This window comes from uncultured Mucilaginibacter sp., assembly GCF_903913935.1.
Lineage (GTDB): Bacteria > Bacteroidota > Bacteroidia > Sphingobacteriales > Sphingobacteriaceae > Mucilaginibacter.
Genome location: NZ_CAIWNH010000478.1, coordinates 1 through 46,022 on the forward strand (window position 1 = coordinate 1; position 46,022 = coordinate 46,022).

Annotated in this window: 52 protein-coding genes and 1 pseudogene; 21 read left to right on the plus strand and 32 right to left on the minus strand. The window is 43.1% G+C overall.

What is annotated here, in order from left to right; genetic code table 11:
• Window positions 1–100 precede the first annotated feature (100 nt).
• The gene (locus QZY09_RS19025; RefSeq protein WP_295674904.1) at window positions 101–754 is read right to left on the minus strand and encodes a DUF6624 domain-containing protein; all 654 of its coding nucleotides are present in this window, start codon (window positions 752–754) and stop codon (window positions 101–103) included.
• Window positions 755–796: 42 nt separating this feature from the next.
• The gene (locus tag QZY09_RS19030; RefSeq protein WP_295674907.1) at window positions 797–1,813 is read right to left on the minus strand and encodes a tetratricopeptide repeat protein; all 1,017 of its coding nucleotides are present in this window, start codon (window positions 1,811–1,813) and stop codon (window positions 797–799) included.
• 112 nt (window positions 1,814–1,925) lie between these two features.
• On the opposite strand from QZY09_RS19030, the gene QZY09_RS19035 reads away from it, so the two are divergent.
• The 3 genes from QZY09_RS19035 (at window position 1,926) to QZY09_RS19045 (ending at window position 4,358) form a co-directional block, all read left to right on the plus strand.
• Window positions 1,926–3,143, plus strand: coding sequence for a serine hydrolase (locus QZY09_RS19035; protein WP_295674908.1), 1,218 nt, complete (start codon window positions 1,926–1,928; stop codon window positions 3,141–3,143).
• Between the two features lie 68 nt (window positions 3,144–3,211).
• Window positions 3,212–3,544, plus strand: coding sequence for a YbaB/EbfC family nucleoid-associated protein (locus tag QZY09_RS19040; RefSeq protein WP_295675002.1), 333 nt, complete (start codon window positions 3,212–3,214; stop codon window positions 3,542–3,544).
• A 136-nt stretch (window positions 3,545–3,680) separates the two neighbouring features.
• Entirely contained in the window at window positions 3,681–4,358 is a 678-nt protein-coding gene (locus QZY09_RS19045; protein ID WP_295674911.1) for a metal-dependent hydrolase, read from the plus strand.
• A 285-nt stretch (window positions 4,359–4,643) separates the two neighbouring features.
• Here QZY09_RS19045 and QZY09_RS19050 read toward each other — a convergent pair whose 3' ends face one another.
• The 6 genes and pseudogenes from QZY09_RS19050 to QZY09_RS19075 all read right to left on the minus strand — a co-directional run bounded on the left by QZY09_RS19050 (window position 4,644) and on the right by QZY09_RS19075 (window position 12,048).
• Window positions 4,644–5,906 carry a glucose-1-phosphate adenylyltransferase gene (locus QZY09_RS19050; RefSeq protein ID WP_295674913.1) on the minus strand — a complete coding sequence of 421 codons (1,263 nt, stop codon included), beginning with the start codon at window positions 5,904–5,906 and terminating at the stop codon, window positions 4,644–4,646.
• On the minus strand, window positions 5,903–7,327 hold the full coding sequence (locus tag QZY09_RS19055; RefSeq protein WP_295675003.1) for a glycogen synthase: 1,425 nt from the start codon (window positions 7,325–7,327) through the stop codon (window positions 5,903–5,905). Before QZY09_RS19055 ends, QZY09_RS19050 begins: the two co-directional genes overlap by 4 nt.
• 387 nt (window positions 7,328–7,714) lie before the next feature.
• Entirely contained in the window at window positions 7,715–10,525 is a 2,811-nt protein-coding gene (gene polA, locus QZY09_RS19060; protein ID WP_295674915.1) for a DNA polymerase I, read from the minus strand.
• Window positions 10,526–10,720: 195 nt separating this feature from the next.
• Window positions 10,721–11,263 (minus strand): annotated as a pseudogene (locus QZY09_RS19065) (DNA-3-methyladenine glycosylase I); the annotation flags it as partial.
• A gap of 28 nt (window positions 11,264–11,291) precedes the next feature.
• Window positions 11,292–11,654: a four helix bundle protein gene (locus QZY09_RS19070; protein WP_295674916.1), complete on the minus strand. Its 363-nt coding sequence runs from the start codon at window positions 11,652–11,654 to the stop codon at window positions 11,292–11,294.
• Between the two features lie 49 nt (window positions 11,655–11,703).
• Window positions 11,704–12,048, minus strand: a complete 345-nt coding sequence (locus QZY09_RS19075; protein ID WP_295674918.1) for a carboxymuconolactone decarboxylase family protein — start codon at window positions 12,046–12,048, stop codon at window positions 11,704–11,706.
• Window positions 12,049–12,303: 255 nt separating this feature from the next.
• Between QZY09_RS19075 and QZY09_RS19080 the strand changes: the two genes are divergently transcribed.
• The 3 genes from QZY09_RS19080 to QZY09_RS19090 are packed head-to-tail and all read left to right on the plus strand — an operon-like array spanning window position 12,304 to window position 13,462.
• On the plus strand, window positions 12,304–12,681 hold the full coding sequence (locus QZY09_RS19080) for a glyoxalase/bleomycin resistance/extradiol dioxygenase family protein (RefSeq protein WP_295674920.1): 378 nt from the start codon (window positions 12,304–12,306) through the stop codon (window positions 12,679–12,681).
• Window positions 12,681–13,049, plus strand: coding sequence for a VOC family protein (locus tag QZY09_RS19085; RefSeq protein ID WP_295674922.1), 369 nt, complete (start codon window positions 12,681–12,683; stop codon window positions 13,047–13,049). Before QZY09_RS19080 ends, QZY09_RS19085 begins: the two co-directional genes overlap by 1 nt.
• A gap of 47 nt (window positions 13,050–13,096) precedes the next feature.
• Complete coding sequence (locus QZY09_RS19090) at window positions 13,097–13,462, plus strand: hypothetical protein (RefSeq protein ID WP_295674924.1); 366 nt, start codon at window positions 13,097–13,099, stop codon at window positions 13,460–13,462.
• On the opposite strand, the gene QZY09_RS19095 is transcribed toward QZY09_RS19090, so the two are convergent.
• The 6 genes from QZY09_RS19095 to QZY09_RS19120 all read right to left on the minus strand — a co-directional run bounded on the left by QZY09_RS19095 (window position 13,457) and on the right by QZY09_RS19120 (window position 17,657).
• Complete coding sequence (locus QZY09_RS19095) at window positions 13,457–13,789, minus strand: MGMT family protein (protein WP_295674926.1); 333 nt, start codon at window positions 13,787–13,789, stop codon at window positions 13,457–13,459. The two genes, QZY09_RS19090 and QZY09_RS19095, sit on opposite strands and share 6 nt — an antisense overlap.
• Before the next feature lie 108 nt (window positions 13,790–13,897).
• Entirely contained in the window at window positions 13,898–14,548 is a 651-nt protein-coding gene (gene trmB, locus QZY09_RS19100) for a tRNA (guanosine(46)-N7)-methyltransferase TrmB (RefSeq protein ID WP_295674928.1), read from the minus strand.
• A 167-nt stretch (window positions 14,549–14,715) separates the two neighbouring features.
• A complete protein-coding gene (locus QZY09_RS19105) occupies window positions 14,716–15,522 on the minus strand; it encodes a TPM domain-containing protein (RefSeq protein ID WP_295674930.1) in 807 nt (268 codons plus the stop codon).
• Between the two features lie 10 nt (window positions 15,523–15,532).
• Window positions 15,533–15,967 (minus strand): TPM domain-containing protein, encoded by a 435-nt coding sequence (locus QZY09_RS19110; protein ID WP_295674932.1) that lies wholly within the window; start codon window positions 15,965–15,967, stop codon window positions 15,533–15,535.
• A gap of 120 nt (window positions 15,968–16,087) precedes the next feature.
• Window positions 16,088–16,687 (minus strand): LemA family protein, encoded by a 600-nt coding sequence (locus QZY09_RS19115; protein ID WP_295674934.1) that lies wholly within the window; start codon window positions 16,685–16,687, stop codon window positions 16,088–16,090.
• A 553-nt stretch (window positions 16,688–17,240) separates the two neighbouring features.
• A complete protein-coding gene (locus tag QZY09_RS19120; protein ID WP_295674936.1) occupies window positions 17,241–17,657 on the minus strand; it encodes a hypothetical protein in 417 nt (138 codons plus the stop codon).
• 574 nt (window positions 17,658–18,231) lie between these two features.
• Between QZY09_RS19120 and QZY09_RS19125 the strand changes: the two genes are divergently transcribed.
• From QZY09_RS19125 to QZY09_RS19135, 3 genes are all read left to right on the plus strand, one after another.
• On the plus strand, window positions 18,232–20,529 hold the full coding sequence (locus tag QZY09_RS19125; protein WP_295674938.1) for a GH92 family glycosyl hydrolase: 2,298 nt from the start codon (window positions 18,232–18,234) through the stop codon (window positions 20,527–20,529).
• Between the two features lie 61 nt (window positions 20,530–20,590).
• Window positions 20,591–20,890, plus strand: a complete 300-nt coding sequence (locus QZY09_RS19130; RefSeq protein WP_295674940.1) for a hypothetical protein — start codon at window positions 20,591–20,593, stop codon at window positions 20,888–20,890.
• Window positions 20,891–21,019: 129 nt separating this feature from the next.
• Window positions 21,020–21,490 carry a hypothetical protein gene (locus QZY09_RS19135; protein ID WP_295674942.1) on the plus strand — a complete coding sequence of 157 codons (471 nt, stop codon included), beginning with the start codon at window positions 21,020–21,022 and terminating at the stop codon, window positions 21,488–21,490.
• 238 nt (window positions 21,491–21,728) lie between these two features.
• Here QZY09_RS19135 and QZY09_RS19140 read toward each other — a convergent pair whose 3' ends face one another.
• The 3 genes from QZY09_RS19140 to QZY09_RS19150 all read right to left on the minus strand — a co-directional run bounded on the left by QZY09_RS19140 (window position 21,729) and on the right by QZY09_RS19150 (window position 23,702).
• Window positions 21,729–22,496, minus strand: a complete 768-nt coding sequence (locus tag QZY09_RS19140; protein WP_295674944.1) for an exodeoxyribonuclease III — start codon at window positions 22,494–22,496, stop codon at window positions 21,729–21,731.
• 79 nt (window positions 22,497–22,575) lie between these two features.
• Window positions 22,576–23,289 carry a peptidylprolyl isomerase gene (locus tag QZY09_RS19145; RefSeq protein ID WP_295674946.1) on the minus strand — a complete coding sequence of 238 codons (714 nt, stop codon included), beginning with the start codon at window positions 23,287–23,289 and terminating at the stop codon, window positions 22,576–22,578.
• A gap of 68 nt (window positions 23,290–23,357) precedes the next feature.
• Entirely contained in the window at window positions 23,358–23,702 is a 345-nt protein-coding gene (locus tag QZY09_RS19150; protein WP_295674948.1) for a hypothetical protein, read from the minus strand.
• Between the two features lie 270 nt (window positions 23,703–23,972).
• Here QZY09_RS19150 and QZY09_RS19155 point away from each other — a divergent pair, with 270 nt between their 5' ends.
• Window positions 23,973–24,314 carry a hypothetical protein gene (locus tag QZY09_RS19155; RefSeq protein ID WP_295674950.1) on the plus strand — a complete coding sequence of 114 codons (342 nt, stop codon included), beginning with the start codon at window positions 23,973–23,975 and terminating at the stop codon, window positions 24,312–24,314.
• Between the two features lie 153 nt (window positions 24,315–24,467).
• On the plus strand, window positions 24,468–26,993 hold the full coding sequence (locus QZY09_RS19160) for a TonB-dependent receptor (protein WP_295674952.1): 2,526 nt from the start codon (window positions 24,468–24,470) through the stop codon (window positions 26,991–26,993).
• A gap of 75 nt (window positions 26,994–27,068) precedes the next feature.
• Here QZY09_RS19160 and QZY09_RS19165 read toward each other — a convergent pair whose 3' ends face one another.
• From QZY09_RS19165 to QZY09_RS19185, 5 genes are all read right to left on the minus strand, one after another.
• Window positions 27,069–27,806: a hypothetical protein gene (locus tag QZY09_RS19165; RefSeq protein WP_295674954.1), complete on the minus strand. Its 738-nt coding sequence runs from the start codon at window positions 27,804–27,806 to the stop codon at window positions 27,069–27,071.
• Window positions 27,807–27,870: 64 nt separating this feature from the next.
• Window positions 27,871–28,695 (minus strand): glucosaminidase domain-containing protein, encoded by an 825-nt coding sequence (locus tag QZY09_RS19170; RefSeq protein ID WP_295674956.1) that lies wholly within the window; start codon window positions 28,693–28,695, stop codon window positions 27,871–27,873.
• 178 nt (window positions 28,696–28,873) lie between these two features.
• Window positions 28,874–29,407, minus strand: coding sequence for a glycoside hydrolase family 73 protein (locus QZY09_RS19175; protein ID WP_295674958.1), 534 nt, complete (start codon window positions 29,405–29,407; stop codon window positions 28,874–28,876).
• Between the two features lie 3 nt (window positions 29,408–29,410).
• Complete coding sequence (locus QZY09_RS19180; protein WP_295674960.1) at window positions 29,411–30,049, minus strand: O-methyltransferase; 639 nt, start codon at window positions 30,047–30,049, stop codon at window positions 29,411–29,413.
• Between the two features lie 237 nt (window positions 30,050–30,286).
• Complete coding sequence (locus QZY09_RS19185) at window positions 30,287–31,405, minus strand: DUF4407 domain-containing protein (RefSeq protein ID WP_295674962.1); 1,119 nt, start codon at window positions 31,403–31,405, stop codon at window positions 30,287–30,289.
• 121 nt (window positions 31,406–31,526) lie between these two features.
• Here QZY09_RS19185 and QZY09_RS19190 point away from each other — a divergent pair, with 121 nt between their 5' ends.
• From QZY09_RS19190 to QZY09_RS19210, 5 genes are all read left to right on the plus strand, one after another.
• Window positions 31,527–31,841 carry a rhodanese-like domain-containing protein gene (locus QZY09_RS19190; RefSeq protein WP_096356948.1) on the plus strand — a complete coding sequence of 105 codons (315 nt, stop codon included), beginning with the start codon at window positions 31,527–31,529 and terminating at the stop codon, window positions 31,839–31,841.
• A gap of 3 nt (window positions 31,842–31,844) precedes the next feature.
• Complete coding sequence (locus tag QZY09_RS19195; protein ID WP_295674966.1) at window positions 31,845–32,036, plus strand: DUF6358 family protein; 192 nt, start codon at window positions 31,845–31,847, stop codon at window positions 32,034–32,036.
• A gap of 12 nt (window positions 32,037–32,048) precedes the next feature.
• Window positions 32,049–32,951, plus strand: a complete 903-nt coding sequence (locus QZY09_RS19200; protein ID WP_295674968.1) for a prohibitin family protein — start codon at window positions 32,049–32,051, stop codon at window positions 32,949–32,951.
• 119 nt (window positions 32,952–33,070) lie between these two features.
• Window positions 33,071–33,334, plus strand: coding sequence for a hypothetical protein (locus tag QZY09_RS19205; protein ID WP_295674970.1), 264 nt, complete (start codon window positions 33,071–33,073; stop codon window positions 33,332–33,334).
• A gap of 218 nt (window positions 33,335–33,552) precedes the next feature.
• Complete coding sequence (locus QZY09_RS19210) at window positions 33,553–34,074, plus strand: DUF2199 domain-containing protein (RefSeq protein WP_295674972.1); 522 nt, start codon at window positions 33,553–33,555, stop codon at window positions 34,072–34,074.
• On the opposite strand, the gene QZY09_RS19215 is transcribed toward QZY09_RS19210, so the two are convergent.
• Window positions 34,071–34,367 (minus strand): HigA family addiction module antitoxin, encoded by a 297-nt coding sequence (locus tag QZY09_RS19215; protein WP_295674975.1) that lies wholly within the window; start codon window positions 34,365–34,367, stop codon window positions 34,071–34,073. The genes QZY09_RS19210 and QZY09_RS19215 overlap by 4 nt on opposite strands.
• Before the next feature lie 29 nt (window positions 34,368–34,396).
• Window positions 34,397–34,714 (minus strand): type II toxin-antitoxin system RelE/ParE family toxin, encoded by a 318-nt coding sequence (locus tag QZY09_RS19220; protein WP_295674977.1) that lies wholly within the window; start codon window positions 34,712–34,714, stop codon window positions 34,397–34,399.
• Window positions 34,715–35,017: 303 nt separating this feature from the next.
• On the opposite strand from QZY09_RS19220, the gene QZY09_RS19225 reads away from it, so the two are divergent.
• Window positions 35,018–35,857 carry a hypothetical protein gene (locus tag QZY09_RS19225; RefSeq protein ID WP_295674979.1) on the plus strand — a complete coding sequence of 280 codons (840 nt, stop codon included), beginning with the start codon at window positions 35,018–35,020 and terminating at the stop codon, window positions 35,855–35,857.
• A 151-nt stretch (window positions 35,858–36,008) separates the two neighbouring features.
• On the opposite strand, the gene QZY09_RS19230 is transcribed toward QZY09_RS19225, so the two are convergent.
• Window positions 36,009–36,725 carry a hypothetical protein gene (locus QZY09_RS19230; RefSeq protein WP_295674981.1) on the minus strand — a complete coding sequence of 239 codons (717 nt, stop codon included), beginning with the start codon at window positions 36,723–36,725 and terminating at the stop codon, window positions 36,009–36,011.
• A gap of 54 nt (window positions 36,726–36,779) precedes the next feature.
• Here QZY09_RS19230 and QZY09_RS19235 point away from each other — a divergent pair, with 54 nt between their 5' ends.
• Window positions 36,780–37,490, plus strand: a complete 711-nt coding sequence (locus QZY09_RS19235; protein WP_295674983.1) for an SAM-dependent methyltransferase — start codon at window positions 36,780–36,782, stop codon at window positions 37,488–37,490.
• 3 nt (window positions 37,491–37,493) lie between these two features.
• Complete coding sequence (locus tag QZY09_RS19240) at window positions 37,494–39,101, plus strand: FAD-dependent monooxygenase (protein ID WP_295674985.1); 1,608 nt, start codon at window positions 37,494–37,496, stop codon at window positions 39,099–39,101.
• Window positions 39,102–39,172: 71 nt separating this feature from the next.
• On the opposite strand, the gene QZY09_RS19245 is transcribed toward QZY09_RS19240, so the two are convergent.
• Window positions 39,173–39,772 carry a tRNA-(ms[2]io[6]A)-hydroxylase gene (locus QZY09_RS19245; protein ID WP_295674987.1) on the minus strand — a complete coding sequence of 200 codons (600 nt, stop codon included), beginning with the start codon at window positions 39,770–39,772 and terminating at the stop codon, window positions 39,173–39,175.
• 377 nt (window positions 39,773–40,149) lie between these two features.
• Here QZY09_RS19245 and QZY09_RS19250 point away from each other — a divergent pair, with 377 nt between their 5' ends.
• Window positions 40,150–40,245, plus strand: coding sequence for a four-helix bundle copper-binding protein (locus QZY09_RS19250; protein WP_295675005.1), 96 nt, complete (start codon window positions 40,150–40,152; stop codon window positions 40,243–40,245).
• Between the two features lie 80 nt (window positions 40,246–40,325).
• Here QZY09_RS19250 and nadD read toward each other — a convergent pair whose 3' ends face one another.
• The 3 genes from nadD to QZY09_RS19265 all read right to left on the minus strand — a co-directional run bounded on the left by nadD (window position 40,326) and on the right by QZY09_RS19265 (window position 42,541).
• Window positions 40,326–40,898, minus strand: a complete 573-nt coding sequence (nadD, locus tag QZY09_RS19255; RefSeq protein ID WP_295674989.1) for a nicotinate (nicotinamide) nucleotide adenylyltransferase — start codon at window positions 40,896–40,898, stop codon at window positions 40,326–40,328.
• Window positions 40,899–40,998: 100 nt separating this feature from the next.
• Window positions 40,999–41,577 (minus strand): guanylate kinase, encoded by a 579-nt coding sequence (gene gmk, locus QZY09_RS19260; RefSeq protein WP_295674992.1) that lies wholly within the window; start codon window positions 41,575–41,577, stop codon window positions 40,999–41,001.
• Between the two features lie 88 nt (window positions 41,578–41,665).
• Window positions 41,666–42,541, minus strand: coding sequence for a YicC/YloC family endoribonuclease (locus QZY09_RS19265; protein ID WP_295674994.1), 876 nt, complete (start codon window positions 42,539–42,541; stop codon window positions 41,666–41,668).
• 147 nt (window positions 42,542–42,688) lie between these two features.
• On the opposite strand from QZY09_RS19265, the gene QZY09_RS19270 reads away from it, so the two are divergent.
• A complete protein-coding gene (locus QZY09_RS19270; RefSeq protein WP_295674996.1) occupies window positions 42,689–43,468 on the plus strand; it encodes a hypothetical protein in 780 nt (259 codons plus the stop codon).
• A 146-nt stretch (window positions 43,469–43,614) separates the two neighbouring features.
• On the opposite strand, the gene rnc is transcribed toward QZY09_RS19270, so the two are convergent.
• The 3 genes from rnc to QZY09_RS19285 are packed head-to-tail and all read right to left on the minus strand — an operon-like array spanning window position 43,615 to window position 45,860.
• On the minus strand, window positions 43,615–44,340 hold the full coding sequence (gene rnc, locus QZY09_RS19275) for a ribonuclease III (RefSeq protein ID WP_295674998.1): 726 nt from the start codon (window positions 44,338–44,340) through the stop codon (window positions 43,615–43,617).
• Between the two features lie 9 nt (window positions 44,341–44,349).
• The gene (gene fabF / locus QZY09_RS19280) at window positions 44,350–45,603 is read right to left on the minus strand and encodes a beta-ketoacyl-ACP synthase II (RefSeq protein WP_295675000.1); all 1,254 of its coding nucleotides are present in this window, start codon (window positions 45,601–45,603) and stop codon (window positions 44,350–44,352) included.
• A gap of 20 nt (window positions 45,604–45,623) precedes the next feature.
• Entirely contained in the window at window positions 45,624–45,860 is a 237-nt protein-coding gene (locus tag QZY09_RS19285; RefSeq protein WP_031266521.1) for an acyl carrier protein, read from the minus strand.
• Between the last annotated feature and the right edge of the window lie 162 nt (window positions 45,861–46,022).

Below are 46,022 nucleotides of genomic sequence, written 5' to 3' on the forward strand. Positions count from 1 at the left end.
AAACCCCTCTCCGTCGTTTTTACCCACCCATACAAATCATTCATATACTGTGGATGATCTGTCATCCGTGTTCTTAAGAAGATAATTTTAAGATCATCCTTTATTGTATATCAGCTAATTTCAAAACCTTGTAGGTAATGTGCATCACTTTAGCATTTTCCTCAACAGTTGATTCCAGCCCGGCCTTCTTACGGCGTTCATTTACCGTTTCCGCATCCTTTATTGGCCATATAAAGCAAACATATTCCTGCGAACCGTGAGGTTTACTGCATACGGCCTGTGTACCATATATCTGTTCTTTTTTCTGGCTTACCAACTGCTGATCAACCATCATCGCATAATATTTGTAAAAGAGCTCACCATTTTCCGCCGCTTTTTTTATAACAGGCATATATTTGAATTTATCATTGGCGTGCTGAATCACGTACCAGGCCACTTCTATAGTGCCGGGTCCTACAAGCGTTTTGCCAGGGTAGCCATAAATCTTAAATATGCTATCCACAAAGACAACATTCAAGGAATCAATGCGATCCTGCTCCTTCCAAATCTTCGCATAAAGCACTTGGTCGTTCGCAGAATAGCCTTGAACGGTGGTATCCCTTTTTAAAGGATCAATCAAAGGATGTAAATCATGTCGGCGCGTTTCAAGAATCATAATGCTATCCAGCTGTTTTTTCAGTGTGATATTTATTTTGTCCTGGCCAAATACAATGCCCGAAGTGAAAACTAATAGTGCAAGGATGAGGTTTTTCATGAAATGGATTTTAATAAAGATAGGTTAATAAAGACAAAAAGTTCAAAAGCTTCTTTCCGTTGTTTTCACCCACTCATCCAAATCATTCATATTCTGTGGATGATCACTAATCCATTTGGCGCTTTCGGCGTTCCCCGGATTGAGCATCCTGGCAAAGGCCGGCATATCGGGTGATTGCGCCAACTGGTAGAAATAATCGGCAAAGTATTTTCTGAACGCAGGATCAGCATTTTGTTTATCGGCTAATTGGCCAATGGCGGTAAAAATATTGGTTAACTGCGCGGTTAATTGGTCGGCCGGGGTGGAGTATTTCTTTTTATTTGCATCAGCAATGGCTTTAGTGATGGCGTTGTTCAAGGCGATACTGTTAGCATCCACCATTAGCACGGGTGTGCCGGCGGGCGGCCTTAAAATACCGCCCTGTAAAATGTGTGTTATGTTTCCATACGCCTCCGTAGTTCGGGTGGTGTTAGGCTCAAGCAGGATAAAGCTGCATAAACCCAGCAAAGCATTGGCCCTTTTATTTTGATGAAAACAAACCAGGGCGTACATGCGCTGGGTGCTGGCGTGTTTGGGGTCCAGCTTCATCGACTCGATAGCGCATTTTTCCGCCCCGGCATAATTTCTATCTCTAAAATAAACCAGCCCTAAATTGTAGTAAATGCTCTGGTATTTAGGGTCGAGTTTTAAGCCCGCCTTAAAGGCTTCAATGGCTTTGGCCGAATCGTGTTCTTTATCATAGATGCTGCCCAAAAGGTCATAAGCCCAAATGGTGATGGAACTGTTGGAGTTAATAACTTTTTGTAAATATGGTATACCTTCCTTTCCCCTCTCTGACGCCAGCAGGGAAAAAGCCATGCCATAATTCGCATAAATATTCTCCGGATCCAGTTTTAAAGCCTGGGTATATTTGTCGACAGCCTCGCTATATTTTCCGCCCTTGTTCAGTTGTACTGCTTCTTTTGTGAGTGATTGGGCATCAACCGGATCCTGGGCAAAGCCGGCTTTAGCAATTACCATTAAAACAAAGAATACCAGGAAAAAGCGAAACGATTTCATGGTTAAATTTAATCAGATGTTAACCAAATTGAAAATAATTAAAACATTATGTTAAACATGCGGGTATAATTTCTAATTTTTGCATCCGTTCTAATGTGTGGGATATTTATTTATGAGATTTGTGTATAAAGCTGTTTTAATTTCTGCCATCTGCTTGTTTTCTTTAAGCTCCTGTACGTCGGGTGCAAATAAAAATAAAAAAGATAGTGAGCCCGTTAAGCCTGCCGGCCCGATGGATACCAAAGCCCTGCTGGCCTACGACCCCAAAAATGCCGATAAAAAGATTGATGCCGTAATGGAGCAATTGCACCGTACGCGGGCTTTTAATGGTAACGTTCTTGTGGCCAAACATGGCAAAATTATTTACGAAAATGCCATTGGCTGGGCCGATTACCTGCGCCGCAAAGAATTAAATATCAACTCGCAGTTTGAGCTGGCATCCGTTACCAAAACATTTACCTCCACCGCCATACTGATGCTGATGGAACAAGGTAAGCTTTCGTTAAATGATGACGTAAAAAAATACTTCCCTGATTTTCCGTACGATGGTATTACCATTCGTTTGTTGCTTACCCATCGCTCGGGGATGATGAACTATGTTTATTTTACCGATGATTTGTACCGCGCTGAACACCGTGACCAACGCAAAGGCCTTACCAATGCACAGGAAATGGCGCTCATTGCCCAATATAAACCGCGCCCGTTTAATAAGCCCGACAAACGCTTTTTATACAATAACTCCAACTTTATGGTGCTGGGCTCCATTATTGAAAAAGTTACCGGTCAGTCCTACGCTGATTTCGTGAAAACACATATTTTTATCCCGGCTGGAATGGCACATACTGCCGTTTATTCAAAAGCGGTTTACGAAAAAATCCCGGTTGATGTGGTAGGGCACGACAGGGGACAATGGCGTTATTCGGTAGCGCAAAACTTCCTGGATGGCCCTGTAGGGGATAAAGGCATTTACAGCACTGTTGGCGACCTATATTTATACGACAGAGCGTTGCGCCAGGGCCGACTGCTAAAACAGGCCACTATGGACTCTGCTTATGTTCCGCGTAACCCAATGCTGCATGGCCATTTTAGTTATGGCTATGGCTGGCGGATTTTTGAAGCACCAGGCAAACAGGTGATCTATCATACCGGCTGGTGGCATGGTTTCAGGCATATTTACTTACGGGATATTAAGGATGATATCACCATTGTATTGCTGTCAAACCTTTCAAACGGGAGTTTGCTAAAATTGGATGATCTTTTTAACGCAGCCGGTATGCCAATCGTTAGAAAGAGCGCCTATAAAGGTAATGGAGATACGAGTGATGATTAATGTGCAGATATGCAGATGCGTGGATGTGCAGATGAAGAATTAATCGATACTGCCCAATCATCAAAATAATCTGCACATTTGCACATACGCACATCAGAAATATGTTTGATAAACTAATGCAGGCCCAGCAAAAAGCGGGCGAAGTAAAAAAGAGGCTGGATGCCATTACCGTAACCGGCGTTGCTGAGGGCGGCAAAATTTCTGTTACTGCTAACGGGAATAAAGTGGTTCAATCCATTGTAATTGACGATCACCTTTTTAACGAGGGCGATAAAGAGCAATTGGAAGAACTGCTGATCATCGCGATAAATAAGGCTATGGAACAGGCGGACAATGTAAGCCAGACTGAAATGGCCGCGATGACCAAAGAAATGTTTGGCGGGCTTGGCGGAATGTTTTAAAAACTTTACAAACAGGGTACACAAAGTTTTTGAATATTGGATGCCGAATAACGAATTTTGAAGCGTCGAATTTGTTCAATCGATAATCTAAATTTAATATTCTTTATTCGATATTTAAACAAAAGATCCTATCTGTATGAAAATCACTTATTATGGCCATTCCTCTTTTGAGGTGGAAACTGGCGGCAAAAAATTACTTTTTGATCCTTTTATTTCTCACAATGCCCTGGCGGCGGCAATTGATATCAATAGCTTAAAACCTGATTACATTTTGCTTTCCCATGGGCATGGCGACCACATGGCCGATCTGGAACCGATTCAAAAAAACAGCGGAGCGAAGGTTATTTGCATTGCCGATATCGCGGGCTGGTTAAATAACAAAGGGATCGACAACGTGCATGGTATGAATTTCGGCGGTGGCTTTAATTTTGATTTCGGCAGGGTAAAAATGGTTTACGCGCTACATTCCAGTTCAATGCCGGATGGCGCTTATGGCGGTAACCCGGCCGGCTTTGTGATCATTTCTGAAGGGAAAAAGCTTTATTTTGCAGGTGATACCGCGCTCACATTTGACATGAAACTGCTGGCCGATGAAAATCTTGATTGCGCAATTTTACCTATCGGCGACAACTACACCATGGGTGCAGATGATGCCATAAAAGCGGCGGGCTTCGTCAACTGCAAAAATGTTATAGGGATGCATTACGATACGTTTCCGGTTATTAAAATCGATAAAAACGAAGTGAGCGAAAAGTTTGAAAAAGCAGGTCTTAATTTATCGTTGCTTCCCATAGGGGGCAGCTTAACTATTTAAAACAAAAAAGCTCCCCGGTTTTGCGGGGAGCTTTTTTGTTTTGTTACTGCTGTTTAATTTGCTGGTTTATGGAAAGGCGGACAATACGGCTATCCGCTAACCATTGTATGGACTGGTTATATGCAAGTTATTATCTCCCGGCAAAAGGAATCTATAGAAGTGCTCAGGAATAAGTTGAATCAGCTTGATAAATGATGATTTGAACAATCCACATTTATCAAGCCAATCCTCTTAATTCAACTATGTTATTGACTAAATCCGAAATCGAATATTCGAGATCTGAAATTATATTACCGTTCCGTTTGGTATAACCGCTCTTTTTTTAACAATCACGATACCATCCTGAACCACGTAAGGGCCGTAATCACCGTTCTCCAGCTTTTCGCCGCAATTTATTTGAACGTCATCGCCTATATAAGTGTTTTTGTCGATAATAGCGTTTTTGATATGGCACCGGTCGCCAATGCCCATTAAGGGTGTCTGGCTTAAATGCGATTCCTCGATCTGTTCAAGGGTTTGGTAATTATCGCTACCCATCACATAACAGTTTTCAATAATGGTTTCGAAACCGAGACGCGTACGAACGCCGATAACGGACCGGGTAATGTGGCTGGCATTGATGATACAACCATCGGCGATGATCACTTTATCCACGTGGGTCCCCGACATTTTTGACGGCGGCAACATACGTGCCCGGGTGTATATCGGGTGCTTGTCAAACAAATTAAATTGCGGGATATCATCTGTCAGGCCAAGGTTAGCATCAAAAAATGAAGGGATGGTACCGATGTCTGTCCAGTAACCTTCGTACTGGTAACTTAATACGCGATGATCCGTGATGGACTGTGGTATAATTTCCTTACCAAAATCCGTGCGCTCATTTCCCTGCAAAAGGTCATATAAAAGTTTGCGGTTAAACAGGTAAATCCCCATTGATGCCAGGTAAACCCTGCCCTCTGCGGCCATTTGCGGGCTCACTTCCGATGCCCAGCTTTCGAAATTGGTTTTCGGTTTTTCAACGAATGCAGAAACCATGCTATTTTCATCCGTTTTTAATATGCCAAATCCAGGCACATCGTTTGCATGAACCGGGATGGTGGCAATGGAGATTTCTGCATTTTTTTCAATATGCTCATTAATCATCGCCTCAAAGTCCATCTGGTACAGCTGGTCGCCTGAAAGGATCAGTACATATTCAAATTCATGTACGGCAAGGTGATGCAAACTCTGCCTCACCGCGTCAGCGGTTCCCTGGTACCAGGCCACACTTGAGGGCGTTTGCTCAGCGGCCAGGATGTCAACAAAAGCCTCGCTGAAACTGCTAAAATGGTAAGTGTTTTTGATGTGCTTATTTAACGATGCCGAATTAAATTGCGTTAATACGTAAATCCGGTGAATACCCGAATTAAGGCAATTTGAAATAGGGATATCCACCAGCCTGTATTTACCTGCAATAGGAACAGCTGGTTTTGAACGTGTTGCGGTTAACGGAGATAACCGGCTTCCCTGGCCACCGCCAAGTACAATGCAAATTACTTTTGAGGTCATATTATTGGATTTAAGCTTTCATAAAGGTTTATATACTCTTTGGCTGAACGATCCCAGGAGAAATCGAGTGCCATCATTATTTTTCGCAAATGTTGTACGTGTTTAGTGTTTTCGAAGAGCGTTAAGGCCCGGCTTATCGCATCGCAAATATCATCAATGCTGGCATTATTATAGCTGATACCATAGCCGCCTTCATCGCCAAAATCGATAACAGTATCTTTCAAACCGCCAGTGCTCCTCACCATGGGTAAAGTTCCGTAGCGCAGGGCATACAGCTGGTTAAGCCCGCAAGGCTCAACCCTTGAAGGCATCAATAAAAAGTCTGACCCGGCATAGATCAGGTGCGCCAAGGCTTCATCGTAACCGATAAAAACATTGCACTGTTCGTGGTAAATTGTCTTTAAATGTAGCAGGGCATTTTCAACACCTTTTTCGCCTGCTCCCAAAATCAGCATATCAAATTTGCCCGGATGCTCGTTAAAGCTTCTTTCAAGCGCGGCCGGCAAAATGTCGGCGCCTTTTTCAAAAACAAGCCTGCCAATGAATGATATCAACGGTTTTTCAGGCGTAAAGTCAAACCTTTCGCAAAGGGCTTGTTTATCGGCCTGTTTCCCTTTGGTTATTTGTTTGATGGAGAATTTATGCGGGATCATTGGGTCCTTATTGGGGTCCCATATCTCCGTGTCAATCCCATTAATAATGCCGCATCCTTTTGCCCGCTCAAGGTAAAATAAATATTCCAGGCCGTTGGAACTGATTGAAAGCTCCTGCAAATAACTTGGAGATACGGTGGTAAAACGCCAGCAGCATTTTACCGCTGAAGCCAGCGGGTTAATGGTTCCGCCCCAATCCAGCAGGCCCGTTTTGGTGATGTCTATTTCAGGCAGGTACGACAGCTTATCCCATCCGAAAGCGCCGTGGTATTGCCCGTTATGTATGGTGAGGATGGTTGGCACATTTGCCAGCCGGGTATACAGTTTTGAATGTTGTAATAAAAATGGAACCAGCCCCGAGTGGTGATCATGACAATGGATCAGGTCGGGCGTTTGCTGCGAATAGCTGATCCAGTCGAGAAAAGCGATCTGGAAGGCGATGAATTGTTCCGTTTCATCAGGGTATTGGTAAACTTCTTCCCGGTCAATTAAACCGGGGATCTTTACCAGGTACAATTCAAAACCCAGTTTATCGGTTCTCTCTTTTAGTATCTCAAAATACAAACGGCGGGTACCCAGCAGGGTTGAGGCCTGGAAAACGGTATCAAAATGATTTTCCTGTACAAACCGGCGGTTGTAATAAGGCATAACAACAGCTGCCTTTAAACCCAACAGGTTTTGGTATTTAGGCAACGCGCCCACCACATCGGCAAGACCGCCAACCTTGGCAACTGGATAACATTCGGCACTCAGGTGAAAAACTCTCATCAAAAATATTATTGGCTCAATTTAAGCAAAGTAACCATCAAATAAACAAATGTGTCCTGATATAATTTTTAAAAAATTATTTTTATTAATTGTTCAGCGGGCGGGGCTGTTGATTTTGAAATTAGAATTTAAAGGTTACTTTCTTTAGTAAATCTTCATAAAAATGCGCTTTTTGACAATATTTTTTATGGAAATGTAAATATGTTATATCGTTTTTTAGCCCAAAACTGTCATCGCAAGAAGCCAGCCGGCCTATTGGCGGAGTATGATGAGGCAATCCCATCTTGTTACACAAACCATTTACGTGACAAAGATCACCACTGGAGATTTACGCTTTGATCTGCAAATTTTTATTAATCAATTTCTTAACCCTACGCTGCCACCACCTCAATGTGCCTCCAGCCAGTTCACCCCTGTGCCAATCTCCACCATAATGGGCACGGTAGTTTTGATGGCATTTTTCATGTTCTCCATAATGATGGGTTTTACAATTTCCACCTCGTGATGTGGTACATCAAACACCAACTCATCATGCACCTGCATGGTCATGCGGGCATCCAGGTTGCGGGCTTTAAATTCGCGGTGGATATTGATCATCGCTATTTTTATCATGTCGGCAGCGGAACCTTGTATCGGCGCATTAATGGCATTTCGCTCTGCAAAACCACGTACCGTTTGATTGGCTGAATTAATATCGCGCAGGTACCTGCGGCGGCCCATCAGTGTGCATACATACCCGTTTTCGCGGGCAAAGTTCATGGTATCCGCCATATAACTTTTGATACCGGGGAACTGTGCGAAATAATTATCAATTATCTCGGCGGCTTCCTTGCGGGGGATCCCCAGGCTTTGCGATAAACCAAAAGCCGACTGCCCGTAAATAATGCCAAAGTTTACCGCTTTGGCATTACGGCGCTGGGTACTGGTTACCTCCCCCAGGCTGATGCCATACACATTGGCAGCGGTAGCTGTGTGGATGTCGAGGTTTTGCACAAAAGCTTCCATCATGTTGGCATCTTTGCTGATCTCCGCAATAATGCGCAATTCTATCTGCGAATAATCCGCAGATACTAGGGTATGCCCGCTATCCCGCGGAATAAATGCTTTCCTTACTTCCCGCCCGCGCTCGGTGCGGATAGGAATGTTTTGCAGGTTGGGGTTATTGGAGCTTAAACGCCCGGTTGCCGCTACCGCCTGGTTGTAGGAGGTATGCACCCTGCCGGTTTTACGGTTTACCATGGTCGGCAGCGCATCCACATAGGTTGATTTTAACTTTTGCAGCTGGCGAAAATCAAGGATATCTCTTACAATATCACTTTTGGCGGCAAGCCCCATCAATACATCTTCACCGGTTTGGTATTGGCCTGTTTTGGTTTTTTTTGCTTTGGGATCGAGCATCAGTTTTTCAAACAACACCTCGCCCAACTGTTTTGGCGACGCGATATTAAAGCGTACCCCTGCTTTTTCAAAGATGATTTTTTCGAATTTGGCGATATCTGTTTCCAGTTCTTTTGAAAATTCCTTCAGCGTTTCGTGGTCTATCAAAACGCCTTCGTACTCCATATCGGCCAGCACATAGATCAGCGGGTTTTCAATTTCGTTAACGAGTTTTTCGCTGTCAACTTCTTTTAGTTTGGGCTCGAAAATGGTTTTCAATTGCAAGGTGATGTCAGCATCCTCGGCGGCGTATTCCTTTATTTTTTCGATCTCCACATCGCGCATGCTGCCCTGGTTTTTGCCTTTTGCACCAATGAGTTCAGTTATGGATACCGGTTTGTAATTCAAATAATTTTCAGAAAGCACATCCATACCGTGGCGGGTATCGGGGTCAATGACGTAATGGGCCATCATGGTATCAAAAAGTTGGCCTTTTACTTCAACGCCATACCATTTCAGCATTAAAATATCAAACTTCAGGTTCTGGCCAATTTTGCCTACACCAGCATCTTCCAGCACTGGTTTAAACTCATTTACTATCCCCTGGGTTATTTCCTGGTCTGCGGGAACCGGGATATACCATGCCTCGCCGGGCTTTATAGCGAAGGATAGCCCTACCAATTCACAATCATTGGCATCCGTGCCGGTGGTTTCCGTATCAAAACAGAAACTTTTTTGCTGCGCGAGGATTTCAATAAGCGCTCTCCTTTTTTCAGGTGTATCTGCTAAATGGTATTCATGTGCTACGTTATGGATGTTTTTAGCGTCTGCCGCAACAGGCGGTTCGTAAATATCCTGCATATCGACCGCCAAAACCGGGCGGCTATCATCAACAGGGGCGCCAAACAAATCCGTTTGAAAGCCGGCGGCCCGTGTTTCCGTTATGCTGAAATCATCCCCAAAAACCCGTTTACCTAAAGTCCTGAATTCCAGCTCGGCAAATAAAGGCTCCAGCAGGTCCTTGCTTGGCGGGCCCATTGCCAGGCCCTCTTCATCCAGTTCAACAGGAACATTGAGGATGATGGTAGCCAGCTTTTTCGACATCATGCCCTGATCGGCAAATTGCTCCACATTTTCGCGCTGCTTGCCTTTCAGTTCGTGGCTATGGCTGATGATCTCTTCAACCGAGCCATATTGTTTGATCAATGCCTTGGCAGTTTTTTCACCAATGCCGGGGATGCCGGGGATACCGTCGACAGCATCGCCCCAAAGGCCCAAAATATCTATCACCTGTTCAACGCGCTCAATTTCCCATTTCTCTAATATTTCCTTTACGCCTAATATCTCCATCTCGTTACCCATGCGTGCAGGTTTGTAGATAAAAATATTTTCGGATACCAGCTGGCCGAAATCCTTATCAGGTGTCATGCAATATACCTGGTAGCCCTGTACCTCCGCTTTTTTGGCCAGGGTGCCGATAATATCGTCGGCTTCGTAACCATCAGAGGTGATTACCGGGATATTAAACCCAAGGATCACTTTAAATATGTAAGGCAATGCCGCCGACAGATCTTCGGGCATACTTTCCCGGTGCGCTTTGTAGGCTGCAAAATCAATATGCCGTTCGGTAGGCGCTTCGGTATCAAATACCACGGCCATATGCGTAGGTTTTTCTTTTCTGATCACCTCGAGCAGGGTATTGGTAAAACCCATCACCGCCGAAGTGTTTAAACCGCCCGAAGTAAAACGCGGGGTTTTGCTCAACGCAAAATGCGCCCGGTAAATAAGGGCCATGCCGTCCAGGAGAAATAACTTTTTCATTTTTTTATAATGATTACGCCGATTGTTGTTTTTGATTACACCGATTGATTATGTTGATTACACCGATCCATCAAAAAAGTGTGTTTCAAAAATACAACTTATGTTGATTAACAAAACTTATCGATGAAATCCTTTTTTCAAATCAATGAAATCCCCAATAAAAATCGGTGGAATCAATACCTAATCGGTGAAATCTTATTTAAAAGAACAATCCGGCAAATGATCATTCACCATACCGGTGGCCTGCATGTGGGCATAGCAGATCGTTGTGCCGAAAAACTTAAAGCCGCGTTTTTTCATGTCCTTGCTGATCGCGTCGGAGATAGGGGTACTGGCAGGTGTGCTACCTGAAAAATTATTTATGGCCTTCCCACCTGGCATAAAACTGTACAGGTATTTATCAAACGAGCCGAATTCCTTTTGCACTTCAATAAAAAGCTTTGCGTTGTTGATGGACGATAAAACTTTAAGCTTGTTGCGGATAATTCCCGGGTCATTCATCAAACGCTCCACATCCCCATCATCAAAGGCGGCTACTTTCTGCACATCAAAATCAGCATAGGCTTTGCGATAACCCTCGCGCCGGCGTAAAATAGTGATCCAGCTTAAACCTGCCTGGGCAGATTCCAATACCAGGAACTCAAACAGCTTTTTATCATCATGTACCTCTTTGCCCCATTCTTCGTCATGGTATTTAAGATAGAGTTCATCTTTGCCGGGCCATGAGCATCTCTTTAAGTCTTGAGTCTAAAGTCTTGAGTCATTTTTATTTGAATTTTTCCGGATTGTTTATCATGAAGATTAGCAAACGCGTAACTTCGTCACTTTGCTTGTCAAGTTCATCATATTTCTCTTTGTTGATATAGTTACATGCAAGACAAGCATCCAACCACGCTTGGGTTTCACCATTTTCCATGTCGGCATCGGTTAGTTTACTAACAAAATGATTAGGATATCTTCTTTTTTTATAAGCTTCCGCAATTGATGCAAAAACCGATCTTGATGAACGCCTGATCTGATCAATTAAGCTATAGGTTTCTTCTTTAGGAAATGTTTTGGTGATGAAAAAAATTTCCATAGAAAGTGCAAAAGCCTTTTTGTATGCAATTAAATCCCGAAACGAACCCATAAATTAGAAATTTGCTAAATATAAGAAAACCTGACTCAAGACTTTAGACTCAGGACTTAAAACAAAGCTCATCCCAATATTCTACCGCTCTCCGGTAATGCGGAATCACAATTGATCCACCCACCAAATTGGCGATCATAAATACCTCATTCATTTCATCATGATTGACCCCCGCTTCGTGGCATTTGCCTAAATGGTATTTAATACAATCATCGCAACGCAAAACCATCGAAGCTACCAGGCCCAGCATTTCCTTGGTTTTCACATCCAGCGCGCCTTCGGCATAGGTGGTGGTATCCAGTGCGAAAAAGCGCTTGATATTGGTATTGGCGGTTTCCATGATCCTGTCGTTCATTTTAGTACGGTAGGATTCAAAATCTTCTATTAAGGACATGTTTAATTAGTGAGTTATTGAATTAGTGATTGATGTAATTTCGGATTTCGGAATTTCGATTTCGGAATTAGAGCTGCAATTTTATTTATTGATCGGTGCAAAGTTCTAAAAAAGTATCGCGGTGTCCATATTTCCTAAAATAAAAAATCCGAAATCGAACATCCGAAACGGCATAGCCTTCTTGAACACCGTTAAAAATAAACCATCGTGAAAAATCCGAAATAAAAAAATAAATTTACTTCAAATTAAAACCCCATGGAAAGTCTCTCCCCCAACATTTTCGTTGAAGACATGAACGAAACCATCAGTTTTTATATGTCTATCGGATTTCAACTGGTAATGACCGTACCCGAAGCCGGTACTGAATTTGTTTGGGCGATGATGAGCAATGGCGACGTTACCTTTATGTTCCAGACCTTTGAAAGTTTGGATAAGGAACTCCCGAATATCAGCCGGCGAAATGGCGGATCGCTGTTGTTTTATATCAAACTTAAAAAGATTCGCGAGTTTTTTGAGTTGATCCATGAAAAGGTAACGGTATTGAAAGGCCTGGAAACCACTTTTTACGGCGCTACCGAATTCTCCATCCTTGATAATAATAACTACGTTTTAACTTTTGCAGAGGACGAATAATGATCAACTTTATCCGTGCCGACCATATCCATATTTGTGTACCACCTGAGCGACTGGAAGAGGCCAGGCAATTTTACACCGGTATCATCGGCCTGAAACTGATTGAACGGCCCGACAAGATCTTTGGCAATGCAGGTTATTGGTTTGATATAGGAAATATCCAATTGCATATCGGGGTGGAACCTTCATTAGCGCGCTCCATCAGGCATACCGCTTTTGAAGTTGCCGATGTACAAGCGGCAAGGTATTTGCTAGAAGAAAATAACATTGAAATCCTCGAAGAGCCAAAGATCCGCGGCCGTACGCGCTTTGCATTTATCGACCCTTTTGGCAACCGGATGGAATTGTTACAAATGATTGATGAATAAGATTATATTTTTTAAATTTAGCATTAAATTAAAAGACTAAGCAGCATATGAAATTCATTTCCCCCAAAATTCATGGTGTAATCGACTATTTAATGGTGATCGTATTGCTATGTTCTCCAGCCTTTTTTTCCTTCACCGGTACACTGGCTATTTTTACCTATGCGCTGGGGGCAGTTCATTTGGTTTTATCAATTTTGACAGATTATCCTTTAGGGATTTTTAAAGCTATCCCTGTTACCATACATGCCACTATCGAGGTTTTGGTGGGTATTACTCTTATCATCCTGGCGTACACCCTGTTTGGTGACAACCCCGACGGCAAGCTTTTTTATGTGATCTTTGGCACGGTGATATTGCTTACCTGGCTGGTAACTGATTATATGGGTAACGAATTTAACGAGGCTACCTTATAAAGCCAGTTCGATTGACGGATCCCAGTATAACTTTTTAAAATCCTGCACCTGGTCGTCTACCACTTTTACGCCTTCGCTTTCCAGCAATTGCTGCATCAGGTTACCGCCGAAATGAAATTTGGCAGTTAACAAACCCTGCCTGTTTACAACCCTGTGCGCCGGTACCGGGGGCATCGCATTTCCGCAGGCCTGCATGGCCCAGCCTACCATCCGAGATGAACCTTTAGTGCCCAGGTAAGCGGCAATAGCGCCATACGAAGTTACCCTGCCAACAGGGATCAGTCGCGCCACTTCATAAACCTTTTCGAAAAAATTATCATCTTTCATTGGCTGTGCGTTAAACTTTATTGCCTCACCCCGGCCCTCTCCAAAGGAGAGGGAGTAAAAACACTCTTTCTTAAAGCACTCTCCTTTGGAGAGGGTTGGGTGAGGCCTCTATTCAAACGAAAACTTCAGATAGTTGATATTCTTATCGTGCTTTAAATATTTCTTTTCGTAATAGGTTTTGATGGACAGCACCTCATCTGCAAAATCGGAGTGATATAGATCCTCAGTTTTGATGTGCAGCTTCATGCCGGTGTCAGCAATTTTTTCAGTGGTATAGGCATGCAGGCCGTCGTTATCCGTTTTAAGGTTGATAAAGCCGCCCGGTTTTAACAATGGTTTGTACTTATCAAGGAATCGGGATGAAGTGAGCCTTTTCTTTTCGCGGCTAACCTGAAGCTGTGGATCTGGGAAAGTGATCCAGATCTCATCTATCTCGCCTTCACCAAAATAATCAAGGATGGTTTCTATTTGGATCCGAAGGAATGCCACATTGGGTACGCCATCTTCCAGCGCCGTTTTAGCGCCGCGCCAGATACGGTTGCCCTTGTAATCAATCCCGATAAAATTCTTTGCCGGAAACAAACGGGCCAGGTTCACGGTGTATTCGCCTTTGCCACAAGCCAGCTCCAGCACTACCGGGTTGTTGTTTTTAAAATGACCTGTGCTCCATTGCCCTTTAAATGGTTTACCTGCATCCAGCTGCAAAACATTGCTGAAAGTATTTACTTCGGCAAAACGCCTTAACTTATCTTTTCCCAATTCAAAAAATTAAAGCGCAAAAATAGGATTTTAGCGGCTTAATCGATCAAAATATGTTATCCCGTTCTTTCTTTCGTCTTCCCCGCTGCCAGTCTTTTCTAACTTTCGGTCTTTTCTGACTTTCGGACTTTCGGTCTTCCCTCTCTTCCTGTCTTCCCGACGTCCTCCTACCAGCTGCCGCTGGCGCCGCCGCCGCCGAAATCTCCGCCGCCAAAGCCGCCGAAACCACCGCCACCGCTATCACCACCGCCGCCGCCAAAGCCGCCATCGCCGTTGGAGAAACCTCCCCAGCCACCACTGCCCCGACCCAGCAAAGTACCGCCCAGGAACCACCAGAAAGGGCTTGCACCGCCCCTGCCGCCAATGATATGGCCACCTCCACCGCCTCTGCCACGCAGCACGATGATGACAACAATAATAACAATGAAAAATATAATGCCGTAACTGCCGCTGTAATCCTGTTCTTTTTCAGCAACAGCTTTTTTAGGCGCTTTATATTCGCCCTTCATTAATTTTATCAGGTCGTCAACACCGGCATTTAAGCCACCGTAATAGTCGCTTTGTTTAAAGCGGGGCAACATATCGTTATGGATGATCTCGTTAGCCCTGATGTCAGGCACAGCGCCTTCAGCGCCGTAACCGGTTTGTATGGTAACTTTATGGTCGTCAAAAGCAACCAGTATCAGTATACCGTTGTTTTTTCCTTTTTGGCCAATGCCCCAGGCGCGGCCCAGCTTTTGCCCGTAATCGGCTATGTCATACTGGCCGACGGATTTGATGATCACGATCGCGATCTGCGTAGAGGAGGTATCACTGAACGAAGCCAGCTTATACTCCAGCATATGCCTTTCCTCATCCTGCAATACGTGTACATAATCGGTAACCAGCGTGGTTGATTTTGGCGGCAGCTGCTGTGCAAATGCCATCAGCCCGATGAACAGCAGCGAAAATATTATGGTTAATTTTTTAAACATGATCTTAAGTTTATTCGCCATCCATAAAGGCAATGTCGTCTGATATTTCGTTATTGTCGCCCTTATGGTGAGGGAAATATTTTTGCAGGTGCTCGCCTGCAATCGCAAGGCCGGTAACAATACCTTCAACAATATCGCCTACTTTAAAATGCTTCAGCATGTCATCCTTGGTATCATCCCAAAAATTATCAGGCACCACTTTATTAATGCCCGCATCGCCAATAATGGCAAACTTACGGTCAACGGTGGCCACATATATCAGCACGCCGTTACGCAGTTTGGTTTTATGCATATCCAGCTGGTGAAAATATTTGGCTGCGCGGTCGAGCACTTGCTCGCTGCAGGTTTTTTCGATACAAACACGCAACTGCCCAGAGGTATGCCTTTCGGCATCCTCAACCGCAGTGCGGATCCGCTGTTGTTCCTCGTCGTTAAATACGGCCATAATTTTTGATTTTTTTGATTACACCGATTTTGTTCTTTGATTTCACCGATTATGCCGGCTTTATAACCGGGCAATCAAAATCAGTGTAATCGAAAATAAATCGGTGTAATCATATGCTAATTAAAATTGTACTTTCGGCGCGTTTTGTGCCCCTGCTTCGGCTGCAAAGCTGCCTTTTACGGTATACCCGTGCGAGCCTGCTACAATACTGTACGGGAACGAACGGATAGTGGTATTGTAATCCTGTACGGAACTGTTAAAATCCATACGGGCTACCGAGATCCGGTTTTCTGTACCTTCCAGTTCTGCCTGCAGGTCGCTGAAGTTTTGGTTAGCTTTCAGGTCAGGATATCTTTCTGAGGCTACCAGCAAACGACCCAAAGCGGTGCTTAACTGGCCCTGTGCAGCCTGGTATTTCTGGATAGTTTCGGGGTTAAGTTTGGTTGGATCAACCTGGATAGAAGTTGCGCGTGCCCGGGCATCGGTAACTTCAACCAAAGTGCTTTTCTCGAAATTGGCAACACCTTTAACGGTAGCCACCAGGTTAGGGATCAGGTCGCTTCGGCGCTGGTATTGCGATTGTACCGCACCCCATTTAGCTTTTACAGCCTCATCTTTGGCAACAATGCCATTGTTTAAACTCTGACCATAAAGCCATATCAGGCCCCAGATAATAATAATGCCGACAACGACACCAATTGCTATAAATAAACCTTTCATGATTTTTTTTCTGTTTGATTTTAATTCCTGTGAATTTACAATTTAGAGTACAAAACACATACCGTTGTTACAATTGATTATTTGTTATGCCATTATGGCAATAGCTGTGGTTTTTGTAAATGTAAATAAAAAGAATGGGATGAAAAATGACGGTGGTCAATTGTGAAGGACCATAGTGGATGGTCCATTGACCATGGAAGAATTGAGATGGTAATATTATCATCTTGCTGCTATGGACCATGGACTTCTCACCCGTCCGTCCGGTTTTGAGTTGCGACAGGTAAACCTGTTATAAAACTGACAGCCGGCAAATAAATCAACCCGTCATTGCGAGGAGGAACGACGAAGCAACCTCGTAGCCAATGCATAACCGCCAACCTATCAGCGACGAGGTTACCGCGCTACGGTCGTAATGACAAAGTTTATTGGGCTATGTTTCGATGGACTCAACCCTTATCCACCCAACCAATGACTTAATGACCTAATGACATCCCCGTCCGCACCCATCCGCATCACCCTCTATTCAAAACCGGACGGACGGGAGGATACGCTATCAATAATCCTTCGCTATTTTTTCTGCAGCAAATATACTGTCGGCTTGTGTGCGGGTGATAGTGTGGGTACTGTCGCCTAAAGAATAGAGAAAGGAAATGGTGTCCTTACCCTTTCGTTTTGCAAATTTGGTTAGGATAGAAATAGCCATTGGAAACCCTTGCTTTGGGTTAATTGTATAATCGTCACGCTCGAATTCAACGCCATAGTCGTTAGTAAAAAAAATTAGTTTCTCCCCATGTCCGGTTACTTTGTTTTTGGGTTTCCAATCAGCTTCGAAAAAGCCATAAGAAGAGGTGTTATGCCACCCTGCGGGTATCACCGGAATGCCCCTGGTTAGCCTTCGGGCGTTAAACGTCATGCCAAATTTATCCTGGCAAATATTGTTTTTGTATTTGTCGATGTCTCGCTTAGCCATCTGCCAGCCGTTAAGCAGCATGACACCGAAGTAGAGAATTCCAATCAAAATGCCCATAATAGGATACTTTTCTACTATAATTCGATAGACAATCGGAGTGATAGTTAACAGAAAAATGCAACTGTATTTAACGATCAACCAATTCAAACTCCGCAATTCTACGACATCATCAAGGTATATCCAAAGAACGATGAATGCGATTGCGATAGATAAAAAAATGATGTCAAATTTTTTCATTGTATCCAGGTTTGGTTCGGTTACGGCATTTCAAATTTAAGCAAAAATACCATAAAACGTGTTTTGCAATTTGTCCACATCCATCCGCATCACCCGCTATCCAAAACCGGACGAACGGGTAATTGTCTGAACCGGAATTTATAGAATTAAAGAATTGGCAGAATTTTAAGATGTAATTCTAAAAATTCTACTAATTCCAAAAATTCGAGTTCAGACAAAATATCCACCCAACCAATGACCTAATGACGCGCAGCAAAACCCAATATTGTCAAACCACCGTTACAACCTGTAATAATCCGGCAATCGGATTATCTTTGGGCTTTAGTAATTGACCAAAATGAAGAAAATACTGACCGTTATTTTTAGCGTTGCCATTTCTATCGCAACAGCACAAAATCAACCCGCCGAAAATTTAGTACAATATGTTAAGCCAATCATCGGCACGCAGCGCATGGGCCATGTGTACCCGGGCGCTACGGTACCTTTTGGGATGGTGCAGCTGAGCCCCGAAACGGATTCCGTTAGTTACGACCTGAATGGCCATTACAACCCGGATATTTATAAATATTGCGCCGGTTACCAGTACGATGATAAAACAATAGTAGGCTTTAGCCATACGCATTTCAGCGGCACGGGCCACTCGGATTTGGGCGACTTTTTGGTGATGCCAACCATTGGCCCGCTGAAACTGAACCCCGGCACAGCGGATAAACCTGCCAGCGGTTACCGCTCGGCGTTTTCGCATGAGAACGAAGTGAGTGCGGCCAATTACTATAAAGTAAAGCTGGATGCCAGCGGCATTATTGCCGAAATGACCAGCACCACCCGTGTGGGTTTTCATCAATATACTTTCCCGAAATCGGATAACGCGCATATTATCCTTGATTTGATGGCAGGGATTTACAATTATCCTGATAAAAACCTTTGGGTGTACATGCGCAGGATAAACGACAGTACCGTTGCCGGTTACCGCATTACCAATGGCTGGGCGCGTACCCGTACCCTGTATTTCGCCATGACGTTTAATAAGCCTTTTGCCCAAATGGGCTATAAAAACTTTAGCAAGCGCGAGGTTTACGGCGGCTTCTGGGGCAAATTTAACGGGGTAAAAAACTTTCCCGACATTGCCGGAAGGCAAATAAAGGTTTGGTTTGATTTTAAGACCAACGAAGGTGAAAAGATAAAGATAAAAATGGCCATCTCACCGGTAAGTATAGAGGGCGCTTTAAACAACATGCAAACCGAAGCACCGGGCTGGGATTTTGACAAGGTGAAGAACGACGGGCAACAACAATGGGAAACCGAGCTGCATAAAATTGTGATCGAGGGTAGTAAGGATGATAAGGAGAATTTTTATACATCGATGTATCATGCCATGATCAACCCTACGGTTTATATGGATGCGGATGGCAACTATAAAGGGCTTGACCAGGGCGTACACCATGCTGATGGTTTTACCAACTATACAACTTTCAGTCTTTGGGATACGCACCGGGCATTGCACCCGCTGTTTAACATCATCGAAACCAAAAGAAATGCCGATATGGCGCAAAGTATGCTGGCACATTTCGACCAGAGCCCGGAGCACATGCTACCCATCTGGAGCAACTCAGCCAATGAAAACTGGTGCATGAGCGGTTTTCATAGTGTATCAGTACTGGCGGATGCCATTATCAAGGGCAACGCGCCCTATGATGCCAACAGGGCCCTGGACGCGGCCATTACTACCGCCAACCACCGCGATTATGAAGGCATAGGTTATTTTAATGATATGGGCTATATCCCTGATGAGAAGGATGGCAATTCGGTATCATCCACCCTTGAATATGCTTATGACGACTGGTGCATCGCCCAAATCGCCAAAAAGCTAAACCGCACGGCAGATTATGATACCTTTATCAAACGCTCGCAAAATTGGAAGAATGTATTTGACCCGAAGAGCGGCTTTATGCACCCCAAACTGGCTGACGGCACCTTCCGCGCCACTAAGTTTGATCCGTTTACGGCCATTGGCATGGGCTTTATTGAAGGTAATGCCTGGAACTATACCCTGTATGTACCGCATGATGTGCCGGGCTTGATAGCAGCGATGGGCGGCAATAAACGGTTTGTAACTTATATCGACAGTCTGTTTAGCTACGACCTCCCTGATAAATATTTTGCCGAAACCGAAGATATTACCAAAGATGGCATCATTGGCAACTATGTGCATGGTAACGAGCCTTCGCACCAGATCGCCTACATGTACGACTGGACCGATAAACCATGGAAAACCCAGGATAAGATCCGTATGATATTGAAAAAGATGTACAAAAACACACCTGATGGTTTGGGCGGCAATGATGATACCGGGCAAATGAGCGCCTGGTATATTTTCAGCGCTTTAGGATTTTACCCTGTGGCGCCGGGCTCCGATCAATACGCCATCGGCAGCCCATCGGTTTACCATGCAACGCTTAATTTAGAGAATGGTAAAACCTTTACCATCAACGTAAAAAACCAAAGCGATAAGAATGTTTATGTGCAGAAGATCTTACTGAACGGCCGGTTGCTGATCGGGTATTTTATCAGCCATTCGGATATTATCAATGGCGGCGAAATTACTTTTGTGATGGGGGCAAAGCATAAGGGATAAAAATGCTAATCAGGGGGGCGATGATCCACAGCAACAGAGAGGATTTAATATAGCGGCGGCCATGGCTCATATTAACGCCAACTTATATGCTTATTATGATAAAAACCTTTGTGGCGGTTGTGCACATGTTGTTAGGTTAGCAATAGAGGCTGGAGGAATTACCACAAATGATCGTAATGCAAACCCAAGAGATCCAACATCTCAATACTATGCAAAAAATTGTTGGCCGTATTTATTAAAAAAAGGATTTATCGGAATTAGCGAAGATGGCTATGGCCCGGTAACAGGAGATATACGGGTTTGGCAAAACTACCCTGGAGGAAACATAGCCGGTCATATCGATATGTGGAACGGAAATTAGTGGGTTTCAGATTTTAAAGAAAATGGTATGTATCCGGGATACGGCTATGGGCAAAATCCGAATTACCAAATTTTCCGTTGGGGTGGGCAATAGAAATTGTTAATATAAACTGGATAAACAATAATTAACATGAAAACTATAATATATTCTTTTATTGCTTACATAACACTTTTAAGTGGAAGCAGCGTCAAAGCGCAAAATGACAGTACAGATAAACAAGCTATACAGATGCTTACGGAGTTTTATACGGCCTATAATACTGCATGGGTAGTTCACTCTGCACCAGACCTTCTCATAAATAGATTAGATTCGTTGCAAAGTAAATATTGTACAATAAAACTAAGAGCAATACTTAAAAAGGAATTTAAAAAAAATGGATTCGACCATGACTTATTGCTAAATGACCAGGGAACGGATATTGAGCATTTAAAGACATTAACAGTTACAAAGGATGCAACCAAATCGAATGCCTATATTGTTTCTTATATGGTACATACCACCCGCGGTTATAAGCCAATTGATATAAAAGTTACTATACATGTGACTGTTGTGAAAGAAGATGGTAAACTTAAAATTGCGTCTACAGATATGTCTAAGTGAAATAGATAAGAATATTTAAAAGGCCACTCAGGGGGGATGCCGGGCGTGGATATAGGGTAAATGCCATTACGCTAATGTCCATTTCGTTGTAAGCCAACACTCTCCCCATAAATGCACCATGGGGCATTTATTTTTGGCGTATAAACGTGCCTTTTATTGAAATAAAACCGCCTTTGTACTGTGAAGATGGCGATATGTCGATTGCCAATTCACCCAAAATAAGGCCGAATGCGAATTTCTAAAATGCCAATTCCAGCAAAACCGGGCAATGGTCAGAGTGGCGGGCTTCGGGCAGGATGGCTGCTCTTTTAATATTTTCTTCCAGGGCTTTTGTCGCCATATTATAATCGATCCGCCAGCCCAGGTTTTTGGCCCTTGAATTAGCCCTGAAACTCCACCATGTATAATTATGCGGCTCCTTGTTCATGTGCCTGAAGGTATCGATATAGCCCGATTCAATAAAGTGTTCCATCCACTCGCGTTCTTCGGGCAAAAAGCCTGACGAGTTAGCGTTTGATTTTGGGTTATGGATATCAATAGGGCGATGGCAAATATTATAATCGCCGGATACCACCAGTTTGGGGCATTGCGATTGCAGCAACTCCAGGTACCTGCCAAATTCATCCAGGAAACGGTATTTAAAGGCCTGCCTATCGTCGCCGCTGGAGCCTGACGGGAAATACGCGCTCATTACGGAAACTTCATCAAAATCAACCCGAATATTGCGGCCCTCGCGGTCGTAGTCACTTATGCCGCAGCCGTATTCCACATGCTTTGGTGTTTTTTTGGTGAGGATAGCCGTGCCGCTATAGCCTTTTTTTTCGGCTGGATACCAGTAATGCTCGTAGCCCAATTGCTCCACCAGGTGCAGATCGGTTAAAACATCAGGCGTAGCCTTAATTTCCTGCAGGCAAACCACGTCTGCATCGGTAGCCCGCAGCCAGTCAATCCAGTTTTTGCTCATGGCAGAGCGTATGCCGTTAACGTTATAGGTGATTATTTTCATTTCGGATGTCGGATGTTCGATGTCGGATTTAAGAATTACAAAACTCAATACTAAAATAAAAATTCCGAAATCAAACGGCTTATTGTTTTGGGTTAAGAAGATTGTCTAATTGATTGCATTCTTTTTTGCTCAATAATTCAACCGTCATAGGTACATCGCTGAGCGGCCTGTCGTTTTTATCGGTTTTTACGGCGGCGATGCGGTCGATCATATCGATACCCACTACCACTTCGCCATACACGGTATAATTTTGGTCGAGGTGAGGTACGCCGCCAACTGAGCTGTAATATTCGCGCTGCCAGGCAGGTATTTTATGCCCGTTCATGCGAGGAGTTTTCTCGAGGCTGTCCATTTTGCCATTGGTAAAACGCTTGCCTTCAACAATATAAAACTGGCAACCGCTGGATGCTTTTGCCGGGTTATCGTCTCGTGCTGCTGCCAGTACGCCGCGTTTATGGAACAGGCTATCCCTAAACTCAGCCGGCACGGTATAGCCTACATCCCCGTTGCCCAATTCGGCGCCTGGTTTTGCTTTGGTAATATCCTTTGAATCCGGGTCGCCGCCCTGGATCATAAAGTTTTGTATCACCCTGTGAAAGAGCGTTCCGTTATAAAAGCCCTTCTTCACCAGTTTGATAAAATTGTCGCGGTGCTTTGGTGTTTCATTATACAAACGGATAATGCATTGGCCGTAGCTTGTTTTTATCCTTACGTACTGGTTCTTCGGCCCGCCTGCGAATACTGCCGAAATGGTAAACACGGATAATAATAACGCCGATAAAAATTTCTTCATAAATGATCTGTTTTATAAATATTTGAAATGATCAACTTATTCAACCCACCCGATAGCTATCGGGTCAACTAACTATCCAATTCCTCAAAATAACTAACTATTAACGATTTCATCAACATTTCCTGCTCAAGCAAGGTGTAATTTGGGATAGTTTTTACCAGTTTCCAGTGCGGCCAGCCATCCTGATCGAGGCCCTCCAGTTCATAAAAGCCAATCATGCTGAATAATTTGCAGGTGGCTATGTGCATCAGTTCCTCTTTTTGTCTTTTGCTGAATTTTTTTGGCCCCTGACCGAGTTCCTGCACACCTATTAAAAACAGCATTACTTTTACATCGGGCTTTTCGTTATCAAACTCCTCGGCTATCCGTTGCTGTAATGCATTCCATTTCAAGTTAATTTCCGCAGGCTTCATGTGGGCAAAGATAGGGGAGTTGGTGGTTCATCGTTCATGGTTCATTGCGAAAACCATCAAAGGCTATAATATTTTTAATTTTTTGCAACAAAATGGGCCTCCCGTGCATCAAATAAGCGAAAACCTATTTTTTTACTATGAACCATGAACTATCAACCATGAACCAAATAAAACTTTGTTGCATTTAACAAGATTGTTACGTTGGCGCATAGGCGGCAAACTTTAATTGTTTACTTTTGTTCAATTTTTAGAACGACCTCATTTACCGGATTGAAAAGAGATAAATACCATATGCTCCGTACGTGGATATTGCTGGTTTGCTTTATTGCCGGCCAGTTAATGGTATTTGTGCACCAGCATCCTGATTCAGCAGGGGCTGCCCGGATTTATACCCATTCAAAAACAGCGGATCATCAAATTGTAAAAGAGAAGTGTTATATGTGCGACGTAATGCACCATAACGCGATGATGGCCACGTACCAGGTTTTCTTAAAACCGGTTCCGTTTATTGCTCATTCTTTTAACGTCTGTGAATATAAAATCTCAGCTCTAAAACTTATTTCAGCTGGTGGCCGGGCCCCTCCGCGCTGTCACGCAACAAACATCGTTTAAAAGTTTTGCTGCTTTTCTGCCAAAAAGCGATTAATACAAAAAATCTTACTGTTATGCGATTAAACTTTTATCAAAGGCCGCTATCTATTTTACCTGTTAGCTATCCGCATAAATGAAATACATTTTAAAAACATTCCCCTATTTACATTTTACATGAAAATCATCAGATCCTATATATTATTCCTGGTCTTAGTCACGAGTTGGTTTACATTATTTGCAAAGGGCAAAAAATCGTCCGGCGATGTCACGATAGGTAACCTAACCGGAACAGTAACTGATAAAGCCGATGGCAAACCGATTATTGGAGCATCCATCAGCATTCCAGACCTTAGAACGGGTACCATTACAGACGTAAACGGTCATTTTAATATCAATAACCTGCCAAAAGGCGTTTACCTTGTGCAGGTAAGCTACCTGGGTTATTCAACTTATACAGAAAAGGTGGATTTCGCCAAAACCACCGTCCTCAACATACAACTGATGTCCTCAACCATTGAAACGGGCGAGGTGGTGATTACCGGCGTTAGTAAGGCCACTGAAATAAAAAGAGATCCGGTACCCATGGTTGCTGTTGGTAAAAATTATATCGACGAACATTCCGCCTCGGGAAACGTGATCGACGTGATCGCCAATTTACCGGGTGTGAGCGCGGTTACCACCGGGCCAAATATTTCAAAACCTTATATTCACGGCCTCGGTTATAACCGGGTGGTTACGCTGGAGGACGGCATCCGCCAGGAGGGCCAGCAATGGGGGGATGAACATGGTATCGAAATAGATCAGAATTCTATCGACCGGGTCGAGATCATCAAAGGACCAGCCAGTTTAACCTACGGCTCCGATGCAATTGGCGGGGTAGTTAACATGATCACGTCTTCGCCCGTTTCGGAGGGCAAGATTCTCGGTTCGCTTACCGGGATCTATGGAACAAATAACGGCCTCATCAATACTTCCCTAAAATTACAGGGCAACAATAACGGGCTGGTTTGGGGAACAGTAATTTCCGACAAAATGGCAAAGGATTACAAGGACCCGCATGACGGAAGGGTTTATGCCACCAATTTTAACGAAAAGGATGCAAGGGTGATGGTCGGCCTTAATAAATCATGGGGATCATCTTACTTAAATGCATCTGTATTTGATGACCTGCAGGCGATCCCTGATGGCAGCCGCGATTCACTTACCCGGCAGTTTACCAAACAGGTTACCGAGGCAGATACCTACAGGCCCATTGTACCGGCATCCGAATTAAATAGCTATGGCATACCCACACTGCACCAGCACGTACAGCTATACCGTATTTATAATAACAGTAATTTTATATTGGGCAGCGGTAACCTGGCCGTTAACCTTGGATATGAATACAGCCACCGCAGGGAGTTTACACACCCTGAAGACGGGACTATCCCCGGGCTAAACCTTACGTTAAGCAGCTATACCTATGATGTTAAATATAATATTGAAATTGGAAAAGGTTATGAAACCACCTTTGGCATTAACGGCATGTACCAGAGCAATGCCCTTGGCTATAGTACTGATTTTCCGATACCGGCATACCACCAGTTTGACATCGGCCCTTTCTTCGCTGTAAAAAAGAGCTTTGGCAAACTTGACCTTGAAGGCGGCTTAAGGTACGATAGCCGCTCCTTTAGCGGGCAGGCCGCTTACGTTGATACGGCAACCACATTCCCAACGCTTTATACCGGGCCTAACCCAACTTCAACGCCAAATGTCACCCGGCAATTTAGCGCTTTAAACAAGACCTTCTCGGGCATGTCCGGAAGTTTTGGAGGCACCTATAATTTCTCTGACAGGTTTTTGATAAAAGCCAATGTCGCCCGTGGTTTCAGGGCGCCAAGTATTGCCGAGTTATCGGCTAACGGCCCTGATCCTGGTTCGCAGATCTACCATGTGGGCAACAGCAGCTTTAAACCGGAATTTAACACACAGGAGGATATTGGCGCATTTTTAACATTACCCAATGTATCCGCAAGTGCCGAAATTTTCAGGAACAACCTTCAAAATTATATCTTCCAGGAGCAATTGCTTGATCCCAACGGAAACCCCCAAAGGGTAAATGCAGACGGAAGCCCCAACCCAACCGGGCAGTACAGTAAGTTTAGCTATATGCAAAGCAAAGCCCAGATACAGGGTGGCGAATTTAGCCTGGATATCCATCCATGGCCATGGCTGCATTTTGAAAACTCGCTGACCTTAACTTACGGCACCAACCTGGGGACCGGCGGTCGCGTTCCGGATAGTTTGAAATACCTGCCATTTATACCGCCCGCACATACCCATTCCGAGCTTCGCGGCACTTTTGCCAAAGGTTTCAGCAGCCTTAAAAATGTTTATGCGTTTGTTGGCTTTGATCATTTTGATGCTCAAAATCATTATTTTTCCGCATACGGAACGGAGAACTATACCGCAGGTTATAATTTAGTTAGTGCAGGCATTGGCGGCAACCTGGTAAATTCTGCAGGAAAAAAAGTTATTGAATTGTTTATAGAAGGCACTAATCTGGGTAACGTAAGCTACCAATCAAACATGAGCAGGCTTAAATATTTTGATAACTCAACTGTTCCGGCTGGCGTACAGCCAGGAATTTTTAATATGGGCCGCAATATCAGTTTTAAAGTAGTGGTACCATTTGACTTATCAGCACATCCAAAATCATAAAATATTATCCCTATTACAACAACAAAACCCGGTATTTTAGCCGGGGTTTTTATTTTTATATGAAGCGCCTGTTTACTATTTGCTTACCAGCGGCGGCAATCCATAGGTTCTCTGGCTACGTAAAAATCTTCGCAGGTTGGCTCTTATCATCGTAATAAATTCATAGTCGTTCATATTGGTGGTAGTGTAATAACCCGGCCGGTACCTGAACATAAACGATGTTAGTTTTTCGTCTTTTAAACCAGTAATGCCGGCTACATATTCCCTGTTAAACCGGTAGTCGATAACATTCTGTTCATAATCCTGCTGGATGACATCCCTCAATTTTGATGCATTTCGCCCGCTGCGGCTAATGGAATTCCATAACGCGTCAATACTTAAACCGGCACCGCCGCCGTATGGTGTGGATAGGTAATCGCCATAGGCCAATGAGCCATAAATTTTTGTGAAATCATTTTTGGTTGCTTCCAGTTTTTGATCGGGGGTAAGGCTTGTGTTATGTACAGTTACTTCCTTTAACTGTATGGCTAAGCGCACCATGGAAACAGCCAGTTGCGCACGGGATTGAACTTTTATGGTATCTGAGCGATAATTCTGCTTCGAAAAAACCAAAATATCGCCATCAGCAGCTATAATCTGGTATTCGCCTTTCAGGTTATCATAAATGGCAATGCCGTTGGTAAGATCGTGAATATTTACACTTGCAATGCGTTCTTTGCTTTCCTTATCAAACACAATGCCTTCAAGGGGTTTTGGCTGGGCAAAGCCTTTAAGGGTCAGCAGGAGCAGTAACAGAAATAACCGGGGTTTCATAAATTTATTTAAAAGTAAACTTTCGGCTATTCTTTGCAATATAGTTTAACAAAAATTAACAGCCTTATTTCACTACAACCAAAACCTGGCCAATCTTAATAGCAGACCCATCGAGGTTGTTTAGTGATTTAAGGTCATCAACCGATAATCCAAAACGTTTGGAAATATTATATAGTGTATCCCCCTGCTTAACTGTATAGGTTTTGTTACCTGGATTGGGTTGAACAGCCGAATCTCTAACAGCAACGATGCTGTCCGGATGCCCGGTTAAAGGCGCAGGATCCTGCGTCTTCATTTCAATTTGTTTATGGCCTGGATTATCGTATTGCTGCAGGTTGTATTTTTCGATGATACCTATTAAAATAGATGGGTAATTAGGATTGGTGGCGTAGCCAGCCTTTTTTAGCCCCCTGCACCAACCTTTATAGTCGGTTATATCGAGGTCAAATAATGGCGTATAATTCTTCCTCATTAAAAACAGGGAATGGTCCCTGAACGATTCTTCGGGGCTGCTATAAACCCTGAACGCATCGTTTTTATTGTCGTCATCTTTGTAATAAACATTTCCGTTCCAGCTGGGGGTGCTTTTTATGCCGAAATGGTTGTTCGCCACCCTCGCCAGTTCGCCGTTACCGTTGCCCGATTCAAAAAGGCCCTGGGCCAGTGTTATGCTCGCGGGTATACCGTAGGAGTTCATTTCCTGTATGGCTATTGCCTTATACCGGTCAATATATTGCAGGGAGGTAAGCGGTGTATAGTTTGACCCATCATTTTGTTGCCTGACATGCCTGTTGTTTTGTTTTGCCGCCCTGTTTGAAACTGTAACCCTATGCGCCGAACATGAAGTAAAAAACGCAAGCCCGATAAATAAATAAATTGTTTTTCTCATCACTATAAATACCAAACCATTGGCAAGTTGCGTACTGCCAATTTACCCGTAATACGTTGTTTTGGTTAATTAGGTTGAGCTGTATGGTCTTTTATTGAATGAAATATCAAAAAACAACCGTAAACCGGGCAAAATTCAGCCCGGATAATAGGAAAACGGTGATCAGGAAATTGTGTTTTTAATTGTTTTGAGCCAGTTGGTCCTGGTTGGCTGGTTTCTCGTCAAATAAATACAGATGGTATTTATTGATAATATCAAGCACATATTTTGACCACCGGCGATCATGAGCATACCCGTGTTTTTGGATACCGTGAGCCCAGCCCTGGTAATCAAAATGAGTAAACTTGTCAGACAGGCCGCTAAACTCCTGGCGCTCCGTCATGATCCGGGCAAAATCCTCGAAGGAATCATAAACAGAACCATACTTTTTATAGGCCGTATTTACTTTTTTGTTATGCTTGTTGTAATAAACTATCCTGCTGCCGCCTTTAACGCCAAACTGGTTGTTCAAATTTTTCGCAAGTGCGCTGTTTCCGCAGCCCGACTCGTGCATGGCTACACCTAAAACAATACTTGCGGGAACCCCTGTTTCGTGCATGATGCGGATCGCATCTTCCTTAAATTGATCAATATAGGATTGGGGGGTGTTTTTTTGGGCCGATGCCATTAAAAATGAAACCAGCAGCAATGTAACCAGTAAGAGTTTCTTCATAATTTACTTTTTTCTGATGACCAGCAAACCGTCACGTACAGGAAGGATGAGCTTTTCAACCCTCTCGTCAGCGGCTACCAGGTCATTTAGTTTGCGGATAACTTGTGTATCAACGTCGTTTTCTTCGCCATACACCTTACCTTTCCACAACACATTATCAATTATTATTAATCCTCCGGATCGTACTTTTTCAAATATAAGTTGAAAATAGGTATAATTATTCTTTTTATCTGCATCAATAAAAACCAGATCGAAGCCTGTATACGGCATTTCGCGTATAATTTGTTCTGCCTGGCCAAAATGCAGCTTTATTTTTTTACCAACATTTGTGGATTCAAAGTGTGAATTAAGCATTTCTTCCAGCTCGCGGTTCACTTCAATGGTATGAATAATTCCGTCCTCAACAAGACCCTCTGCCAGGCAAACTGTTGCATAACCGGTAAAAGTTCCTATTTCAAGAATCAGTTTTGGCTGTATTAATTTGCTCAAAAAACTTAATACCCTACCCTGGTAATGCCCCGAAAGCATGTGTGGCCGCAGCACTTTTAAATAAGTTTCGCGGTTGATGTTTTGCAATGCTTTTGGTTCTGCATCGCAATGATCATCCAGGTAAGTTTGCAGGTCATGGGGTAATATGTCCATGGCGCAAAGGTAGACCACAGATTTTAATGATTAAAGGATTTCACTGATTTTTTTGGCAACCAGTTGATTATCAATGTTTTTTATTGAGGTAATTTTATGGAAAAGATTGATTTTTGGTGATTTTTACCGCACAAGCAAATTTAGCGAGCTGTTTTTCTGGCGACAATTTTGGTTGGTATAAGCTACTTCTTACCACTTAAACCTAATCAACTTAATCCAACTTAATCAACCAAAAAATCAATCATACCTGTGCCGCTCCAGGTCGTAGTCTGACTGCGCCGAAATGATCTTTTTCTGTTTTTCAATTTCCTCTCCAAGGTGATGGTCGTACACGCTGTCGGTCACCTGGATATTCCGTTCTTTGTCCCTTTCGGCATAATGGATATCGGCGTCATACAATTTTGAAACGGCCACATCATAGGGCCCTTTTGGCGACATCAGCTTAACGAATACCGGCAGGCATTCAAACAAGATGAAAAGAAAACTGATGAATGATTCTGCCAGGTAGGTATCCAGGTCGCGCGTGCCGTTCTCATTATAGGATAGCTGCCCGAGCGCCCAGTTACGGTCCGAAAATCCTGCAACATTAGAGAGACTGTCTAACTGGTGGTCGTTAAAAAGGCGAATATCATTCACCCCTTCATAGTTTTTACGTGAGCTGAGGTACTGGTCCATTTTTGCCTGATTGTCGGTAACTGTTTTTAGGCGGTCCTCTTTTTCCTGTAAAATGGCTTGTTTTTGTTTGGCATAAGTGCCATAACCCACAATACCTGATGTTTGGTTGCTTTTATCGCCAAATACCTCCTGGTTCAGCTGGTAGCGTGAGCGGTTGATATCAGTTTCGAGGGAATCTTTTTCCTTTTTCAGGTCGTTGTTTTTGCCGAGTTCCATCGCATACTTCTCGGTATACGTTTTTTGCAGGGTATCAATTTTGCGGTGTTGTCCTTTTAAATAGGCGGTTTTTAATTTCTGGCGGATCTCTTTATCAAATATTTTCAGTTCCAGCGGCCTCGATATAACGATCCCGATCATAATGGCCAGCAAAATACGCGGCGATGCCTGCATGATCTGCTGGTTGGTGGTGCCCTGCTTATCAATGCTGGATACAATATAACGGTCCATATTAAAAATTGCCGTACCCCATATCAACCCAAAAATAATTGCAAAAACCACTGCGAGGGGATTGCCCGCAAATACAAAATACATGGCGTAACCGCCTGAAAGTGCTGCAAATAACGCTGTGAAAAATATAGTGGCCCCAATACCTACATATTTATTATGCTCAATAGGGTATTTTTTTAGTGTACCAATATGTGCTCCCGAACAGAACCAAAAAAAACGGGTTACTTTCTTCATTAATAAAATATAACTTTGCCTTTAAAACATATATAAAACGCACTTAGCTAATGTTTGTTACAAAAGGCAAGCCTAAATATTTATAGGCCAGCAACCTTTATAAAAATTTTTATATTTGACCATGAAAGAAATAAGCGTACAGGAACTAAAAGAGAAAAAAGACAAAGGCGAAGATTTTCAATTAATAGATGTAAGGGAAGATTTTGAGTATGAAATGTCGAACCTGGGCGGTACCTTAATACCCCTTGGAGGCATATTAATTGAAGCTGATAAAATCGACAAAACAAAACCGGTTGTGGTAATGTGCCGCAGCGGAAAACGCAGCGCCGCTGCCATTATGCAGCTGGAGCAACAGGGTTTTACCAACCTGATAAATCTTAAAGGCGGCATCCTGGCCTGGGCCGATGAGATTGACCCCACCATTAACGTATATTAAGCCATGTGGAAAAAGGCTATACCCAACGTACTTTATACGATTGGGATATTTGTATGTATTATCAGCGGCTATCAATACGGGATTGAGGGACATAATTATGTGTTTTTAGCGGGCGCAGTGTTATTAATAGGTATATTTGTTTACCTCAAGATAAAGATCCTGAAGGATATCAAAGACACACTCAAAAAACCATAACCCCTTAAATTTATGCTTATCGCAGTTTTAGGTCTCATTATACTTATAGTAAGTATAGTGATGAAGCGCTCGCCCGAACCAAGCAGCCATTTTGCCGGCATTACCCGCATTGTAGGTATTATCGTTGTAATAGCAGGCCTCGGCCTTTCATCAGTTAAACAAATCGACCACGGTACAATAGGCGTACAGGTGCTTTTTGGTAAAGTACAAGATAATATCCTTGAAAGCGGTTTGCACTTTATAGACCCCGTAGTTGATGTTGTTCCCTTTAACATTCAAACGCAGAATTATACAATGAGCGCCAAATCGAATGAAGGCCAGGTACAGGGGGATGACGCGATAACGGTTCTATCGTCTGATGGATTGGAAGTTACTATCGATCTTTCTGTTTTATATACGGTAGATCCGGCAAAGGCCCCATATATCCTTCAAAATATCGGACAGGACTACCAGGATAAAATTGTTCGCCCGGTTACCCGGACCGCTATCCGCGACAACGCTGTGAGCTACCAGGCTGTTGATCTGTATTCAATCAAAAGGGGGGAATTCCAGGCGAAAATAAACCAAACCATTACGCAGAGCTTTGCAAAACGGGGACTTGTAGTGCAATCCATACTGGTACGCAACATTTCATTGCCGGCATCTGTTAAGGCCAGTATTGAATCAAAGATCAACGCAGAGCAGGACGCGCAAAAAATGCAGTTCGTTTTGCAAAAGGAACGCCAGGAAGCCGACCGGAAACGCGTGGAAGCCCAGGGTATTGCCGATTACCAAAAGATTCTCTCAACCGGATTGACCTCGCAGCAGCTGGAATACCAATCGATCTTAGCACAAAAAGAGATCGCTTTATCGCCCAATACCAAGATCATTATTATGGGTGGCGGTAAGAATCCGGTCATACTGAGCGATAAATAAATTTATAGGCACGTATTTCACGAATGGGGACGAATAAACGCGAACCGCCAAGGATAGCCTTTTATAACTAATAATCAATTTAGTAACTAGCCCGCTTTTAAAAGTATTACAAAAAGCCATTGAATAAAATCAGTGGCTTTTTTTGTAATTATCCTGTTTTCCAGCAATCTAAAGTTAAAATCCTACGAAAAAAATATCCTTATCCTGTTCGTTTTATTGGTTGGAAAGATAAGGGCAATGCGATCAACACCGCAGGCATCGACGGCGCATTGCACCTGGTTAAAAAACTACGTGGCTGGCCATACGGCCAGGGAGTAGTAACGATGGAGTATGATAAATGGGTGCCGGCACAGAGGCTGGTGATAAATGGCGGCGGTAAGTGATCGATTAGTAAGCGAAATGGGGCTTACAAACTGGCTAATTCTAAATTCTTCATCGGGGAATTCAATCGCCTTTGCGTGAATGGAACCATATATACAAAAATGTATATATACAAATTTGCATATGTTATCCTATAGCCAACAAATGCAGAACGAGGTATCTCCGCACATGCAAATCAACATAACTTATTTATCTTAGCATCCTAATCCTGTAACTTGTTATGCCCGTTCCATATTCTTTTACCTGCGACTGCTGCGGCAAAACATATAATGAAATGCCGTTGTGTTTCGGCAGCAAATACCCCGAATATTATTTCTCAATACCTGAAGATGAAAGAGAACAACGGGTTGAACTTGCTGAAAGTTTATGTGTTATCGATGAGCACTTTTTTCACAGGGGGCGCATTACAATCCCAATAGATGACCACGATGAGGATTTGGTATTCAACGTTTGGACAACCATCAGCCAACAGAATTTTGAACTTAGAAATGATTTGTGGAACGATCCGGAAAGAGTTAACCAACCGCCTTACTTTGGTTGGCTGCAAACGGCCGTGCCGACTTACGGAAATACGTTAAGCCTTAAAACAAGGGCATTTGAAAATGAAGTCGGCTTGATACCAACTATCGAGGTAATTGAGGAAGGTCATCCCCTACGCCATGATCAGCAAAATGGCATTTCTTTTAAAACGGCGGTTGAAAAAGTGCAGATGATCCTTAAAGAATGGCATAAGGAATCTTAAGCCTGTGCCTCCAATTGTTTGGCAACAAACAGGTCATATTCCATTTGCAAGCCTAACCAGTAGTGGGAACTAATGTTGAATAGTTTTTCGAGTTTTACAGCCAAACGGGCTGATATATTTCTTTTTCCTGCAAAAATTTCGCTTAAATGATGCGGTAAAATATCAAGCGATTTGGCAACATCCTTTTTAAGGATATTTCTTGCTTCTATCTCTTCCTGCAAAAATTCACCGGGGTGAAATGCTTCTATTTCAATTTCGTTACCATTATGATCTAATACTTCGTTATTATTCATAAAAGGTTAAAGCCTCCTGGGCTATAAATTTAAGAGTAGTGGTTGTTAATCTCTTCAATGCAGATGATCTCAATTCGGTTATTACCCTCATAATTTTCAATACGAAATATAATGCGGTAAGCTATATTCAAGCGTATGGAATACTTACCCTCATATTTCTTTTCTTTTAATTTCTCAAAGTGCAGGCTTTTTATATTTCTCAGGTCAGCGCTGTTTTTAGCTTGCTTAATTTGAAAAACACGCTTTTTAAAAGCTTTTAACACATCATCGGGATATGGAGATTTTCCATACACCTTGTTTGAATTGGCCACTTCACCTAGAAAGTGATCTTCAATTTTTATTAGCATAGCTAAATTTTGTTAAAGGTTGCTGTGATTTTTGCCATTTTCCGTGAGATTTTACGTTTGTTCTAAGCAAATCTAATTAAAAATCCGCTAATTACCAAATTTTGGTTATTTTTTTGCGTACCATACTATGATGCCAGCAGGCTTTTATATGCTGCTGGTAAATCGCAGACTACCATTATCGAAAGCAGGCCGGTTGAAAACAACCATGGCGGTGCGCTTAATATATTTTATTTTTTTGCGTAAATTAGAACGGTATGAAAACCAAAAACATGAATTTTAAATAATAGGACTTAAAAAGCGAATATGAAAACATTACTGATCCCAGTTAATTTTTCAGGATCATCTGAAAATATCATACAATATGCAGCTGATTTTAGCTGTGATACGCATGTGGAGCGCATCATTTTACTGAAAAGTTTTTATGTTTCGATGTATACGCAATTACTGCCCGACGCGGATTTTGTGCAGTTAAGCGCGGACGAGATTGAGGGGGAAAAACAGGACGAGCTGGACAAATTAAAATCACTTGGGCAGCAATTGCTGAAAAAATGCCTGCCAACTATTAAAATAAAAACAGTGATCAGTGAACTTCCGTTGCTGCGGGCGGTACACCAGGTGCTGGGCGATGAGCAGGCCGATGTGGTTATGATAGGTACCGATAAAGCTTTATATGAAAATGACCCCTACATCAGCGAGCAGATCATCGCGATAGCTAAAACAAGCCCGCGGCCGGTAATGATCATCCCCAACCATATCCGGTATAAAAAGATGGAAGAAGCGGTTGTACCCTGCGATTTTACAGCGATCTCGCGCCTCAACGCTTTTAAAACCTACCGCGACCCTGCTAAATGGCTGCATCCCAAACTCCTGCTTTTAAATGTTGATGCGAAACATCAGCACCCTGAAGATGATTCCAAATTAACAAGCGGACTTAAAGATTTAATGGAGGGCTATGAATACCAGGTTTTTTATTCGGAAGATAAAGACACCGTGCATGGCATACTTGATTTCTCCCGTAAACACAACCCGCAACTCATCATTGCGCTGCCGGGCAAATACAGTTTCTTTTACAATTTAACGCACCGCAGCATTACCAAAGCCCTCACCCTTAATTCGGACAGGCCGGTGTTGATTTTGAAATAATGCGGATGTGCGGATGTGCAGATATGCAGATGTGCAAATGAAAAAATTGCGACAGGATATTAATCTTAATTTATAATTAGCGTATTAGCAAATTCAGTTCTAACCCATCAACAAATTTCCTCCATCTGCATATCTGCACATTTGCACATCCTCAAGCTGCATGGGAAATATATTTCACCAAACTTCTTTTTGCCACCGGCAGCAGGGTTTGTTCAAGCGGAAACGTAATATCGCTCTGCACATAATACACCGCCGGGTTGGGCAGGTATTTGTTTCTGCGGATCAGGTCGAGTTTGATGGCCTCCGGGGTTTTGGTAATGCTTTCTTCGTATGTTTCTAAAAACTGGATATTGATGCCCCGGTATTTATCGTCCTTATTCTCAAAAATGGTGATCTGGTACTCATAGATGCCGTGCGTTTTTTCTTTACCGTTGCGCAGCGAAAAGTAGCCATGGTAAGGCATCAGTGGTACAATGCCTACAGGATCAATTACCAGGCATTTTTCAACAAAATCATAAATTTCCTTACCGGTTTGTATGGCCGGGTCCATTTTTTGCATTGCATAGGTAATGATAAGTTCTATCTCGCGCATGGAACTGTCATCATCAACAATTTTTTGGTAGGTAAGCTTTACTGCTTCAATATCAGCCAGGGTTAAGCGCTGCGGAAATGCCTGCTGCAGCATGGTTTTGTTCTTTTTAAAATACAAAAGGTTATTAAAGTGGAAGATCAGGTCGGTAAGGTTGGGGTACAGCCTGCTTTTATCAAAATGACGGTTAATTTCCTGTAAATAATCCAGCAGGATGTATTTTTTATGCTCAAAATCGATCGATCCCTCAATAAACCAGTTTTTACTTAGCTCTTTCATTTTTACATTTCCTTTCAATAGCTTAAATTAAACAAAAAACAGCAATTTTGCAAGATGCCTTTAGGAACCCTTTATTTGATCCCCGTGCCGCTTGCCGATGAGGCCGCCGCCAAATCATTTACCCCATATTTAGTGGATACGATAAACCACATCAAAGAGTATATCGTTGAGAATGAAAAAACAGCGCGCCGGTTCCTGAAAGAAGCGGGATTGAAGACTCCGCAAAGCGAATTGCTGATCCATGATTACAGCAAACATAACCGCGAACTGGGCAAGGCCGAGTTTTTTAAAGGTTTGCAAACCGGCAAAGATGTTGGCCTGATGAGTGAAGCCGGCTGCCCCGGCATTGCCGACCCCGGTGCTGAGATTGTGGAGAAAGCCCACCGCATGGGCATTAAGGTAGTGCCGCTGGTGGGGCCAAGCTCCATCCTGCTGGCGCTGATGGCCTCGGGCTTTAACGGCCAAAGTTTTACATTCCACGGCTACCTGCCTATCGATAAGCTTTTACGCGCAAAAAAAATAAAAGAGCTGGAAAGTATTGCCGAACGGATAGACCAGACACAGATCTTTATCGAAACCCCGTTCCGCAATAATGTTTTGCTGGAGGAAATATTAAAAACAGCCAACCCAAAATCACGTTTGTGCATTGCCTGTGATCTGACCTCAGAAACTGAATTTGTTCAAACCAAAACCATTGCCGACTGGCAAAAGAAAGTGCCCGAACTGCATAAACGCCCGGCTATATTTTTATTATTTCATAAATGATAGGTGACCCTCAGTGAACTACATACCCCGGTATTGATCGTCGGCGCAGGGCCTTCGGGGTTGATGATGGCCGCGCAATTGCTCAGGTATGGTATTCAGCCTGTAATTATTGACAGTAAACAGGGGCCAACCGATGAATCAAAAGCCCTGGCGGTACAGGCCCGGTCGCTGGAGATCTACCGGCAGATGGGGCTTATTGACCGCGTGTTGGAAGGTGGCAAGGCGGCAGAGGGCCTTTCATTTACCCTGGATGGCAAAAAGGCGGCATCCCTTTCATTTAATAATGTTGGCGAAGGGCAAACGGCTTTTCCGTTTATTCATTTGTACCAGCAAAGCAAAAACGAAAAGCTGCTGCTCGATTTTTTAACACGCCATGTTTGCCCGGTTTACTGGGAAACCGATTTAGTTTCGCTTAAACAAACTGAAAAGAGTGTTGAAGTAAATCTTCAAAATTCCGGACATGCGATCACCTTAACTTGTGATTGGGTGATCGGCGCGGATGGCGCCCACAGCACCGTACGCAAACAATTGAACATCCCGTTTAGTGGTGATACCTATGCCCACGAGTTTTACCTGGCCGATGTTGAACTCCTGAATGAAGAAATAAACGATGGTTTTGTACATCTTTGCCTCGGCAAGCAGGGTTTTTCTGGATTTTTCCCGATGGCGGAGCCTAACCGATACCGCGTCATCGGCAACCTGCCGGTTATATTGGAAAAAAAAGAAGGCCTTCGGATTGAAGATGTGTTACCCTACCTGCAAAATGTTTCAGGTGTGCAGGTAAACGTCAAAAATAATTACTGGTTTACTACCTACCGCCTGCACCACCGCATGGCTGATAAATTCAGGGAGCAGCGATGCTTTTTAATTGGCGATGCGGCGCACATTCACTCGCCGGTAGGCGGCCAGGGCATGAACACCGGTTTGCAGGATGCCTATAACCTTGCCTGGAAGCTGGCCGGAGTAATAAACGGCCGTTTAAAACAACCCATCCTTGACAGTTATGCCGCTGAACGGATGCCCGTCGCCAAAACATTACTGAACACTACCGACAGGGTATTCAACATCGTGATGTCAAACAAATGGTATAGCCGGATATTTAAAACCTGGTTGATGCCATCGGTGTTGAAATTTGCATGGAACAACAAAGGCATCAGGGAAGAACTTTTTAAGCGTGTCTCGCAAATCAACATCAACTATCGCAATAGCGCCATTAGCCTGCAAATTAGTCAATCTACTAAAATAAAGGCCGGCGACCGGCTGCCTTATCTGAAAGTTTTTGATGAAAAAAAACAGGAGGAAACCGACCTGCACGAATGGTGCAGCAAGCCCGGCTTTACTTTTATTGTTTTGGGGAAACTGGCAGAGAGCGATCTTTTTATGCTTGCGAAATGGATCACGCAAAATTATCCGGCAACATTAAATTTCTTCTACCTGCCGCCATCTGCAAAAAACCTGCACGTTTTCGAGACCTTTGAAATTGATTCAAACCGTGTAAAGTCCCTCATCGTTCGCCCCGACATGCACATCGGCTTTATAAATGATAAGGTGGATATGGTTTTGACGGATAATTATTTGAGGAATATTGTTGGGTTCATGGTTCATAGTTGATGGTTCATGGCAACTGCAAATTTTGGATACCGATACGTTTTTTCCATGAACTATGAACCATCAACCATGAACTATCCATGTATCGTCTCCGCTTTTCCGTAATTTTGAATTACAATGGCTTCATAATCCAGGTATTGGTTCCAACGTGCGTCTACATCAATATCCCCGGCATGTTTTTTTGCCAGGCGGATAAACATGGCGTAATGAGTGGCTTCGCTGATCATCAGTTCATGATAAAATGCCGATAATGCCGCATCATTTATATTTTCGGATAAAACCTTAAAACGCTCGCAACTCCGGGCCTCGATCATTGCGGAGAAAAGTAAACGATCGATCAATTGCTCTGTCCGTCCGCCGCCGATAACAATGAATTTGCGCAGCTCGTTTACGTAATTATCCTTCCGTTCACGACCGAGCACAAAGCCCCGTTCTAGAATAATATCATGAACCCGTTTAAAATGGTCCATTTCTTCCTGTACCAGTTTGGCCATTTCCTGCACCAGATCTGACAGGTTTGGGTTTTGCACTATTAAAGTGATGGCGTTGCTCGCGGCTTTTTGCTCGCAAAAGGCATGGTCGGTTAAAAGCTCTTCAATATTGCTTTCCACCACATTCTTTACCCAAAGCGGGTCGGTAGGTAGTTGCAGTTTTAAGATGGTTTTTTCGCTCACCTTACAAAGGTAGTCGATATTCTGCTGGTTTTAAGCGCTGCAAAGGCTGTTTCTGCTATTGGAAATTCGATTTTTAAAACAAAACGCTTAATCACACCTTGTAATAAGTACACCAAACAAATTTTATTATGGAAAACCACGATCATAGTGCATTGATTCAAAAATTATTGAACTGTGCCCTTGCCTGCGAAAATTGCGCCACCGCCTGCCTTCATGAAAAAGAAATTGCGCTAATGGTGCGCTGTATTGCCATTGACAGAGATTGTGCCGATATATGTACACAGGCAGCGATGTTACTGAAGCGAAATTCCGAAATAGCTCATCAGTACCTCCTTTTATGCGAAGAAATCTGCCGTATTTGCGCCACCGAATGCGGCATGCACCAGCACGATCACTGCCAGCAATGTGCCGAAGCCTGTAGAGTATGCGCTGAGGCCTGCCATGAGCATCATCAGCCGATAACGCAAGATTAGTTAGGGGGTGATTGAGTTGGATGAGGTGATTAAGTTAATTATTTAACCTAATCAATTACAAACGTGATCAACCCAATCCACTACCTATACAAATGCTTAGCCTCTATAAACTCCAGCACAACATCCGGCACAAAATATTGCACATTTTTTTTCTGTGCGATGGATTGGCGGATAAATGTTGCTGAAAGCTCCATCAAGGGGGTCATCGTAATAGTTACAGACGGATGGGTAGCCAGGTCGGTGTTTTCATAACCCGGGCGGGGATAAACATAGATTTGATAATCGCGCAGGATCAGTTTGTAGTTTTTCCACTTGGGTAACGATACCAGGTTATCTGACCCCATAATGAGAGAGAACTCGTGCTGCGGGTATTTTTCTTTTAGATGGGTAAGCGTATCTATGGTATAGGAAGGTTGCGGTAACCTCAGTTCCACGTCACTTACTTCCAGTTTGGTAGAATTATCTGTCGCAAGTTTTGCCATTTCCAGCCGGTCGTAAGTATTGATCAGGTCGTGGTATTTTTTTAATGGATTTTGGGGCGATACTACCAGCCAAACCTTATCGAGGGTGGTATAGTTGGCCATATAATTTGCGATAATTAAATGGCCGACGTGTACAGGATTAAATGAACCGAATAGAAGACCGATTTTCATGTTTAGTTCATAGTTGATGGTTAATAGTTCATAGTAAAAATCAATTATTTACGGCAGGAGAAATAAGTAATACCAGATTGTACTGCGCAGCTGCCATGAACTATGAACCATGAACCATGAACTGCCTCACCAACTCCTCCGCCTCGCTGCAAGCCGTTTGAAGATCGTGATTTTTTAGGATAATATCAAATTCCGGCGCATAATTCAATTCTTTTTCTGCTTTTGCAAAACGCTCCTTTAATTTTTCAGGACTATCAGTACCACGGCCGGTTAATCGCTCAATAAGTACCTCCAGCGATGGCGGCTGTACAAATATGGCCAGCGCCTGTCCGTCGTATTTTCTTTTGAGGTGTAATCCGCCAATTACGTCGATATCAAAGATCACTGTTTTTCCTTCAGCCCAGATCCGTTCAATTTCGGTACGAAGGGTACCATAAAAAGTGCCGGTATATACTTCTTCAAATTCAACAAATTGTTTTTTTGCAATGCGGTGCAAAAATTCCTCTTTGCTGATAAAATAGTAATCTTTACCATGTTGTTCATCGCCGCGGGGCTTGCGGGTAGTTGCCGATACTGAAAACTCAAGCTGCGGTACTTTACCAAGCAAGTGCTGAACAATGGTTGTTTTACCTGCTCCTGATGGTGCCGAAAATATGATGAGTTTACCTTCCTGGTTCATGGTTCATAGTTCATGGTTCATAGTGTGGAGCATAGGATGATATTCGGCTTTTGCTTTCTACCATGAACCATGAACCATCAACTATGAACTACAATACGTTCAGTAGTTGTTCTTTAATTTTTTCCAATTCTTCTTTCATGCCTACTACCAGCTTTTGAATATTGGCATCATTGGCTTTTGAGCCCAGCGTATTTATTTCGCGGCCTATTTCCTGGGAGATGAAACCCAGTTTTTTGCCATTGGCATCGTCATTTTTTAACGTCTCAATAAAATAATCGCAATGCGCGTTCAGGCGGATCTTTTCTTCAGTAATATCAAGCTTGTCAATATAGTAGATCAGTTCCTGCTCAAAACGGTTCTGGTCGATGGCTTCGCGGCCAACGGCTTCGGCTAAAAACTGGTTTAAACGTTCCCTGATCACCGGAACCCGTTTAGGTTCTTCTATCTCAATCAGCGTAAGGTTTTTTAAGATGATGCCGATACGCATTTTTGTATCCTGCTCCAGTATCTTACCCTCATCTATCCTGAATTGCTGAAACGCTGCTAAAGCCTGTTTAAATGTTTTATCTGCTACTTTCCACTCCTCTTCCGAAACAGTTTCCTCGGCGTATTTAATCACTTCGGGTAAGCCGAGCGCTAATTCCAGTAAATTATTGGATTGCTCATTAAAATCAAGGCTAACTGCTTTTAATTGCTCATAATAGTGTTTAAGCAATTCTTTATCAATTCCGGCAGCTTTCACCGTCGAGTCGGCTTTTTCAACGTTGAAAGAAAGGTTTACTTTACCGCGTTCAATTTGCTTACTGCATTCATTACGCAACTGAAATTCTTTTTCGGTAAAAGATTTTGGCAGCCGCAGCGACAATTCCAGGAATTTACTATTGAGTGATTTTATCTCGACGGTATATTTTGTACTCCCGGAGTCAAAACTGGCAATTCCATAGCCGGTCATGGATTTTATCATACGCAAAGATAGGGATTTAGTCCGGAAGTTAAATCGGTGCCACTATCTATCTACGGCTTTTTTCTTTCGGACTTTTCCGACTTCTTTAACACTTTTTCACATTTGCTCTCAAATACTATCTTTAAGTTTGTACCTCAATTTATTAGCATGCGCATCGGCTGTTTATCCTTGTTTGTTTTATGCATATCCGCTTGTTTAAATGCCGGGGCGCAACAAATATTGACTATACGCGGCGTAACATCCAAGAAATTAAGCGGCGAAAGGGTTCCGCAGGTAGTGATCCATAATTTAAAAACAGGGGAGCTGATAATGAGCGATGAGCTGGGCTGGTTTACTATTAAAGCTGCTGTTGGCGATACCCTGCGTTTTACAAAAGATGATTTTACCGAACAAAAAATTGTTGTGCTGAACGGAAGCGATATGCCGGTTTATATGCAGCCGGTAATTAAACTGAACACCGTAACCGTACAGGGCGAATCAAAAAAACAGGAATTAAATGATGTTTTAAAGGATTATAACCGTAAAGGGGTTTATTATAACGGCGATCCGCCGCTATTGTCTGTTTTATTAAACCCGCTAAACGACCTGCACACGTGGTTTGGAAAGGATGCGGCCAATCTGCGCCGGTTTAAAAACTATACCAGGGCTGAATTGGAAGCATCGGCGGTTGACAGAAGGTATACCGTTGCCCTTGTAAAAAAGGTAACCAACGCCCCCGATACTACCGTGAAGAAGTTTATGGAGTATTACCGTCCCTCGTACGAAGATATTAAAGCCTGGAATGATTACGACCTGATGAAAAAAGTAAAAAAGAACTACGATTTTTACGTTCTGAATAAATTAAGGATAACGCAGCCCAAACCTGTTTTTACTACAACTAATAAATCCCTGGCGCCGGTCTCTTTGGATGATGGAACGATAAAATGAGAGGGATTTCTACTCGCTTTAGGATGGAAATAACGAACAATGAATTTCGAATAACGAACGCCGAAGTTTACTTCAAAATTCATTGTTCGGTGTTAAATATTACACCTTTTAAACCAATAATATTCTCTTTTAAGGGGGGGTAGGGGCTAAATTCCCAGCGTTTCGCAGGCTTTTTCGGCAGCCAGTTTTTCGGCATTCTTTTTATTGAACTCCTTGCCAAGGCCCATTACTTCACCGTCAATAATAGCCTGTACGGTAAATAATTTCACATTTTCACATTCCTCATTGCTGATCAGGTCAAACGCTATGTCCTTGCTGTGGCGCTGGCACCACTCTATCAGTTTGCTTTTGAAATTGGTTTCCGTCTGCTCCAGCGTGTGGATATCGATGTGTGATTTGATAATATGGTTCACCAGGAAGCTGCGGGTAAAATCGTAACCTTTATCCAGGTAAATAGCACCAACCAGGGCTTCAAACGCGTCGCCAAGTAATGATCCCTGCCTTGATGAGTTGAGCATCCGGCTATCATACTCAATCAGTTTATCAAAACCAAGTTTGCGGGCCAGTTGGTTAAGGTTAACACGACTAACTATCTTTGAACGTAATTCAGTTAAAAATCCCTCATCTTCATAAGGGTATAATTTAAAAAGCACCTCGGCAACAACGCTGCCCAAAACTGCGTCACCTAAAAATTCAAGCCTTTCATTACTGTTCTTTACGCCCTTTTTAACGTTTTGCGCTACCGATTTATGGCGGAACGCCATCTTGTAAAGCGACAAATTGCCGGGTACAAAACCCAGCAAGTTTTTTAAAACCTTTACGTATTTTCTATTGGGAGATATGTAGAGTTTGTAAAAACGACTTATAGGCATCCGGTTATTTTATTCTTCGTACTTTTTAAATATCACGGAAGCATTGTGTCCGCCGAACCCGAAACCGTTGCTTTGAGCAATATTTACTACTCTTTGTTGTGCCTTGTTAAAGGTAAAATTAATTTTAGGGTCGAAAGCCGGATCATCGGTAAAGTGGTTGATCGTTGGCGGTATCATATCATTTTTGATTGCCAATATAGCGGCAATAGCTTCAACCGCACCAGCAGCGCCTAATAAGTGCCCTGTCATTGATTTGGTGGAACTGATATTGATCCTGTAAACTTCATCACCATATACATCCTGGATCGCTTTAACTTCCTGCGGATCGCCGATTGGGGTCGACGTACCGTGAACGTTGACGTAGTCAATGTCGGCAGGGGTTATACCAGCATCCTGTAAGGCATGCCTCATTACCAGTGCAGCGCCAAGTCCTTCCGGATGCGGAGCAGTCATGTGGTAGGCATCGGCACTCATGCCGCCGCCAATCATTTCAGCATAAATTTTAGCACCCCTTGCTTTGGCGTGCTCCAATTCTTCTAAAATAATGGTTCCGGCGCCTTCACCCGCAACAAATCCATCGCGGTCAAGGTCAAACGGGCGCGAAGCCGTTGCAGGATCATCATTCCGGGTGGAAAGTGCATGCATAGCATTAAACCCGCCTATACCGGCTTCATTAATGATCGCTTCAGAACCGCCGCTGATAAACATATTCGCTTTACCCAAACGGATATAGTTAAATGAATCAATCAGCGAATTATTTGAGGAAGCGCAGGCAGAAACCGTCGAAAAATTTGGTCCGCGTAAACCATATTTGATAGAAATATGCCCGGGGGCGATATCCGCTATCATTTTTGGAATAAAGAAAGGATTAAAACGGGGAGAACCATCACCTCTGGCGAAGTTGGTTACCTCGTCTAAAAATGTTTTTAACCCTCCGATACCAGAACCCCAGATAACGCCTATACGGCTGGTATCCAGTGTAGCAAAATCAACCCCGGCGTCTTTTACGGCTTCTTCTGTAGAGAATAAGGCATACTGAACAAAGGGATCAAGTTTCCTGGCATCTTTTCTGCCTAAAAATCCATCCGCGTCAAAGTTTTTTACTTCGCACGCAAATTTGGTTTTGAACTTTTCGGTATCAAAACTTTTAATTAAGGCAGCGCCACTCACTCCATTGATCAACGATTCCCAGTATTCAGGAACAGTATTGCCAATCGGAGTAAGTGCTCCAAGCCCGGTTACAACAACTCTTTTAAACTCCATTTAATACAATTGGGGAGTTCTTATTTAACGTTTTTTTCAAGGTAAGCAACCGCTTGCCCTACAGTACCAATAGTTTCTGCCTGGTCATCAGGAATAGCTACGTTAAATTCTTTTTCAAACTCCATGATTAATTCCACGGTGTCCAACGAGTCAGCACCAAGATCATTGGTGAAGCTAGCTTCGGGTGTTACTTCACTTTCGTCAACACCTAATTTTTCTACGATAATAGCTTTTACTCTTGAAGCGATATCAGACATAGTCTTATAGTTTAATGATTAATAAAAAATTTGTGCAAAGGAAAAATAAATTCTGATAATTATCAAATCTAAAAACTTTTGTATAATCTGCAACAAAATTTTATTGCAAGAGTTTCGATTTGTACTTTTACCGCCGCAAAAGTAATGATTTTGAACAGGAAA

What these genes read in the sequence shown, in the direction of transcription:
- QZY09_RS19025 (WP_295674904.1), bottom strand. Translation starts at nt 754, where the DNA reads ATGAAAAACCTCATCCTTGCACTATTAGTTTTCACTTCGGGCATTGTA.
- QZY09_RS19030 (WP_295674907.1), bottom strand. Translation starts at nt 1,813, where the DNA reads ATGAAATCGTTTCGCTTTTTCCTGGTATTCTTTGTTTTAATGGTAATT.
- QZY09_RS19035 (WP_295674908.1), top strand. Translation starts at nt 1,926, where the DNA reads ATGAGATTTGTGTATAAAGCTGTTTTAATTTCTGCCATCTGCTTGTTT.
- QZY09_RS19045 (WP_295674911.1), top strand. Translation starts at nt 3,681, where the DNA reads ATGAAAATCACTTATTATGGCCATTCCTCTTTTGAGGTGGAAACTGGC.
- QZY09_RS19050 (WP_295674913.1), bottom strand. Translation starts at nt 5,906, where the DNA reads ATGACCTCAAAAGTAATTTGCATTGTACTTGGCGGTGGCCAGGGAAGC.
- QZY09_RS19055 (WP_295675003.1), bottom strand. Translation starts at nt 7,327, where the DNA reads ATGAGAGTTTTTCACCTGAGTGCCGAATGTTATCCAGTTGCCAAGGTT.
- polA (WP_295674915.1), bottom strand. Translation starts at nt 10,525, where the DNA reads ATGAAAAAGTTATTTCTCCTGGACGGCATGGCCCTTATTTACCGGGCG.
- QZY09_RS19070 (WP_295674916.1), bottom strand. Translation starts at nt 11,654, where the DNA reads ATGGGTTCGTTTCGGGATTTAATTGCATACAAAAAGGCTTTTGCACTT.
- QZY09_RS19075 (WP_295674918.1), bottom strand. Translation starts at nt 12,048, where the DNA reads ATGTCCTTAATAGAAGATTTTGAATCCTACCGTACTAAAATGAACGAC.
- QZY09_RS19080 (WP_295674920.1), top strand. Translation starts at nt 12,304, where the DNA reads ATGGAAAGTCTCTCCCCCAACATTTTCGTTGAAGACATGAACGAAACC.
- QZY09_RS19085 (WP_295674922.1), top strand. Translation starts at nt 12,681, where the DNA reads ATGATCAACTTTATCCGTGCCGACCATATCCATATTTGTGTACCACCT.
- QZY09_RS19090 (WP_295674924.1), top strand. Translation starts at nt 13,097, where the DNA reads ATGAAATTCATTTCCCCCAAAATTCATGGTGTAATCGACTATTTAATG.
- QZY09_RS19095 (WP_295674926.1), bottom strand. Translation starts at nt 13,789, where the DNA reads ATGAAAGATGATAATTTTTTCGAAAAGGTTTATGAAGTGGCGCGACTG.
- QZY09_RS19105 (WP_295674930.1), bottom strand. Translation starts at nt 15,522, where the DNA reads ATGTTTAAAAAATTAACCATAATATTTTCGCTGCTGTTCATCGGGCTG.
- QZY09_RS19110 (WP_295674932.1), bottom strand. Translation starts at nt 15,967, where the DNA reads ATGGCCGTATTTAACGACGAGGAACAACAGCGGATCCGCACTGCGGTT.
- QZY09_RS19115 (WP_295674934.1), bottom strand. Translation starts at nt 16,687, where the DNA reads ATGAAAGGTTTATTTATAGCAATTGGTGTCGTTGTCGGCATTATTATT.
- QZY09_RS19120 (WP_295674936.1), bottom strand. Translation starts at nt 17,657, where the DNA reads ATGGCTAAGCGAGACATCGACAAATACAAAAACAATATTTGCCAGGAT.
- QZY09_RS19125 (WP_295674938.1), top strand. Translation starts at nt 18,232, where the DNA reads ATGAAGAAAATACTGACCGTTATTTTTAGCGTTGCCATTTCTATCGCA.
- QZY09_RS19130 (WP_295674940.1), top strand. Translation starts at nt 20,591, where the DNA reads ATGGCTCATATTAACGCCAACTTATATGCTTATTATGATAAAAACCTT.
- QZY09_RS19135 (WP_295674942.1), top strand. Translation starts at nt 21,020, where the DNA reads ATGAAAACTATAATATATTCTTTTATTGCTTACATAACACTTTTAAGT.
- QZY09_RS19140 (WP_295674944.1), bottom strand. Translation starts at nt 22,496, where the DNA reads ATGAAAATAATCACCTATAACGTTAACGGCATACGCTCTGCCATGAGC.
- QZY09_RS19145 (WP_295674946.1), bottom strand. Translation starts at nt 23,289, where the DNA reads ATGAAGAAATTTTTATCGGCGTTATTATTATCCGTGTTTACCATTTCG.
- QZY09_RS19150 (WP_295674948.1), bottom strand. Translation starts at nt 23,702, where the DNA reads ATGAAGCCTGCGGAAATTAACTTGAAATGGAATGCATTACAGCAACGG.
- QZY09_RS19160 (WP_295674952.1), top strand. Translation starts at nt 24,468, where the DNA reads ATGAAAATCATCAGATCCTATATATTATTCCTGGTCTTAGTCACGAGT.
- QZY09_RS19165 (WP_295674954.1), bottom strand. Translation starts at nt 27,806, where the DNA reads ATGAAACCCCGGTTATTTCTGTTACTGCTCCTGCTGACCCTTAAAGGC.
- QZY09_RS19170 (WP_295674956.1), bottom strand. Translation starts at nt 28,695, where the DNA reads ATGAGAAAAACAATTTATTTATTTATCGGGCTTGCGTTTTTTACTTCA.
- QZY09_RS19175 (WP_295674958.1), bottom strand. Translation starts at nt 29,407, where the DNA reads ATGAAGAAACTCTTACTGGTTACATTGCTGCTGGTTTCATTTTTAATG.
- QZY09_RS19180 (WP_295674960.1), bottom strand. Translation starts at nt 30,049, where the DNA reads ATGGACATATTACCCCATGACCTGCAAACTTACCTGGATGATCATTGC.
- QZY09_RS19185 (WP_295674962.1), bottom strand. Translation starts at nt 31,405, where the DNA reads ATGAAGAAAGTAACCCGTTTTTTTTGGTTCTGTTCGGGAGCACATATT.
- QZY09_RS19190 (WP_096356948.1), top strand. Translation starts at nt 31,527, where the DNA reads ATGAAAGAAATAAGCGTACAGGAACTAAAAGAGAAAAAAGACAAAGGC.
- QZY09_RS19195 (WP_295674966.1), top strand. Translation starts at nt 31,845, where the DNA reads ATGTGGAAAAAGGCTATACCCAACGTACTTTATACGATTGGGATATTT.
- QZY09_RS19200 (WP_295674968.1), top strand. Translation starts at nt 32,049, where the DNA reads ATGCTTATCGCAGTTTTAGGTCTCATTATACTTATAGTAAGTATAGTG.
- QZY09_RS19210 (WP_295674972.1), top strand. Translation starts at nt 33,553, where the DNA reads ATGCCCGTTCCATATTCTTTTACCTGCGACTGCTGCGGCAAAACATAT.
- QZY09_RS19215 (WP_295674975.1), bottom strand. Translation starts at nt 34,367, where the DNA reads ATGAATAATAACGAAGTATTAGATCATAATGGTAACGAAATTGAAATA.
- QZY09_RS19220 (WP_295674977.1), bottom strand. Translation starts at nt 34,714, where the DNA reads ATGCTAATAAAAATTGAAGATCACTTTCTAGGTGAAGTGGCCAATTCA.
- QZY09_RS19225 (WP_295674979.1), top strand. Translation starts at nt 35,018, where the DNA reads ATGAAAACATTACTGATCCCAGTTAATTTTTCAGGATCATCTGAAAAT.
- QZY09_RS19230 (WP_295674981.1), bottom strand. Translation starts at nt 36,725, where the DNA reads ATGAAAGAGCTAAGTAAAAACTGGTTTATTGAGGGATCGATCGATTTT.
- QZY09_RS19235 (WP_295674983.1), top strand. Translation starts at nt 36,780, where the DNA reads ATGCCTTTAGGAACCCTTTATTTGATCCCCGTGCCGCTTGCCGATGAG.
- QZY09_RS19250 (WP_295675005.1), top strand. Translation starts at nt 40,150, where the DNA reads ATGCACCAGCACGATCACTGCCAGCAATGTGCCGAAGCCTGTAGAGTA.
- nadD (WP_295674989.1), bottom strand. Translation starts at nt 40,898, where the DNA reads ATGAAAATCGGTCTTCTATTCGGTTCATTTAATCCTGTACACGTCGGC.
- gmk (WP_295674992.1), bottom strand. Translation starts at nt 41,577, where the DNA reads ATGAACCAGGAAGGTAAACTCATCATATTTTCGGCACCATCAGGAGCA.
- QZY09_RS19265 (WP_295674994.1), bottom strand. Translation starts at nt 42,541, where the DNA reads ATGATAAAATCCATGACCGGCTATGGAATTGCCAGTTTTGACTCCGGG.
- QZY09_RS19270 (WP_295674996.1), top strand. Translation starts at nt 42,689, where the DNA reads ATGCGCATCGGCTGTTTATCCTTGTTTGTTTTATGCATATCCGCTTGT.
- rnc (WP_295674998.1), bottom strand. Translation starts at nt 44,340, where the DNA reads ATGCCTATAAGTCGTTTTTACAAACTCTACATATCTCCCAATAGAAAA.
- fabF (WP_295675000.1), bottom strand. Translation starts at nt 45,603, where the DNA reads ATGGAGTTTAAAAGAGTTGTTGTAACCGGGCTTGGAGCACTTACTCCG.
- QZY09_RS19285 (WP_031266521.1), bottom strand. Translation starts at nt 45,860, where the DNA reads ATGTCTGATATCGCTTCAAGAGTAAAAGCTATTATCGTAGAAAAATTA.